Below are 57,671 nucleotides of genomic sequence, written 5' to 3'. Positions count from 1 at the left end.
ATTCATGTGGGAACGTTTCTGTGATGAGCGGCGTCCAGATTGGGCCTGGTGCTACGGCATTAACACGAATTCCTTCTTTCGCTAAGTTCATTGAAAGACTCCGCGTGAAGCTGACGATGGCTCCCTTCGTCGCAGAATAGTCAATTAAAAGCGCGTTCCCTTCGTATGCCGTCGACGATGTCGTATTGATGATGGCAGAACCGAGTGAAAGGTGCGGTAGCGCAGCACGTGCAAGACGCATCATTCCGAAGATATTCGTCTTGAACGTCTTTTCCATCGACTCGTCTGTGATGTCCTTCAGACTATCTTCAGGTTTTTGCATGCTCGCATTATTGACGACGATATCTAAGCGACCAAAACGATCGATTGTTTTTTGGACGAGTGTTTCACAGTACTCCGCATCTCCGATATCCCCTTGAGAGAGCAGGACTTCGCCTCCTAGTTCCTCGAGACGTGCTTTTGTTTCTTCCGCGCCCTCTTGATCACCGTAGAAAGCGATGACGACTTTTGCACCTTCCCGGACATAAGCAATCGAGACAGCGCGTCCAATCCCAGAGTTTCCGCCTGTGACGATTGCTACTTTTCCTTCCAGTTTACCTGCTGCCTTATAATCATCACGCTCATAATATGGTAACGGTTGTTGATCCTCCGTTTTTGGTAACCCTTCTGAAATCCGTTCAAAATCAATAAAGTCCGTCAACGAACCTTCTAAAAAATTATCTTTATTATAGCCCATGAAAAAAACTCCCCCTATGCAGTTGATAGAAAGAGTTTTCCCATAAAGACTTACGCTAAAACGTCTAGGACCTCATCAAGTTCGACAGCCCCGAAATATTTTTTCAATTCATAGCGACCGAGCACTTCGCGAAGAGACGCACGGTCATAACGTGAACCTTCGAGCGCCCGTGCGATTTCTTCCGCATCTTCGACACCAAAGAAGTCGCCGTAGATCTTCGCTTCTTCAATGATGCCTTTTTTAACGTTTAATCGGAAATCAATCGTCCCGATCGGGAATCGTTTTTTATGGATGACATCGAATTTCGGCGATTTTCCGAAATTCCACTCCCAGTTGCCATAACGTTCTGCCGAGATGGCACGTACTTTATCCCAGTCCTCTTCTGTCAAAATATACCGTTCAATCTCTTTCCCTTCATAGATCGAAGCAAGGAGATGATCGACGAATTGTTCCATCGTCAATGGTTCTGACAGAAATTCCGAAATATTCGCGACACGGCTCCGGACTGATTTAATGCCTTTAGAGCGCATCTTCTCTTCACTGACGACAAGCGCATTGACGACTTCTTCAATGTTTGAATCGAGCATCAGTGTCCCGTGACTAAACATCCGCCCTTTAGTCGTGAACTGGGCATTCCCACTGATTTTCCGGCTTCCGACATGAATATCGTTTCGTCCGGATAACTCCGCTTCGACACCGAGTTTATGCAGCGCTTGTACAACCGGCTCCGTGAACTTTTTATAGTTGTTAAACGAATCTCCGTCATCTTTCGTCAAGAAACTGAAGTTCAAGTTTCCTTCGTCATGATACACAGCGCCACCACCGGAAAGACGACGGACGACGTGGATGCCGTTTTCCTCAACATACTTCAGATTGACTTCTTCGTTCGTGTTCTGGTTTTTTCCGACGATGATCGACGGACCGTTGATATAAAACAAGAAATAGTCTTCTTCATTGACGTTCAGGTTGTTCAAGATGAATTCTTCAACAGCGAGATTGATTCGCGCATCGCGAATCTCAGGATGGAAGATGAATTTCATAAGGGTTTCATGCTCCTTTGTGATGGAATCATAATTGATCAGTTACAGCCGTCAACACCACATGCGTCACCTTCAGCGATGACTTCAAGTGTTTGTTCTTGGCGAATTTTCGCGAAGACTTGTTCGAATGCCTCTACTGGTTGTGCGCCTGAAATGGCATATTTCCGGTCGAAGACGAAGAACGGTACACCACGAACACCGAGTTGTTGCGCCATTGCTTCTTCTTCTCGAACATCTGTCGCCAGTTCTTCTGAAGCGAGAAACGCTGTGACGTCTGCTTCAGCAAGTCCAGCATCTACTGCAATCCGTGTCAGAATGGTTGGGTCATTTAAATCTTCTCCATTCATGAAATACGCTGTGAACAAGGCTTCTGATACTGCATTCATCTTACCATGTTTTTTAGCGAATTGAGTCAGGCGATGAGCCTCGAATGTATTGGCTGGGATGACACGATCCATCTCATAGTGCAAGCCTTCCTGACGTGCCGTATCAACGACACCTTGCGACATATTCCGTGCTTGCTCGAGAGTCGTTCCATATTTTGAAGCAAGAATTTCGTATAATCCTTGCGTTGGTACTGCTGGTGCATCTGGATCGAGTTCAAAGCTTTTAAATTCGACCTCGACATCCAACTTTTCATTCGCAATTGCTTGTTCTAGGCGACGCTTCCCAATATAACAAAACGGACATGCATAATCCGACCATACTTCTACTTTCATCTGTGTTCTCTCCTTTTTGTGCGATATCATACTTTAAGCATAGTCGCCTCTAGGCAGAGTTGCAATCTTTCCGCCCAAGACCTCCTTGACTTCATACAAAAAAGAACCAAGACATTGCATCTTGGTTCTTTACCATTTTAAAACTTATTCTGTCACGAGTGCATGCGCTGCATCTTCGATTTCGATATCGAGTTCTTTCGTGTAAGCAGCTGTTTGTTCTGCAGTCCAGTTCAAGACAGATTTCATCTCTTTGATGACCGCGTCTTTGTGAGTACGAGCCCACGCGATGTCGAAGAAGACAGCGCCTGTACGACGGATGAAGAAGTCGATCGGACGAGCGACCATTTCATGTTCGATGCTGTAGTGGAGTTGTGCATAGACAGAACGTGGAAGAGCTGTCGTTGCCGCATCGTATGCTGCTGCATATTCAAGTACTTTCGGTAAGTTCGAACCGTAGCGTTTTGCAAGGAATTGAACTTCTTCTGTCGTTAGACCATTCGTTGCTGTTTGAGCTTTAAGGAATTCAGCAAATCCTTTTGCTCCGCCGACGTGTCCACCAGACATTGGCATGTTTTTCGTCGAACAACGTGCGTATGCGACGTTTTCTTCTTTTTTCAAAAGTTTAGCGACGAGATCAACGACGTGCTCGCCCATTTTACGGTATCCAGTCAATTTCCCACCAGCAATCGTGATGAGACCTGACTCAGATTGCCAAACTTCATCTTTACGAGAAATTTCAGAAGGATCTTTTCCTTCTTCATAAATCAATGGACGTACACCAGCCCAGCTTGATTCTACGTCTTCTGCTGTCACTTTAACCTCTGGGAACATATAGTGAATCGCGTCTAGGACGTAGTCTTGGTCTTCGACTGTGAACTTCGGATGTGCTGTATCTTTATCGAAGAACGTATCTGTCGTACCCACGTATGCTTTTCCATCACGTGGAATCGCGAAGATCATCCGACCGTCTGGTGTATCGAAGTAGACCGCTTGTTTGAGTGGGAATTTCGATTGATCGATGACGACGTGGACACCTTTTGTCAAACGAAGTTGTTTCCCGACTTTAGAGCCATCTTTTTCACGTAATTCATCGACCCATGGACCTGTCGCGTTGACGACTTTTTTCGCACGGATTTCATGCACGTCACCTGTCAAAAGATCTGTCACACGCATTCCGACGACTTTCCCAGCATCATAGATGATTTCTTCTGCTTTTGTATAATTGACGACACGTGCACCGTGTTCAACCGCTTCTTTCATGACTTCGATCGTAAGACGAGCGTCATCCGTACGGTACTCGACGTAGTATCCGCCACCTTTAAGACCTTGTTGTTTGACGAGTGGTTCTTTTGCCAATGTTTCTTTCGCAGATAACATCGAACGCCACTCAGAACGTTTAACACCTGCTAAGAAGTCATAGACACGAAGACCGATCGACGTACTGAATGGTCCGAACGTACCGCCTTTATGCATCGGAAGCAACATCCACTCTGGTGTCGTGACATGTGGTCCGTTTTCGTAAACGATCGCACGTTCTTTACCGACTTCCGCGACCATTTGAACTTCGAATTGTTTTAAATAACGTAGACCACCATGGACTAATTTCGTTGAACGACTAGATGTACCGGACGCGAAATCCTGCATTTCGACGAGGCCAATCTTCATACCGCGTGATGCCGCATCGAGGGCGATCCCCGCACCTGTGATCCCGCCACCTACGACGAGTAGATCGAGTTCTTCACGTGTTAATCGATTATAGACATCTGCACGGTTTTTGCTTGAAAATGGTTGGTTAGCCATGAATAGTTCCTCCTGTTTAGGTTCGAAAAAAAAGAGACCACAACAAACACGCTGACTATGTCAACTGTTGCTGTGGTCTCTCCATATTCTCCGACCGATTTATTAACTTGACCTTACTATAACATACCTCACATCATTTGAACAACATCGTAGCTTGAACAGCTTTTTGCCATCCACCGTAGAGCGCATCCGTCTCTTCTTTTGCCATACTCGGCTCGAAACGACGTTCTTTTTTCCATTGCGTCGCAATTTGTTCACGGTTCTCAAAGAATCCAACAGCAAGACCGGCCAAGTAGGCTGCTCCTAATGCCGTCGTCTCATTGATTTCCGGACGCTCAACTGGTGCTTGGATGATGTCACCTTGGAACTGCATCAAGAAGTCGTTTTTAACCGCTCCACCATCGACACGAAGTGTTTTCATCTCGATCCCTGAATCTTGCTCCATCGCAGATAGGACGTCGCGTGTCTGATAAGCGAGTGATTCAAGTGTCGCGCGGATGAAATGTTCTTTTTCCGTACCACGTGTCAAACCGAAGACGGCACCACGAACGTCTGAATCCCAGTAAGGTGTACCGAGACCAACGAATGCTGGTACAACGTAGACACCGTCTGAAGACGTGACGCGTGTTGCGTATCCTTCTGATTCTTTGGCATCATCAATGAGACGTAAGCCGTCACGTAACCATTGAATCGCAGATCCTGCGACGAAGATACTTCCTTCTAAAGCATACTCCACTTTTCCATCGACGCCCCACGCGATCGTCGTCAGCAATCCGTGATCTGATTTCACAGCCTCTTCCCCTGTGTTCATCAACATGAAGCAGCCTGTACCGTATGTGTTCTTCGCCATTCCTGTATCAAAACACGCTTGACCAAACAATGCGGCTTGCTGATCGCCCGCTGCTCCAGCAATCGGAACTGATTCTCCGAAGAAGTGATACCCTGCTGTCTCTGCGTACACTTCAGAAGATGGTCGTACTTCTGGAAGCATCGCTTTCGGGACATCTAAGATGCCGAGTAACTCGTCATCCCATTTTAATTCATGAATGTTATACATCAACGTACGACTTGCATTCGAATAGTCGGTCACATGTGCTTTTCCGCCGGATAATTTCCAGATGAGCCACGTATCGATCGTACCGAACAATAGTTCACCACGTTCAGCACGTTCCCGTGCTCCTTCGACATGATCTAAAATCCATTTGACTTTCGTACCAGAGAAATAAGCGTCAATCAATAGACCTGTCTTCTCACGGAAGAGCTCGGCATGACCGGCTGCTCGAAGCGCTTCACAGATTTCAGCCGTTTGTCTCGATTGCCACACGACTGCATTGTGAATCGGTTTCCCTGTTTCTTTTTCCCAGACGACAGCTGTTTCACGTTGGTTCGTGATTCCAATACCAGCAATCTGCGATGGCTTTACGTTCGCCTCCGTCAGACAAGTCGCCACGACAGCAAGGACACTTCCCCAAATCTCGTTTGCGTTGTGTTCGACCCAACCTGGTTTCGGAAAATACTGCGTGAATTCCTGTTGTGCTGAATGGACGATCTCGCCGGCACGATTAAACAGGATCGCACGTGTACTCGTCGTTCCCTGATCCAATGACAAAATGTAGTTCTCCATCTCTTCCCCATCCTTTTGTATCTAAATAAGTTAAGCTGACTTTGACTCCACTGACGTTGTTTTGTTCGGACGAACACCGAATCTATAGCATAAGCCTAATATGACGATTGTCACAAGTCCTACAACCCAAAAAGCCGGTGTATCTTTTCCTGTGAAGACCGAACGATAAAACAATCCGCCAAGACTTCCACCGAGAACTGGTCCGAGAACCGGAATCCATGAGTATCCCCAGTTCGAAGATCCTTTTCCATGAATCGGTAAGATGAAGTGAGCGATACGTGGACCAAGGTCCCGCGCCGGATTCATCGCATATCCTGTCGTGCCTCCGAATGACATACCGAGGCTGACGATCAAGAAACCGACGATCAATGGATTTAAACCATCTGAGAACTTATTCGCTCCGATCGATAACAACCCGATGACAAGTAAGAATGTCGCAATCATTTCACTCATTAGATTGGCAAATGTATGTGGAATCGCTGGTGACGTCGCAAAGACGCCGAGTTTCGTTGCTGGGTCTTTCGTCTCCGCCCAGTGTGGTAAGTAATGAACGAAAACAAGACTTGCACCAAGTATCCCGCCGGCAATTTGAGCGACGATATAGCCTGGTACGTCCGCCCATGCAAATGAACCGTCAAAGGCTAAACCAAGCGTTACTGCTGGATTAAGGTGTGCTCCACTGAATTGACCGACGGCATACGCTGCAATCGCCACAGCAAAACCCCAGGCAAACGTGATGACGATCCAGCCTGCATCCTTCGCAAACGATTTCGTCAAACTAACGCCTGCACCAACACCGTTTCCAAGCGCGACAAGCAAGGCTGTACCTAAAAATTCCGCTAGTAAGGGTGACATGTGTATTCCTCCTTTTTGTTATGTGAAAAAAGCAACATAAAAAGGAGATCCACGTCAGTTCATGCTTGAATTTTCTTCAAGCAGGACTCACACGTGAATCTCCCTTTTCTCCGTCACTTTGTATCAACTTGATATCACTATAACAACCAGTGAAAACGCTGTCAAATAATCCGAATGATTTTCCTCACACCCCGATTAGGAGCGTGGTTCAAAATGACGCCACAAATCCTTATTCGATGTCGTGATACTTGAGGCACCTGCTTCAATCGCTTGTTCAACTTCCTCGACCGTATCGATGAGTCCTCCTGCAAAAACGAGACGTCCCGTCTTTTCTTTCACTTCTTGAATGTACTTTGGCATTAACCCTGGTAACACTTCGATGTAATCAGGTTGCGTCCGTTCCATAAGTTGATAACTCTTTTCGAGTGAACTCGAATCGAGTAAGAACATGCGTTGCATCGTCTTGACCTTTTTTTGACGTGCTTTCAAGATGACGCTTGCCTTCGTCGAAATGACACCATACGGTTTCAATTCTTGGCAGACGTATTCCGTTGCGTATTCATCATTTTTTAATCCTTGAACGAGATCCATGTGCAAAAACATTTTTTTGTCGTAACGATGCGCCATCTCGTAGACTGCTTTTAAACGCGATACGTGCATTTCGAGTAAGACCCCATATTCATATGGACTCTTCAGCATCTTTTCAAAGTCTTCTAATTTTCTAACGGAAGGCAGGATCTTCTGTCCAAAATATGTCATACGTTCTCCCCCCTGATTCGTAATGTGTCCTAAGTATGTCGTGAAACATAAGGAATAGGCAATGCTCTTTTCATGAAAATAAGTGAAAAGAGCGCTACGATTAGGGTATAGCTTAACGAAACGATTTATTTTCAGGAGGTGAACGCGCAGTCCTACCGTCTGTGCACGTCAATGAGTCAGCAAAAACGGATTGTCATCTATTTATTTTCTATTTTAATTAACGCCTTAGGAAACAGCTTCATGGTGACCGCCTCGATCGGGAGTGCACCTTGGACTTCAGCGAGTGAAGCCGTCGCGGCAATCTCACCGTTAACCGTTGGACTAGCGATCATCGTCCTACATGTACTCGCCTTGATTGCAACACTCTTTCTCGGAAGCCGCTTCAGTTGGTGGACGATCGTCCTTAGTTTTGCACTCGTCGTCCTTTTCGGCGCCGCGATTGATTTCTTCTTATCGATCCATCAATTGATTTATACACCACAAGGATTGTGGATGCGCGCCGTGTACATGTTGATCGGCATGCCGTTGATTTCACTTGGACTCGCCCTCTATCTCCAAATCGGGTTCGTATTGATGCCACCGGATTACTTGATGAAGTCACTCATCAGTCGTTTTAAAAGTACATCGCTCGGAGCAACGATCAGCCTCGGCATTCCTTTTGTGATTGCTTGCCTCTTTTCACTAATTGAACGCGAACTGATCGGCATCGGAGTCGGAACTTTCATTTTCCTCTTATTGAACGGTCCACTAATCGAATGGTTCCAGCAATTGTTCCCGATTACAGCACGTCCGCCTAAACGAACAAGTTCTTGAATACTGAAAAAGAGCTTCTGCTGATAGACGAATTTATCTATCAGCAGGAGCTCTTTCATTTACGTATATGATTTTCTTTGGAAGACAAGAATCGATGCACCTAATAGGACGATGATGTGTGCCAATACGAACAAGACGGAGAATGTCAAAGATGTTCCCATCGCTTCACTCGTACCATAGGTCATAGAATCCTTGAAATACATTGACCAGTCTAAATGCATGAATATGATCCACTTAGCGATTGCTGGCTTGAAGCCAATCAGTAAGTTACCCGCAATGCTCGTAAAGAACTGAGCCAGTACGGTGAAGCCGATGATCATTCCGACAGAACGGAATAACAATGAGAAGAATAACGTCATGAATATTGTAAAAATCGGACTGACAACTTCGACGATCGTATCTCGGAACAGAATTGGATCTCCTGCTTCTGAAAACGCAAATGAGCCTGCGTAGACGATCGCAGCGATGAACACGAATTGAAATAACATGATCAAAATCGAGAAAATCAATTTCGAGAAGTAAATCGTCATTCTGGAATACGGACTCATTAATAAGTGTTTCATCGTGTCATAACGTACTTCATTCCCGATGGCTTCTGCCGTGAAGACAATCGTAATGATTCCTAATAGAGATGTCAGTAAAAGGAACGTTAATGAATAATAATCATAACGTGTGAACTCAAAATCATTCGTCTTTGCAATGATGATAATACCAACTGCAATAACGACATATAGCGCTAAAACGATTTTCGCTTTTTTAGTCGTCCACCATTTCATCCATTCATTTTGTATGAGCGAAAGCATGTGAATCCCCCTCTTTTTTCGTTACTTGCAGGAATTGTTCCTCGAGCGTCAAGCGTTTAACGGTCAGTTCATGTAAATCGGCAATCGGCACGACGAGTCGAGCGATAGCTGGACATTCACTTTCCGGTGCGGTGATAATGATTTTATTCTCGAGTACTTCTGATGGGTAGTTTGCGACGCGAAGGGCATCGAGTACATCTGTCATCGCTTCCGCATTGACACGTAGAGCGATTTTCGCTCCGGTTTCATTACGAACGGACTCGACCGACTTGATGACACCCTGATCGATGATCGCGTAACGATCACTGATTTGTTCCATCTCACTCAACATATGGCTTGAAATTAAAATCGCGATATCTTGTTCACGCGCCATTTGGCGTAAATATTCACGAAGCTCCGCAATCCCGGATGGATCCAGACCATTCGTCGGTTCATCTAAAATCAAGACGCGCGGGTTATGTAGCAAGGCACGAGCAATTCCCAGTCGTTGCTTCATTCCGAGTGAGTACTCTCCGACTTTTTTTGAAAGCTTTCCTTCGAGACCAACGAGTCGTGCTAGTGCATCATAATCAACTTGACCGAGTCCCGGAATGAGGTTTTTTGCATGAACCAAGTTTTGTTTTCCTGTCAGATAAGGATAAAACGCTGGATTCTCCACGATTGCTCCAATTTGCGTCAACGCTTTCGAACGCTCTTCTACGACATCAAATCCATTGACCGTGACTTTCCCTGCATCCTGCTCGAGTAGTCCCGTGATGATGCGAATCGTCGTCGTCTTCCCTGCTCCGTTCGGTCCGAGGAAGCCGAACACTTCTCCTGGGGATACCTCAAAACTGACGTCTTTTAAAATTTGCTCTTTCCCGAGACGCTTTGAGATATTTTCAATCTTTAACATCTGCTCTTCCTCCTCATTCATATTTTGTCTATGCTATTAGTGTACGTGATTTTAAAGGATAAGTTTCATTTCTTACAAATATGTAATCCGATTCCAATTAAAAAGGCGTAACAGCAGAAATTTTATACTAAAAATAAAAAATGGAGTCGCTAGATGATTCTTTTTGAACAAGTAACACATGATCACTTTCCGATCATCCAATCGTTGTACGCGAGCGTTCCTGAATATGCGCTCTTAGAAGAACGAGTGCTTCCGCTCTCTGATTCGACCTTACAGGAAGAGTTTTTAAATCCCGATACCGTATCGCTGATTGGATATGTGGACGGAGAACCCGTCTTACTGATTGACTACCTACCGAAGCATCCAAAAGACGGTACACCTTGGATCGGTTTATTCTTAATGGATGCTTCTCAACACGGTACGGGAATTAGCAGTCGGTTACTATCCGCTTTTTGTGATCGATTCCTAAGTCAGGAACCTCACATTCATCTCGCGGTCTTACCTGATAATTTAAGAGCCCGTCGTTTTTGGGAAAAACACGATTTCCGCTATGTGCGAACGAGTTTCTCGAACCGCGAACAACTCGTAGACGTCTACGTGTATGATGTAAGTAAAAACAAATGAAAACGTATGAATGGAGTATCACACAATGTCCAAACCCTCACTTCGCTTTGATATTTTGTTAGCGGGATTGATTTCCCTGCTATTTTTTAGCATGACGCTCGGATTAACTTTTTTCATTAGTCAACATGCAACAAACCGACTCCATTCGGAAGTCGGGATGAATCTGTCAACGACCGCTCACCAACTATCTGATAAGCTTGATCATTACATGTGGTCACGTTATGCCGAAGTAAAATTGCTGGGTTCCTTATCAACGATTCAACAAACAGAACAAAAAACAGAAACGCGACGGACACTCGAAGAGTTACAACGGCAGATTCCTGACTTTTCTTGGATTGGTCGATTAGATACGGAAGGTAACGTCGTTGCGTCAACGAACCAGATTCTTGAAGGAACGTCGATCAAGGAACGCCCTGTCTTCCAACAAGCCTTATCACAACCATTCATCGGGGATGTCCATGAAGCTGTCCTACTCGCAAAATTATTGCCGAACCCAAGCGGTGAGCCACTCCAATTCGTCGATATTAGTACACCTTTATATGATCAGGGTCGATTTTCTGGTGTCCTCGCAACACATCTCAGTTTCGAATGGGCAAAAGCGATTGAACAAAGCTTTCAGAGTGCTACTTCCTCTCTCCAACAAGTCGATGTCTTCATCATTAGTCAAGATCGAAAAACGATTTTACTTGGACCAAGCGGATGGAGCGGTAAAACATTACCCGATAGCGTAACGCTGACTTCGAATGCTTCTGCGACCGCTTCCTGGCAAGGGAAAGAATTTGTCTCTGGTCAAAGCACAAGCCGAGGTTACAAGGATTACGATGGCTTAGGTTGGACGGTTCTCGTACGTCAACCGACTTCGATTGCGTTCGCTGATGCCGATGCTTTACGTCAAACGATTTTCATCGCTGGTTTGATTGCCTCTTTCGTTACAGCCGTACTTGGCTGGATGTTAGCGAAGCTATTGACACGACCATTATTAAAAATCACGCATGCCGCACAACAGATGCAGGATGATCCATCAAAATCACTCCCGAATCATCGTGGAATCCGAGAAATCGAGACACTGACGGATGCCTTACAACGACTGATTCATCGCTTGCTACATACCGAACAAGAGAAATTAACGTTTGAACGCTTGTCACAACGCGATAGCCTGACTGGTCTCGCGAACCGCAACGGTCTCGCTCAATACATCGAACAATTGCCTGCAGAAACGCATTCTATCTATCTTTGCCTTGATTTAGACGGCTTTAAATCAGTCAATGATACGTATGGTCACGCGCTAGGTGATCTCCTGCTGATCGAAGTCAGTCAACGTCTCGAACAATTGCTTCCACCGGGTGGATTCGTGGCTCGTCTGGGCGGCGATGAGTTCATCATCGTCTTGACGACTCAATCCTTAACAGAAGCACGATACTTAGGTGAACAATGGATCGCTCACGTCTCGATGCCGTATCACTTAGAAGAACAAACCGTCCACATCGGGATGAGTATCGGAGTCGCCGAACAGGTGACAGGAGAATCACTCGAACAAGTCATGCATCATGCTGATTTAGCGCTCTATCGTTCGAAGCAAAACGGTAGAGGATGTATGTCCGTTCATTGACCATTCAGGACGGAGGATTGACAAGCGCTGCTCTCCTCCGTAAGGTGAACGAGAAGCGTATAATTTTTCAACGAGGAGCTGTCAACATGAATCAATGGACACGTGAAGCACGATACCGTCCCCTCTCGGATGTCGATCCGAGCGTCTACCAAGCGATGAAGGAAGAAGTTCGCACATCTCCTTGGCGATTTTCTTACCATATCCAACCTCCGACCGGACTTTTGAATGATCCGAACGGCTTCGTCTATCATGATGGTCTCTATCATTTGTTTTATCAATGGTTTCCACTCGGACCCGTACACGGGCTGAAGTACTGGTATCACATGACATCAAAAGACCTTGTACATTGGTTCGATGAAGGAGCCGCCTTGATCCCGAATGACGATCCTGATTCGCACGGTGCTTATTCCGGTAGTGGCTTCATTAAAGATGATCAAGTGCACATCATGTATACCGGCAATAAACGGGATGCGGATTGGAATCGCCATACGAGCCAGATCGTCGGTCATCTCCGCTCGGATGGACGAATCGAAAAACATTTACCACCTGCTATCCCAAACGTTCCTGAAGGATATACGGAACATTTCCGTGATCCGAAAGTCTTCCAAGATGCATCGGGTACCTGGTACTGCATCATTGGTGCACAGCGCATTGACTTGACGGGTTGTACTGTCATCTATCAGTCTCAAGATGCAGAGCACTGGACATTCCTCGGTGAATTACAGACGAACAATCCAACATTCGGTTATATGTGGGAATGTCCTGATTATTTTGAACTCGATGGAAAAGGTGTTCTCCTCTTTAGTCCTCAAGGGATTGAACCGGATGGTACGAACTATCAAAATATCTTCCAGTCCGGTTATTTCATCGGTGAACCGTTAGCTTTACCCGACTTAACATTCACACACGAATCGTTCCAAGAACTCGATTTCGGATTTGACTTCTACGCGCCACAAACAACTGAAGCGGCAGATGGTCGACGGATTCTTGTTGGTTGGATGGGGTTACCGGATATTAGTTATCCTTCTGACATCTATAACTGGGCACATGCTTTGACATTGCCACGTGAATTAACGATCGAACAGGGACAACTTCGTCAACGACCTGTCCGTGAACTGACACAGCTACGAAAAGAGACACTGTTTGACGAAACGATTCTTTTCGAGCAAGATGTGACGATTGCGGAAGCCGAGATTTTCGAACTCATGATGACAGACTTGAAGCTGTCGTCCGACTCGTTCCGCTTCTCGATTCGTCAAGACGCTACAGAAGAGACGGTATTCCACTACGATGCTGTATCACGTCAATTTACGATCGATCGAAGCCGTTCAGGCGCGGAAGTCCCTGCTGAAACATTTGGTACATCGCGGTCGACTGTCCTTACAAAAGACTTGCATACATTACGTTTGTTCGTAGATCGTTCTTCATTTGAACTTTTCCTGAACGATGGAGAAGCCGTTGCATCTGGACGCATCTTCCCGAAAGCATCCAGTCGTGGGATCGCCTTCTCTGGTGAAGCGACTGCCCATCTATCCATTTTTGATTTATCTTAAATGAACAAAAAGCATTTTCCTGAATAGAATCAGGAAAATGCTTTTTTAATTCAATGCTTCAATCGCAGTTCTTTTTCTAAATCAAATGCAAGGATGTGTTGCTCCCCAATCGGACCCATGACGGACTGTAACGTATCGACGTATCCCGTCTTGAAATACAATGATTTTGCAGCAATATTCTTCTTATTGACTGCCAGTGTGATCGCTGTGACTTCTGGAAAATGATGATGGACAAACTCTGGCAACTGCATCATTGCCTCCTTCGCGTATCCTTGGTGTTGATGGCGTACATCAATGGAAAAGGCACGTAACAGGACACTTTGTTCATGTGTTCGATGTGTTTTAGGGGGATTGAGATGGAGAATAAAAAATCCGACGACGAGATCGTCTTTTTTGATGACGACCGGGAATTTATCTGGATGGGCAACTGCATCTGTGACGACATCCGTCGGAAAAGAAGTAAACTGGACTTGTTCTTCTGGAAGAATGAACGCCTCACATTGTTCATAATGTTCATTCGTATACATGTGTAATTTCACTACAGACATTCTCATTCCGCCTTCCCTCTTTGTACAGGACAAGAGAGTACTCTCTTACATCTATTCCCATTTTAATGTTTTTGTGTCCATTTGCCTAGTCTTTTAGGGTACTCGTCTTACATAACATCCAATAGGTTCTTGTCTCTTTATTCCACGGTTCTTCTTTCCGTAATCCACTCCTGACACTAAAAATGATACACTAGGGAAAGTTCGATTATTGGACGCGAAATTAATACGCTCGAGGTGAACTGTATCATGCATGAAGATTTTTTCGAACAGATGGAGCGATTGACCGGCATTCAACTGAATCCTGTTCAACAACAGGCAATCGAACATGACCATGGTCCGTTGCTGTTACTCGCCTCACCCGGCTCTGGAAAAACAACGACGCTTAATTTTAAAATTGCCTATTTGATTTTACAAAAAAAGATCGAACCACATCGTATTCTAGGGCTGACCTTCAGTAAAGCGGCAGCGCGTGAGATGGCGGATCGATTTTATCACTTATTCCATGAGCTAATCGGAACAACGGCAGCTTTTTCAACGATCCATAGTTTTGCTTTTCAAGTCGTTCGGGATCATACATCCCAGCAACGTCTCTCCTATACGATCATCGAAGGACCGATGGATCAACAACATCCGAATGCGCCACATAAACGCATGTTACTCCGGCGTATTTTCCAGGAAATGAATCGGAGTGTCATTACTGATGATCAGATGGATGAGTTATTACGGATGATTTCCTTCGTCAAGAACCGTCTCCTGTCTTTAAAGGAAATCAAGGCAGTACCGACGACGATTAAACATTTTCCTGATATCTATGTGGCATATGAACAATTTAAGTCGCGTGATCCCTTACATCCGTTACTCGACTTTGACGATATGTTGACGTATGCAAATACGATTTTGGAGCAAGACCGTCGTCTGTTGCAACATTATCAGCGACGCTTTGACTATATTTTAACGGATGAGAGTCAGGATACGTCACTCGTCCAGCATCAATTGGTCGAGAAGTTAGCCTTACCACACAACCGTCTATGTGTCGTCGCGGATGATGACCAAACACTGTACAGTTGGCGTGGTGCAGATGCTTCGAAAATCCTTCATTTCAAGGATACGTATCCGAATGCGACGATTCTTTATATGGAGCAAAATTATCGTTCGTCTCAAGACATCGTATCCGTCGCGAACCAATTCATTCAGCGCAATAAAGCACGCTATCCGAAACAGATGTTCACGGAGAACGCTGCTGTTCGTCCAATCATCTTAGAGACGCTACCGACTTATGAAGATCAGACCCGCTATCTGTTGAATCAGTTACGGACAGAGACAAATTATCGTGAAGTAGCCATCTTATATCGCAACAACGCTTCTTCAATTAACGTCATGAATGCGTTAGATCAAGCAAATATCCCTTTCTACATTAAGGATGTTGATCATAAATTCTTCAGTCATTGGATTTTGAAGGATATTTTAAATTTCATGACATTCGCACAAGATCCAACAGATATCGAGATTCTAGCAACCATCCATACGAAATTCGCCGGGTATATCTCAAAAGCGCAACTGGCTCAATTGCAGCAGTTCGGTACGGGTGAGTCTTTGTTTGATCTGCTTATAAATAAAATCGAGATGAAGTTCTATCAAAAGAAACAACTCCAGCAAATGAAACGGACGTTTGCTTCCATTCAGACCGTTCGTCCGTCTGCTGCGCTTTCCCTCATTCGTCATGAATTAGGATACGAAAAGAATTTACGGAAAATGAGTGAGAGTCTTGGTTTTAGCCTCGATCATCTGCTCGAAACATTGAATACGATCGATAATATCGCAAGCGATGTACCGACGTTACTTGCCTTTCGCGAACGAATATCGCATCTTGAACAGTTAATGCGTGATGCGAAACAAAATAAAAATCAAAATGCGGTCACCCTCTCGACCTTCCACAGTGCGAAAGGACTCGAATTCGATCGTGTCTTCATGATCGATCTCGTCGCAGGGATTCTACCGTCAGCTGATACGATTAAAGCTTATAAGAATGGGCAACTCGATGATATGGAAGAAGCAGCGCGCTTGTTTTACGTCGGCATGACAAGGGCAAGACATGAACTACATCTCCTGTCCTATCGTTTTAAATCAAAATCATTTGATGTCTCGCCATTCGTCGAAGACGTCCATCGTCTTGTCACGCCTGACGCTGCAAAACGAAAAGTAGAGCACCATCGCCCTGCTGTTACAGCGCGAGCTAGCATTCCTCCACTACCGATCACTGAGAACATGCGTGTCTCGCATACAGCATTTGGTCCTGGAACCGTCTTGCACCTGGTTGACGACGTGCTAGAAATTTCATTTGATCAAGGAATGAAAAAACAGCTTTCGTTACAAGTCTGCTCTGAAAATGCATTACTCGAAATTTTATGATTTAAAATGGACCTGACTCAAAAAAAGAATGACGCGTCTTTTCACGCTCTTTCCTCAGGCGAGACACAAGCCAGTTTTCCTGCTTCATTCAGCAGGAAAGCGGGTCTTGTTTGTCTCTGACAGCGCATAATGCGCTTTTTCCTGTAGGAGTGACGTGTGACGCGTCATTCTTTTTGTTACGAGATAAAGGTGGCAGATTTTTATTCTGCCACCTTTATCTTTGTAGAGGCTGACTTTTGAGTCAGCCTTTGTTGTATCCGTTAATTTTTCGTCGATGACTCATTCTGACGAACCAAGGCGTCCCGAATTTCTGTCAGTAATTTTTCTTCTGTCGTTGGCGCTGCCTCTTCTTCGACGACTTCTTCTTTCTTTCGGAACGAAGTGATGCCCTTGACGAAGAGGAACAGAGCAAATGCGATCAACAAGAATTCAATACTTGCTTGAAGAAACTGACCATACTGTAACTCCGCGTTTCCGACCATGACTGACAAGCCTTTGACATCAATGCCACCGATGATGATTCCGATCAACGGCATGAAGACACTGTCGACAAGCGACTTGATGATCCCGCTAAAGGCAGCACCGAGAATGACCCCGACCGCTAAGTCAATCACATTTCCGCGAAAGGCGAACTCCTTGAATGCCTTAAACATGAAACGTCCCCCTTACCAAGCGCGGGACGCCAACTGCTGAATCGCATATCCGACGCCGTGCTCATTGTTTGTTTTCGTCACGTGATGGGCAATCGCTTTTGCTTCATCATGACCATTCCCCATCGCAATCGCCTTGCCGGCAACCTTGAACATCGGGATATCGTTCAAGTTATCACCGATGACAGCGACTTGTTCAATCGGAACACCAAGGTGGTCGGCAAGAATTTTAACTGCCGTTCCTTTATCGGCCCCAGCTGCCATGACTTCGATATTATCGTGTCCTGACGACGTGACATAGACACCGTCGACCTTCTGCTCGATTTCCTGCCAAATCTTTTTCATTAATTCTTGATCAAACGAGAACGAGATGAACTTGAACACTTGTCCTGCTTGGTTGCGAATGTACGATCGGAATCCATCAATCATCTTGACGTCTTCTTGGACATAATAGCGATCGTGGAAGAAATCGAGCACTTGTTTTGCCCGATCACTCTCTTCACTCAACTCTTTCAACGAATCGTAGGCTGCATCGATTGTCGCCCCTTGTGCTGTCACGAGTCCTTGATCACAGAACATCTCGAAGAAGACTTCATATTGACTGATGATGCCGTAAATTTGTTGCGCTTGCTCCGTCGTTAACGTCGTCGCACTCAACTCTTCTCCATCGACGGTCATCACACGTGCCCCGTTTGACGCGATGATCGGACAGTGGATTCCTGCTGCATCTGTTAATTCTTTTGCATTTAAGTAGTTACGTCCTGTCGCGATTGCAAACTCGACACCTTGTTCGCGTGCTGCTTCAATTGCCTGAATCGTTTCCGGTTCAATTCGTTGTTTACCCGAAAGAACGGTTCCATCCATGTCTGATACGAGTAGTTTGATTGGATTTGCCATCGTCTTCACTCTCCTCTTTTTCTATTTCCATACCACTATACCATTTTTCACATTTTGACTGGTCGTAAACGCGGTTTACAAGATCGGGGACAACAAACGCGAAATACTTTCCTTGAATTTAATCATTCTTGAACGCGCGGCATACGAATCGACCGTCATGAGCTTTGATACCTCACAATCGGCGAGGAAGAGCCGTTCTAGTTCAATCGTTACTTCCTGATCATAGACAATCGTATTCATTTCAAAATTCAACCGAAAACTTCGTGCATCGATATTCGTCGTTCCAACCGAAGCAACCTCGCCATCGACGACGATCGTCTTCGCATGTAAAAATCCAGGTTCATACGTGTAGATTTTAGCTCCGTAAGATAGTAGTTCCCCTACAGCAGCAGTCGTTGCCCAGTAAACAAATGGATGGTCCGGTTTGTTCGGGATCATAATTCGCACTTCCACTCCGGACAGAAGAGCTGCCTTACACGCATCTAAATAACTCGTGTCTGGAATGAAATAAGGCGATTGGATGTAAATCGTCCGTTTTGCTTCGTTAATCATCTTAATCAAGGCAAGCTTCAAATATTCTGAACGGGAATCCGGACCCGACGTGACGATTTGCATCGGTAATATATCCTGAATCCTGTGCGTTCCATAGTAAAACAAAGATTTTTCCGTATAGACGTCACTTGCTTGGTTCCAGTCGAGAATAAAGCGATCAAGCTGATCGTGAACGACGTCACCTTCCAAGCGAAAATGTGTATCTCGCCAGTAGCCAAACTTTTCATCGATCCCGAGATATTCCGTACCGACGTTGAACCCACCAATGTAACCGATTCGACCATCGATGATACAAGATTTACGGTGATTGCGGTTGTTCAATCGAAAATTAACGAATCCGATCGTCGATGGGAAAAAGGCAAACACTTCTCCGCCGTGTGCGAGTAAATCCTTGAAATCCGTCCGTTTGAGACTGCGTGATCCGACAGCATCATACAAGAGACGGACTTTGATTCCTCGACGGGCACAATCGGTTAATGTATCGATCAACGCTAACCCGAGGCGGTCTTTCTGAATGATGTAGTACTGGATATTCACTTCATGCTCAGCCTGGCGGATATCTTGAATCATCCGATTGAACTTCTGCTCGCCATCCGAAAGAATCTGCAGTTGATTGGAGAGACTGAGTAACGAACCGTTCGACATCAGGTTCATCCGAATCATATCCCGGTGCTTTTGAATCATCGGGTGCCGTCCCATCGTTACAAGTTCTTTTTTCTGTAAGGCAATCCGTCTATCCTGTTCCAGTTGTTCTTCATCCGTGACACGATAAAAATTCGTTTTTTTCAACAGTCTTCCGAAAAACAGATAGACGAGAAATCCTACGAGCGGAACGAAATACAAGATGAATACCCATGCCCACGTCGCACCAATATCGCGCCGTTCGAGAAAAATAACTGTCAGAACAGCCAAGATATTCATGATGAGCAATCCGTAGACGATGATGATCGTGAATGTACTCCATACTTCCACCATACGATTCCCTCCCGTTTTAACGGTATTCTTCGATTTTGATTCCTCTGTCTCTTATTCCCGTTTCTTTCCTCATCATTCTTCTGAAGACAAAAAAACCTTTTTGAAGCACTGCTAGCTTCAAAAAGGTTTAGGTGTGTCATGATTCTGGACATGGTTCTGGTTGTTGTAACGCCATTTGTTCAAGCGTCGCTTTGACACCTGCCACACAGTCTGGCAATCCAACACCATCATAAGCAAGTCCGGCTAAATGAATGTGTGGATAGTGAGAAGAGACGATTTCTCGCACTTCTTGAATCCGCTGTGCATGTCCTACCGTGTAGGCCGGTAAGCCGTCTAATAGACGACTGATGACGACACGTTCCGGTTGCAATGGACGACCACAGATGTTTTCAAGGTCTTCTAAGACGACGCGTTCAATCACTTCATCTGATTCACGAACGAGTGCATCTTTTCCGGGGCGTCCGATGAAGGCACGGAGCACGGTATGATTTGGTGCCGCATGATTCCACTTTTGATCAATCGCCGTGCATGCTGTAATCGAATACGGTGCCCGACGGTTGACGATGAATCCTGTTCCATCAATCGGTAACGCAGTTTCTTTATCGAAAATCAACGTAACCGTCGCCGTTGAGTGTGTCGAAAGGTTCGCAAGCCCTGGAAGCGTCGCTTCTGGTAACAGGGACACGACTTGGTGATGCGGAATCGTCAACAAAATATCATCGGCATACTCTGGACCATGATCCGTTTCGAGACGATACCGCCCATCTTCTTCCCGTTCAATGGAGCGAAGTGGTGTCTCAAGACGAATTTCTGTCCGTTCAAGCACCCCTTCTAGCCGCTCGACAAGGGATTCAAGTCCAGTAGCAAGTGACAAGAATTGACCTGTCGCTTTGAGCGTCGGACCTTGTTGTTGGTCAAGCGGACGCATGAGACGCATTCCTTCGAACAAACTTCCTGCTTTTTGTTCATTGGCAACAAATTGCGGATAGGTTGCAAACGTACTCATCCGGTCGATATCACCCGCATAGATGCCTGAAAGAAGCGGTTCGATCAACTTCTCAACGAGCGCATCTCCAAGACGCGGACGCAGGTATTCCCCTAATGGAATGTCCGTTTCCGGAATCGTCAAATCAGGAGCAGGGTGAAGCAAGCGTTCTGACACCTCTGCTTTTTCTTCTTCCGTCAATAGAGATGTCTCTGCGAATAACTCTAAATCGGTCGGGATACCCATGACGGCACCTTTTGGAATCGGGTGGAGACCGCGCACATCCAAGATATACGCTTGCGACGTGTTATTGCGAACGAGTTGTTCCCCTAATCCGATCTCTTCGATGAGATCCGTCAGCACGTGTTTCCGAGCGACGTATGAATCCGGTCCACGCTCGATCGTCAATCCTTCGTCCCGATATGTCGCCACCTTACCACCGAGACGACCTTCTGCCTCGAGTAACGTGATATTCATTTCCGGAAACTGTTTCTCTGCATAATAGGCGGCTGCAAGTCCTGATATACCACCGCCCACGATGACGAGACGTTTACTGGACATAACTACCCACCTGTTTCGCTACGGCTTCCGTGACAGCCTTCATGAAAGCTGGATTCGCATTTGGCATGACAGGTCGCGCATAATGGATTCCGAGTTCGTCACAGACGACTTTACACTCGTAATCATTATCAAACAGTACTTCTAAGTGATCGGCAACGAAACCAACGGGTACGTAGACGAATGCTTCGTATCCTTTTTCTTCGTAAACATCACGCGTCAAATCCTGAACATCTGGTCCAAGCCATGGTTCTGGCGTTTGTCCAGCCGATTGCCAGCCTGTGATCATGTGCGGTACACCTGCACGTTGTGCGATCAATTCGGCTGTTTCTTTCAATTGCTCTGGGTATGGATCACCGTTTGCGATGATTTTCTCAGGCAGACTGTGTGCTGAAACGACAAGGACAGCTTTCTCTTCAGGTACTGGTAAAGCGTCGAACGTCTTGCGGATTTCTTTACCCCACCAATCGAGGAACGCTTCTTCTTTGTACCACGATTCAACAGATGCTAAATGAATACCGTGCTTGTCCGCGACTTCCTTCGCACGACCATTGTATGAACGGATACTGAACGTCGAATAGTGCGGTGCTAAAACGACCGTGACCGCCTCCGTGATGCCGTCTTTTGCCATTTGCTCGACAGCATCCTCAACGAACGGCTCGATGTGTTTCAGACCAAGATAGAGCTTGAACTCAATTTCACCAGCATATTTCTCAGACAATTGACGGTGTAGCTCTTCAGCCTGATCAATCGTGACTTGTGCGAGTGGTGAGACACCACCGATGGCTTCGTAACGTTCCGTCAACTCTGCCAATGCTTCTGGAGACGGTTTGCGTCCGCGACGGATGTGCGTATAATAACGCTCGATATCTTCTGGTTTATATGGCGTACCGTACGCCATAACAAGTAGTCCTAACGTCTTCATTTTCCTACCTCCATTTTTTCTTTCGAATAATCATGGATAAATGCAGTCAAACGTTTCAATACTTCTGGATCGACTTCCGGGAAGATGCCGTGACCGAGATTAAAGATGAAGCCTGGTTGCTTCATTCCCATGTCGAGAATCTCCTTCGTTTTTGCTTCAAGGATATCCCATGGCGCTAACAGATAAGATGGGTCGAGGTTTCCTTGGACAGGTTTCGTCAGTCCACGCTCACGCGCTTCGTCGATCGACAAACGCCAATCAAGTCCGACGACGTCTAACGGTAAACTGTGCCATTCCTCCGCCAAGTGACTCGCTCCTACACCGAACATGATCATCGGCACGCCTGTGTCTTTTAATTCCGTGAAAATGCGTTCCATCGTCGGCTTGATGTAACGGACATAATCTTTCCGGCTTGTCGTTCCGACCCATGAATCAAAGATTTGGAACGCTTGGATTCCTGCATCTACTTGTGATTTGATGTAATCGATGACCATGTCACCTAGTTTCTCCATTAAGGCATGCCATACCTCAGGTTGTCCATACATCAATGCTTTCGTCTTATGGTATCCCTTCGAAGGACCACCTTCAATCATATAGCTCGCGAGCGTGAATGGTGCCCCGGAAAAACCAATCAACGGTACTTCGAGTCGCTCCCGTAACAAACGAATTGTTTCATAGATATACGGAATATCTTCACGGTTGAAAGGTTGCAGTGCTTCTACATCTGCCATCGTGCGAATCGGATTCGCAATGACTGGCCCGATGCCACTCTTGATTTCGACGTCAACACCCATCGATGGAAGTGGCGTCATGATGTCTTTGTACAGAATCGCTGCATCGACCCCTAATTGTTTTACAGGTAGTTCTGTCACATATGCGCCTAGTTCCGAGTCATGTGTGATCTCGAAAAGCGTCCGCGTCTTCTTGATTTCACGATATTCCGCTTGATAACGACCTGCTTGTCGCATGTACCAGACGGGAACGTGATCAATCTGCTCGCCACGGATCGCCCGCAAAAACGTATCATTGAATTTCTTCATCATAACTACCCCTTTATACTCGTTCTAACGCCCCAAAAAAACGTACGATAAGTTTGTGAACACAGAAACATTATATCTGAAATTAAGAAGTCTGTGCCAATAAATCGTTTACAAAATGACAGTTCTGTTACCAGTTCATGAAATGTTCACTGTTTCTTGTAAAGACCGAATGCAGCATTCAACTGACCACGAATCAAGTCAGAACGTTGTTGTTCCGTTACCTTGCGTTCTTTTTCTCGAATTTCGTGCGTGCGCCAGCCATCCTCGATTTTTTCCGCGACTTCGACGAGTCGCTCGACATCCGTAAACGAATATTTTCGTGTCTTTCCATTTGTCCGTTCTGGAAAGATTAACTTCCGTTCCTCATAGTAACGAATCTGACGTTCTGACAAGCCGGTCAATTCACAGACGATTCCGATCGACATCACCTTTTTCTCACGGTAGTTCATCTTCGTCACTCCTTTCCACAAAAATACCATGTTAGATTTTCTGACACAACACGTTTCTTCGAAAGTATTTCCGTCTAAAGTAAACACATACTTTAAATGGATAAAGGAGGAACGACAATGAAACTGGAACAACTCGCTATCTCAGTCGATACGTTTTATGTCTTATTCGCAGCACTACTAGTCTTTACGATGCAAATCGGATTCTTACTGCTAGAAACAGGGATGTTACGAGCGAAGAACGCGGGTCACGTCGCCGTCAAACAAATCATCAGCTTCTCAGTTGCCGCTCTCGCCTTTTGGGCAATCGGATTCGGATTGACGTTCGGTGATGGCAATTCCATCATCGGAACGGAAGGATTTTTATTACAAGGAGGATTCAGCAGTCTTGATTGGTCAAACATCACGATTGATGTGAAGTTCCTCTTCCAACTCTCATTCGTCGCTGTCTCCCTCGCGATCGCTTGGGGCGGATTCGCAGAACGTGCTAAATTATCCGTCTACCTGTTGTTCGGAACGTTTTTCGTTGCTATCATTTATCCGATCATCGCTCGTTCCGTTTGGGCAGGTGGATTCCTTGGTTCGCTCGGGATGCAAGACTTTGCTGGGTCAACGGTCGTCCACTTACAAGGTGGGATCGCTGCACTTGTTGCTGCTTTACTGCTTAAGAAACGAATCGGTGCTGAAAAAACACCGTTACTCGGACACAACGTCATCTATTCTGTCGTCGGTGCCTTCATCCTCTGGTTATGTTGGTTCGGCTTCAACGCTGGTTCGACACTAACGATTGCAGATGGATTCTTTAGTTACGTTGCCTTGACGACGTTACTGGCGACTGCAGCAGGTGCCCTCGGTGCTCTTGCCATCTCATTCTGGCACCGTCGTGTCGCAGATATCCCGTCGATCATCAACGGTGTATTAGCTGCACTCGTTGCCATCACAGCAGCCTGTGCCTTCGTTGAACCGTGGGCAGCTGTCGTCATCGGCTTCCTCGCTGGTGTGATCACGTATGGGACGAGTATTCTTCTCGCTAGCCGTGTAGATGATCCACTATGTGCCTTCTCCGTTCATGGCGTCGCTGGTATCTGGGGTACACTCGCAACTGGATTCTTCGCTTCACCACGACTCGTTGAAATCACAGGAATCGGACAAGCTGGTCTCTTCTATGGTGGCGGTTTTACGCAACTCGGTGTTCAAGCACTTGGTGTCGTCTTTGCCGTCGTCATCGTCAGCGTCTTAAGTTACGCATTCTTAAAAGTTCTCGACCTTACGATTGGTCTTCGGATCACACGCGAAGATGAACTACGTGGACTTGACGTCGCAGAACATGGTCAAGCTTCTTACGATCTCCCTGCTCCTGTCAGCAAAGAATTACGTATGGTCGAAGAAGAAGATCTCTCAAACGAACGTGTCAATTAATGATTGATAACGAACAAGAGCCTACGCGATGGATTCATCGCGTAGGCTCTTTCTTGTTTATTATTTTCGAGCGTAGTATTCACCAATTACAAGCGCCAAGGCTGCACCACCAACGACATAGAGGGATCCACTTAAAAAGAATCCGAGTAGCGTCAAGACGATACATTGACTGATTGCTGCGAAACGAATGATTTTCCGTTTCGCCTGTACAGCATTTCCAAACGGTAATAGACGAGTCAATAGATGTTGGTCTACTGCCTTCGTGAACGGTGCTAACTGAAAGCTTGTCAGTCCTGCAAACGCAGGGATTGCAAGCGCAACGAACAACTCGTTGCCATTTGCTAACCACATGAACACAGCCCCGATTAATGTCAAACGAACAATCAATCCGATCCCGTCTCCACTCCGGATGAACTGTTTGACATACAAGTAATCGAATGTCGTTTGCGCTCGATGTGGAATCCGCTCGACCATGCTACTTAAGAGACGACGCCGTTTATACGTTGCTGTCAAATGGGGAACATCGACGAACCAATTCGCTAATCGATAAAATCGATCGCGCGATTCCTGCTCAAGTGCAATCCATTCGCGTAGAGGAAGATGGTCCTGACGCTTCAAATGGAGTACGACCATTAAGAGAAGTGCGACGACGATCGTCATCCACGCCATATCGATGATGACGAGTAGCGCCGCTCCAAACGCATACAGTAACACCGTCCGATGTGCGATACCTTCAAGCTTTGATAAATTCGCAGCCGCTCCGAACAAAGCAAGCGCTGCTCCAAGTAAAACAAGTTCAAGTGGTGTCGTCTGTTCCGTTCGGACATAAAGGACAACGACTGCTAAAAACGGAATTATGGCACGAATGATCCCAAAGACCGCATTGTACGCTCGTACTTGTTGCATGAAACTTGATAACTTCGCTAATACCGGTAATAGAAACACTTGATCCGCTTCGACGAGAAACGTCCGACTTGTCCGGTAGAGCGGTAAAATCAGAAATAAGGCTGCCATGAGATATCGACCAGGAAACGATGGATCGAGTTGATCGAGGAAACGACCGTAGACGACTAAACCGTACAAAATAACGAAGTAAACGGTGAATAACAGTCCGCCATTCGCCATGTACCTTGTATATTTCGCGGTCTCCGTCATCGCCGCCTGATATCGTTCCTTCCATAAGGACTGGCTGTTCATCGTTCCGCCTCCTCGATCGCGGCAACGTAGAGATCATCCAGCGTTCCATCTTGCAGTCCATATCGGGCTCGTAAAGCAGCTGTCGTTCCTTCCGCTGCAATATGCCCCTCATGTAAGAGCACGAATCGATTACAGTGACGCTCGGCTGTCTCAAGGATATGCGTCGACATTAAAATCCCTTTACCGTCCTGCTTGAGTTCACTAAAAATCTGAAGTAATTCACGAATCGCGAGCGGATCTAATCCAACGAATGGTTCATCGACGATTAACAGCTCACTGCCTGTGACGAGTGCACATAAAATCATTGCTTTTTGCTTCATCCCTTTTGAGAAGACACTTGGAAACCATTCTAGTTGCTTCGTCATTCGGAGTCGTTCAGCGTAATGTTGCGCGCGTTCTGTCGCAATCGTCTCTTCGACGTCATATCCTTGCGCCATCAGACGAAGATGCTCACGTAACGTCAGTTGTTCATATAACATCGGCTGTTCCGGAATATACGCGACTTGACGACGATACTCGGTTTCATTCGTCGCTAAATCCAATCCATTGATTCGAACGGATCCCGTCTTGACTGGTAAAAGACCTAGTATGTGCTTGATTGTCGTCGATTTTCCGGCACCGTTCAAACCAATTAAACCAACAAGTTCCCCCTGATCGACTTCGATATTGATGTCATGCAGAACCGTTTTTGACCCGTATCCTCCTGACAAACCTTTAATGTCTAATAACATATTTGCCACTCCCTTTAGACTAATCGTAAAGTAGACTCGCTTCGTTTTTCTAGCGTAACGAGTAGTTTTTTTAAATATAATGTTTTAATACTTGTTTTTTCGGTAATTACTCTAAGTGTAATCGTTACATCAATATATGAAAACGATTTACATGCAAATCGAAAGTGAAATCGATGAATCGTTCATTTATTCTCTATCAAGTGGTCTAATCTTCTAGTCCTTTTTTTAATGAACGAACGATTTCAGATTTTTTCACTTTCACACGTGTTTATAACTGCCTGAAAACAGGTAAAACTAATATGTAGAGGAGTTGTTTAAAAATGGGATTCTTATGGGCATTAATCGTTGGTGGTCTCATCGGTTGGATTGCAAGTTTAATCATTGGGAAGGATGTACCGGGTGGCATCATCGGTAACATCATCGCTGGTTTCATCGGTTCGATGATTGGTCAAGCTATCTTTGGTTCAATGGGACCAAAAGTTGGTGGATTTGCAGTCATTCCGGCTATTCTCGGAGCAGTCATCTTGATCTTCATCGTCTCACTTATTCTCCGGGCAGTACGCAAGTAATCATATATTTCAAATTGAAAAGGAGTGTTTTAAATGGGATTCTTATGGGCATTAATCGTTGGTGGTATTATTGGTTGGTTAGCAAGTCTAATTTTAGGTAAAGACGTACCAGGCGGCATCATCGGTAATATCATCGCTGGTTTCGTTGGGGCATTAATTGGTCAAGCATTATTTGGAGATTGGGGTCCAATGGTTGCCGGATTCGCAATCGTTCCTGCTTTACTCGGAGCTATCATCCTTATCCTTATCGTATCGTTCATTCTCCGTGCGGTGAATAAACGATAAACAAGAATCCTCGGACATCCTGTCCGAGGATTTTTTTTAGTCTTTTAATTGTAACCACATGCCGTCCTCTCGCTCGACGACCCGCTTTTCCGTCCGTAAATTTAACCATTCGAACACACCTTCAAGAAAACTAGACGGATATTCCCAAATCGTACCGACTTGTTCTTGCTTCTTTCCTTCTGGTTTTCCAGCGATGGCTTCAAGTTCATCCGGAGTCTTATTCAATCGAATTAACAACTCTTCCACCTGCCCCGACTGATAGGTCACTTCATATCCATCGTATCGCGCTCGATTGGCAACCGTTGAATCAGGCGTGCCGAACGTATTCTCAAACGAATCACGCGAACGTCCAAGATAACCAGTCATCGTATCGATACTTTTTCCAGTCCGGGCTTTTACTTCCGTCTCAAGTAACGTTTTGATATCGACCGCATATTCGTTCGAAACGGTCGTATTGAACCGATCCGCCAATTTAAAGTCGGCTGTCGCGTTCGGTTCATCTCCGAGTTGTATAGTCTTTGATTCCTCGATGGTCTGTCCTGATTGTTCCGCGCTTACCTGAACATCATACTCTCCAGGAGAACGCTTGATTTCAAGGGATTTCTGATCAATCGTTCCGACTTCTTCTCCATCTAAAGAAACCTTGGTTCCCGGTAGATCACTCGAAACGGTTAACCGCTGAGGATTCACATCAAGAGAGTACCGATCATACCAAAGCCATCCATCTTCTTCTTGTAACGAAAACAGATGTGTTTTCACTTGCTTACCTGCGTCTTGATCCTGTTTGACTTGTGCAATGACCCGGTCCGTCCGCTCTGCATCAGCCGTCAACCAACTAACGAGTCGCGTCGCTTCACTCATCGATAGTGACTTACCGCTCATCGTGACTAGCTTTTGGAACCCACGCTGATCCTTTTCCTTTAATAAGACAGCAAGACGCTCGTCTGTTTTCTCCATTTTCGCCGCTTCTTGTATGTTACGACCAAACCAAAAGGCAACTAATAAGAAAAGACCAACGACGATAACGCTACCGACGAGCAGACGCTGTTTTCGTTTTTTTTGAGCCGTTGAGGCTACTCGTGATGCCATGCAGTTCACTCCTTCCCTTCAGTAGCTGTATGTTTCTAAGTGTATCGGGTTCAATTTGACTGTCAATCGTGCGGAAGTCGGAAACTTTCCGTATACTAATATTATCTTACCCAAAGGAGTGAACGTTCCATGCAAAAAGAGTCATGTATTTTCTGTAAAATTGCTCGCAAAGAAGTTCCTGGTCATATCGTATTCGAGAACGAACAAGTTCTCGCTTTCCTAGACTTGTCACAAGTGACAAAAGGACATACGCTCGTCATCCCAAAACAACATGCCGATAATTTGTATGATCTCTCTCCTGAACAAGCACAAGACGTATTTGCGACGATCCCGCAAATCAGTCGTGCACTTCAACAAGAGACAGAGGCAGCTGGCATGAATCTCTTATCGAATACAGGAAAAGTAGCAGGTCAATCGGTCTCCCACTTCCACCTGCATCTCATTCCGCGTCACGATAAACAAGATGGTTTCGGCGCGAAATGGGAAGTTCATAATGACGATTACACGGCAGAGGAATTGGCTGAACTCGCTAACTCGATCGCTTCACGCATCTAAGTCTGTTCTTTTTCTTCTATTCTTAGAAAAATATTGCCGAAATAGGTTTCTTTCATTCGATTTTCGGTAAAATAATATGAAACAAATATTTTAATATTAAAAAGGAGGTTCAATATGTCGAAGCGTCCCGCCCGTAACTGGGTCGCTTTTGGTGCTACGCTAACACTTGTGACTTTTTACGGTCTGAAGGCGCTTCGCCAAGGTACGAAAAGCGACTCTTCGAACGGTCATCAACGTCGAAATTCTTATTCTACAATCGTAACGAATGTGCAGGATTTGACCCAGGAGGGCAAGAACTTAGTAGAGACAGCAAAAGCGTCTGGTATGCACTTCAAAGAAGAAGTCATGCAGAGCGTCTCGGAATACCAAACGGAAGTCCAAGCATCGCTCACGAAGATCCAGTCTCTCGCTGATGAAGCGAAACAGGAAGCAGACCAGCTTTCTCCACAAAAGTAAGATCCGTTGCTTCGATTTGTTTTTGTATAGTTTGCATTTTGCGCGTTTGAGCCATTGTCACCTTTCGAAAGGATGAGTCAGATATGGAACACGAAAAGTTATATCCTGGACAAGAAGCTTTATTGTATAGCCACAAGATTGTCCAGTTAAGCAAAGCACTATGGAAAACGGTAGAAAAAGATTGGCAAAATTGGATCAAGCCCTTTGATCTGAACATCAATGAACATCATATCTTGTGGATTTCGCACGCGCTAGGTGGCGCCTCAATCTCAGAAATCGCGAAGTATGGTGTCATGCACGTCTCAACGGCATTTAACTTCTCGAAGAAGTTAGAAGACCGCGGACTGTTGACGTTCTCAAAAAAGGAAACAGATAAACGAAATACCTACGTCCAGTTGACACCAGAGGGCGAATCACTCTTACTTGAGACGATTCAAGCGTTCCGCCCTGAAGAAAACGGTGTCTTCCGTGCATCACTTCCTCTTCAGGAACTGTACGGGAAGTTCCCGGAATTAACGGACATTTCTGCGATCGTACGTCGCTTGTATGGCGACAGCTTCATGGACATATTCGCTGAGACATCGAAGATGATCACAGAAGAAGCAGATCGTCGCCCTCAAGATCCAGTCATGGACTCAATCAAAAAAGCATAACCTTACCAAAAGCGTTTTAGCCTCTAGCTAGAATGCTTTTTCTTAGGTCTTTTTTCCTCATGACAAGGACATTACTACTATGTCTCAAGAGCGTTATTTCCCTCACAATTTCCCATAAAAATTATCCTCAACCAACTACTTGGATGTGATAGCATGAAAAAGAGCAAGTATCTCTTGGCATGACAAGATACAGCTGTCAACCAGACGAGAATATGATATGATAAAACGGTTGAAATAAATGGTAAATTAGGGGTGTATGTATGAAAAAGAAATTGTTAGGCGCAGCAGCAGTCGCAAGTGTATTTACGTTAGCAGCATGTGGATCAAATGACGAAGCCGTCATCAATTACAAAGGTGGAGAAGTCAACAAGGCTGACGTCCAAGAAGAAGCATACGAAAAAGCTGGTGCTCAAATCGCCTTCCAGCAAACGATGAACAAATTGCTCGAGAAGAAATACGGCAAGGAAGTCACGGATAAAGAAGTCGAAGCAGAAGTCAAAAAGACAAAAGACCAGTTCCCGGATAAAGAGCAGTTCAGTACGACATTGAAATCTGCTGGAATCAAGAACGAAAAAGAATTCGAGAAAGTTCTTCGCACACAAATGCTCTTAACGGAAGCAAAATCTGCAAAATCAAAAGTAACAGATAAAGAAATCCAAGAGCGTTTTGACCAAGAAAAAGTCGAAGTTAAAGCAAGCCATATCCTCGTCGCGAAAGAGTCAGAAGCAAAAGACATCAAAAAGCAATTGGATGACGGCGCGGACTTCGCGAAACTCGCAAAAGAGAAATCAACAGATACAGGTAGCGGTACAAAAGGTGGAGACCTCGGATACTTCACAAAAGGTAAGATGGTCCAGGAATTCGAAGATTATGCGTTCAAGGATGGCGTTGAAGGTAAAATCTCCGATCCAATTAAAACACAGTTCGGTTACCACATCATTAAAGTAGTCGATCGTAAAGAAAAGAAAGACTTTACACTTGATAAAGAAAAATCACGCATCAAAAAAGCACTTGCTGAAGAAAAAGCAGCACAAGTCAACCCGAACGATATCTACCGTTCACTCATGAAAGAATACGATGTCAAAATCGAAAACAAAGACTTCAAGGATGCTTTTGATTTAGATAAACAAGAACAACAACAAATGCAACAACAAATGATGCAACAACAACAGCAGTAATTAAAAAGGAAGCCGTGAAGGCTTCCTTTTTTCGTATCGTTTTTCATATGTTGAATAGTTAGCGAACTGTCCGAATCGGTGCTCGTTCGTATTGTTTCGGCAAGGCGACCGTGTCTCCTAGTTCGGCTGCCGCATGATAAACCCAGTAAGGTTGGCGCAGCAACTCACGTGCGAGCAGGACGATATCTGCTCGACCGTTACGGACGATTTCTTCTGCATGGGCAGCTGTCGTGATCAATCCAACCGCTCCCGTGGCAATACCTGTCTCTCGTTTCAACTCTTCCGCATAGCTCACTTGATAGCCCGGATACACTTCCGGTACCGCATTAGCGACGACAGCCCCTGAACTACAGTCGAGTAGATCGATGTGACGTGCAGCTAGTTCTTTCGCGAGTGGAATATAATCTGTCGCTGTCATTCCCCCTGTTGCGTGATCCGCTGCTGAAATCCGGACCCAAATCGACAACTTGGAGACTGCCTGAATCCCATCAATGATCTCTAGCAACAAGCGCATCCGATTTTCAATCGATCCACCGTATTGGTCCTCACGAACATTTGATAACGGAGAGAGGAACGTGTTCAATAAGTAACCATGAGCCCCATGAATTTCAATGAAATCATACCCTGCTCGTTCCGCACGCAGTGCTGCATCGATGAACTGTTGTTTGATCGTTGCGATTTCCTCAAGCGTTAATGCTCGCGGATGACCGTATGTGTCATCAAACGGTAAAGCGCTCGGCGCGACTGGTGGTTCTGCCGTCGTGCTTTTGCGCCCAGCATGGGCCAGTTGAATGCCTGCTTTTGCACCCGCTGCTTTGACTTGGTCTGCAATCCGTTGTAATCCTTCGATATGTGCATCTGACCAAATTCCAAGGTCACCGGCTGAAATGCGACCGTCTGGCGTGACAGCACTCGCCTCTAAGATGACACCACCGACACCACCCATTGCACGGGTTGCATAGTGTGTGACATGCCAATCCGTCACCAGTCCATCTTCTTTTGCACTGTACATACACATCGGCGCCATGATGACACGATTGCGGAATGTCAATGTTCCAAGTTGAACCCTATCAAACAACTTCGTCTTCATCTTTCTTCCCCCTTATAGCTTCGGACGGTAAAAAGCACGATTATCTAGTGCAAATGATCGTTCCGAGAACTGTCCTGGCTCGACATATTCCAGAAGGCGATCCATCATCGTCATCCGTGCATCAAGGTTATCGATCAAGAACAAAACTTCTGCTTCTCGCATCTGTGGTGCGACGGCAGAACCCCATTCTGGTCGTCCGTGATGACTTAAGACGAGATGTTGCAAGACCGTCAGTACTTCTGCGTCAATTTGTAATTCTGCTCCGACTTTTTCAAGTTCCGCTACCATCATCGTAATATGACCGACGAGTTTACCAGGCAACGTATATTCCGGTGCAACCGGATCGGATAACTCCTTGATTTTCGCATAATCGTGTAGAATGATGCCACTGATTAGCACGTCACGGTTTAACGTCGGATAGAGTTGAGCGATTTGATCCGCTAGACGCAACATCGAAAGGACATGGTACGACAGCCCCGAGTAAAAGGCATGATGGTTCTTGACCGCTGCCGGGTGCGTGAAGTAGGCGTCAAATCGTGAAGTAATCAAATGTTTGACGAGCTTTTTCATGTCACTGTTTTGAATCGATTCTACGAACGCGAGGACTTCCGTCTCGATCTGCTCTCGCGGAATTGGTGCCGATTGAACATAATCCTCGACATTCGTCTCTTCTAGTACTGTGATTTGTTTAAGCTTCAGCTGTGTCCGTCCTCGATAGTCCATGACTTCTCCAGCAGCATGGACGATCGACTTCGGCGCATATTTTTCAAGATCACTCGTATCCCACATCTTCGTCTCGATTTCGCCTGTCTTGTCCGTCAAGATGAGCGTTAAATACGGTTTCCCATTTGCTGCAATTCCTTTGACCGCCTGCTTGATCATCGCTCGTTGATCGAGCGTTTCTCCAACTGCTAACTTACCGATTCCTTTCATACTTGAAACACGTCCTTTATCTGTAAAATAGGTGTCTTTTTTTATTCCATTGACTACACTTAAGGCATATACTATTTCATTCTACTATATGGGAGTCATGAACATGGAACTGGAACCTCAATTTAATTGGTCCCGCTATCTCGATTTAGCTGACTATGAACAAACATTTCCGGCGGCTACCGTCGACCAATCCGAAATGGACTGGCTCACGCAGCTACGATCAAAAGACATGAACTTTACCCGGTCGGAAAAAGGGGTTCTTTATGGTGCTGTCGTCACCTGGCAAAATCCCGTCGACAAAAGTGACCGTCGCTCGATTTGTTTTTATGTGACGAAAGAAAAACTGATCACGATCGGATTGTCGGAATCGATCGTGACACTCGTTGCCCCCTACTCGCCCGCGCATCCGTTCGCTGCTTTTTATACGATTCTTGCTTTACAGCTGAACACATATTTTGCCGGTATCGATCAGTTTGAGACGGAACTGTTCTCAAGACAAGATGAACTGCGTGGCAGCATTAATGAAGATTCGCTTGATAGCATCTTCGCGCTACGCGACACGATCGAGAACTGGTCCGATTTGATCGTTCCGTTTCAAGAGCTCGTCATGGCTGGTGAAGAATCATTTCTCGACGAGGACACGTATCTCGAGGATCTCTCGTTGAAGCTATCTACGAAACGTGTCCGCCGCCTGTTAATGCTCATCGAACATTATCAAAAAGACATTGAGGTCCTGCTCGACTTATCGACGACCGTCTCGAACTTCCGTGGAAACGAAATCATGAAGGCGTTAACGATTTTTACTGCCGTCGCGACACCAACGATGGCCCTCGGTGCAATTTGGGGGATGAACTTTAAAATCATGCCGGAATTAGAATGGAAATATGGTTACGCCCTATCCCTAGGTCTAATCTTTCTCTCGACCGGTGGCATCTTCTACTGGATGCGCTGGCGTGGATGGTTAGGCGCTCTTGTTCGGATGCCAAAGAACAGTCGACCAAAAAAATAGATATCAGAACATAAGTTCGTTATACTAATTGTATCATATCTACTGAAAGGAGACGCTTGTACGATGGAACGAAAAATCATTCATATTGATATGGACGCCTTTTACGCTTCCGTCGAGCAACGCGATCGTCCTCGATTAAAAGGTGTTCCCGTCGTCGTCGGTGGACCGCCTCATGCACGCGGTGTCGTAGCGACCTGTTCCTATGAAGCACGGAAATACGGCATCCATAGCGCGATGCCGTCAAGACGTGCCTTCCAGCTTTGCCCTCGTGCCGTCTTCATTCGTCCTCGCTTTGACGTCTACCGGGCTGTCAGTGCGCAAATCATGGCACTTTTTCGAGAAGTGACACCGCTCGTCGAGCCCCTCTCACTGGATGAGGCGTACCTCGACGTCACCGAAAATTACTTTGATCAAAAAAGTGCGACCTATATTGCGCAATATGTTCTACAACAAATTAAAGAACGGACAGGTCTGACTGCCTCTGCTGGTGTTTCTAACTCTAAACTCGTCGCGAAGGTCGCTTCCGGATACGAGAAACCGAACGGATTGACGGTCGTTCCTCCAGAGGACGTCCTGAGTTTCTTATCTCCATTAAAAATTGGAGACTTACATGGCGTCGGAAAAGTCACGGAACAAGCGTTACGCAAACAAGGGATTGAAACCGTCGCAGATGTTCAAGCAATGCCGGTCGAACAATTACGAGCATTGCTTGGACGCGATCGGGGAACGGAACTACATGCGATGGCGCATGGGATCGACGAGCGTCCGGTTCGTCCGGAACGCGAGCGAAAATCAATCGGTTCTGAGACGACCTTCGAAGAAGATACGGAGGATATCGATACGATATTTGAGACGTTGATTCGAGAATCAAAATCCGTCATTGCGAGTCTTCAAAAAAAAGAACTCGTTTGCCGAACGATCACGATCAAGTGGAAGACTGATACATTCCAGTCACGTTCGAAACGGCATACATTTTCAGAAGAGACGGCGGACGAAGAACGATTACTTGAGGAAACAACGAAACTCTTCAATGGCATCACCTTCGACGGACCAATCCGTTTGATTGGTATGACGGTCAGTCACCTTACTACACCTCCTGCTGCGAGACAACTGACGTGGCAAGACTTAGACTTGCGCTTGTAAAATGAATAGCGATTCATTATACTGAATACAATACCGATTAGACAAGGGAGGAACAAGTATGCAGTATACGATGACAGTCTTTTCAGATCGTGGTGAAACGTTACTCGATGACGTTTTTGAAGCAGAAACAGATGGACAGGCACGAGAAGAAGGGATTCGACGTCTCAATGAGAGTGGATACGCCCATCATGCAGCTCGCGTCACACGTTCAGGTCGTTTGATTCATTTCGAGCGCGCTTACTTGCCACGGATCGTCCCTGCTTCATCTTGAGCCATACAAAAAAGGAAGACGTGCCATTATGGCCGTCTTCCTTTTTGATTACTTATTGGACGTCGTCTTGTTGCTCCATCATTGGCGCGTAGAGTTCTTCTAATGGCTTCATGATGATTTGTGTGACTTCCGTCAACATCGTGTGCATCCGTTGCTCTTCTTGCATCAGCTGACTGATTAATGGGTTGTTTTGTACTTCAAGCATCTTAGTTTGGGCAGACGCCATATCGTCTGGTGTGATTTCTTCACCTTGCATCTGTTTTTGTTGTAATTCAAGTTGGATGTTACGGAACGATGCGAACAATTCGTTTGATTCCGGATCCGCATTCACTTGCGTGTACAAATCTTTTAATGTCGTGTACTCCGAAGTTTCACGTAATGCACGCTCCAGAGTGTACGCGTGATCGTATAAGTTTGTTTCTGCCATGAGTAAAACCTCCAATTTGTTTAGACGAGATAAAGCCCCGCCTGTATCAATCCAATTAAACCACCTAACAACCCTCCAAGCCAAGTGATAGCCCGGAATTCTCGCTTAGAAATCGATAAGACGATTTCCTCGAGATACGCAGTATCCAGCAAACCGACCTCTTCTCGAACGATCGTTTCGAGATCAAGCGTTTGTAGAATTTGTCCGATTTGATTCGTCGTCCGTTCAAATAGATGATCGATGACAACAGGGACATGTTGCTCGAGCAATTGTGACTCGAGTGGATTCAACCAGACGCGTAATGGTGTAGCAAGCATCGATTCAATCGGTAAACGCGCCAAGACTTGTTCTTTGACGGTCTGTCGAATCCGTGACTCCGTCTCTTCCGTCATATAGGATGAGAGTGGACGATCCAGTCCCTTTTGCCATTCCTGACGTAATAAGGCAAGGATGAACTGAGACGTCGACTCTGATTGAAGTACCCGTTTCAGCTCCGGCTGAATCATATCAACGACGTTGACGTTCGCGAGCAACATCCCGAACATCCCACCTCCGAGACGCTGTTGGATGAAGCGAGCAACCGTTTCCTCAAGTTGTAAACGTCCTTCTGGTCCATCAAAATATTCCTCTGCTTGGTGTAATACGGATGTGATGAGTCTTGGCATGACTTCCTCGATTTTTTGTTCTCCGGCTTCCCCGATCAACTCGCGCACAGACTGCTCACGCCATTTGCCCATGAGGAGCGAAAACTCCTGCTCCAAGTGATAACTGATTTTCCCTTGGATCCGTTGTTTTGGTTCGTCGATGAATCGACCGATCCACGCTTCCGTCGTCTCTTCCGAGCGCGTCCATTTCATGACTTCTTGTTCGACGAGCCGAGTGACGGCTCCACGAACAGCTGGTGATGCGAGACGTTTCCCGATTCCTTCTGGCGTCAAGAGATGCTTGACGACCGTCCGTCCGAGATTCGCTGCCAGTTCATCCCGCCGTTTAGGAATCAGACCAGGTGTAAATGGTACGCGAAATTTTCCGATGTATTTCGGTTCAAGTGGTCGAAATAACATCCGAATCGCTAAATGATTCGTGACTGCCCCAATCAGAGCCCCAATGACAATGATTCCGACAAGTTTCAATACGAGTAAAAACGTATCTGACATAAGTTATCATTCCTTCCGATTTTCGACTTATGGTAAAGTCGAGATAGTTATGTACGATTTAGGAGTGATGCCGTGTGTTACGACAACTGATGACTGTATTCAATGACCAGCTTACGACCGATCCGAATGTTTATTGCCAGGAACAGTATAGCGTATATCGCCTTGAAGATGGACTTTGTTTTGGAATCAAGGCGACTGCCATCTCTGACCGTGAACAACAACTGCTTGATGTATTCGCTGAACGCATCATCACGACGTCACGGTCTGATATCGACCTATGGCGAGAGCGTATCCAATCTGCTCATGCCTTGGAAGATCAGTCGTTCCGACTTGTCCATTTTTTGTTCAATCCAACCGATGAACGGACAAGTGAAGAAATTCAACAATTGCTCTCCTCTTTCTTTTCGCAGACGAGCATCCTTATTCCTTTTAGCGCACATCGCTTCACGGTCGTTGAACGTGAAGAGTTTGTCATCGAGTCAGAACTATCCGATTTATTTTTAGCATTACAATCTGATTTTGTACTCGACGGTAAGGTATTGCTTGGTCAACAACGTGCTGCAGGTGATATCGCCGTTCAGTTCCAACTTGAACAAGCAGCGCTTGCTTTCGTTCCTTCGATGCACATCGAACGTTTCTTGCCTGCCATGCTCCGCCTTTCAAGTCTAGATGACCGGCATCGCGCGACACTCGTCGATCAGTTCATCCGTTCCCTCGAGCCAGAGTCTCGTGAGACGATCCTTGCTTTTTGTCGAGCTAATTTGAACGTCTCCCTGACAGCAAAACATCTATTCTTACATCGAAACAGCCTCCAGTATCGACTCGACCGGTTGACGGAGCAGACTGGAATCGATGTTCGCTCATTTGAAGGTGCTACTTTTCTCTATACCTTACTTCTTGTAGCATGATGCCTAATTGAAAACGTTTGCATTTAGTCAGGTTGTCCATAGGCAGACTCCCTGACTTCTTTTATACTAAATCTTGTAAGCGTTATTATTTCATCATTTACATTAGGGGGAACTACACATGGCTGAAATTCGTCTTGAACATATCGATAAAATCTACTCAGGTGATGCAAAAGCGGTTGATGACTTCAACCTTCACATTAATTCATCGTCTTCGTCGGACCATCAGGTTGCGGGAAATCAACGACACTTCGGATGATCGCTGGACTTGAAGAAATCTCAGGTGGGGATTTCATCATCGATGGCAAACGCATGAACGATGTAGCACCAAAAGATCGCGATATCGCGATGGTCTTCCAAAACTATGCATTGTATCCGCATATGAACGTCTTCGATAACATGGCATTCGGATTAAAGCTTCGGAAGTTCCCTAAAGATGAAATCAAGCAACGCGTTGATAACGCAGCTCGTATCCTTGGTCTTGAAGAATACCTCGAGCGGAAGCCAAAAGCACTCTCTGGTGGTCAGCGCCAACGGGTAGCGATTGGTCGCGCCATCGTTCGTGATGCTAAAGTCTTCTTGATGGATGAGCCGCTCTCGAACTTAGATGCTAAATTGCGTGTACAAATGCGTAAGGAAATCATTCAGTTACACAAACGTCTTGAGACGACGACGATTTACGTCACGCACGATCAGACGGAAGCGATGACGCTTGCGACACGGATCGTCATCATGAAAGCGGGAATCATTCAACAAGTCGGTACGCCGAAAGAAGTCTATGATCACCCAGATAACATGTTCGTCGCTGGATTCATCGGTTCACCATCGATGAACTTCTTGACAGGTAAATTGGCAGAAGACGGTCTCTTCCATGTTTCAGGAACAGAAGAGAAATTCGAAGTACCAGAAGGAAAAATGAAAGTTCTCCGCGACCGCGGTTATACGAATAAAGATCTCGTCCTCGGAATTCGTCCAGAGGATATCCATGCGGAATTGATTTACCAAGACACGAAAACAGCACACCGCTTCCCAGCACATATCGAAGTATCTGAATTGATGGGTGCAGAGTCTTACCTCTACTCAAAAGTCGGACAACAAGCGTTCACGGCACGTGTTGATTCACGTTCACACGTCGAGATGGGATCGCAGCTTGATCTCTTCTTCGATATGACAAAAGCACACTTCTTCGATGCTTCAACAGAAGCAACGATCCGTTAATCGCATCATCGATCAGTTACGATGTTTCAGACTGTCCTATTAAGGGCAGTCTTTTTTATTGACAGACGTTCCTGTAACTTTGTATGATACTGCTTGTAGCTTAAAATTAATCCTATTCGAAAACTAGGAATTGAAATCATTTATTTATAAAGGAGAGAGCGCTATGAAACACGGTTTGAAATTAGCTGTAGCAGCATTATCAACAGCGGGGGTGCTTGCAGCATGCGGCGCTTCGAACGACAACGCAGGTTCTGATAAAGAGTCAAAAGTCATTACAGTCGGTACAGAAGCAACGTACCCACCTTTCACGTATAAAGAAAAAGGAAAATTGACAGGTTATGACGTAGACGTCATGAACGAAGTCGCAAAACGCGCCGGCTATAAAGTCGATTACAAAGCGATGGACTTCAAAGGACTCATCCCAGCACTTGATTCAAAACGGATCGATGTCATCGCGAACCAAATGGGAATCACGCCTGAGCGCCAAGAAAAATACGCTTTCTCTGATGCGTATACGGTCTCTGGTTCAACAATCATCGTCAACAATAAAACGAACGACATCAAAACACTCGACGACTTAAAAGGAAAGACAGTCGGTTCGACACAAGGTTCACTCTATGCCAAAACAGCTGAAAAAGCTGGCGCGAAAGTGAAATACTACAAAGGTGCGAACCAAGTCTTGAAAGATCTTGAAGCAGGTCGTGTTGATGCTGCCATGAACGATCGTCTCTTCGTCTTGACGGAGCTGAAGAAAGCAGGCTACAAAGTTAAAGCGGTCGGTGAAACGTTCGACAAGAACGAATCAGGCTTCATGATGGCGAAAAACAGCAAGTATACAGAAGACTTCAATAAAGCACTCGCTGAGATGCAAGAAGACGGCACTCTTGCAAAAATCGGTGAGAAGTACTTTAACGAGGATATCAGTAAGTGAGTGAATTACTGACGATCGTCCGGGATAACTCGGACGTCTACGCAAAGGCGATTGGTACGACCCTTCTTGCAAGTGGTCTCGCCATCGTCTTTGCGCTTATTCTCGGGTTGATTCTTGCCGTCATGCGTGATAGCCGTCTTGCCGTCTTTAGCGGTTTTGCACGTTTATATGTCTCGTTCTTCCGAGGAACACCATTACTGCTACAAATCCTGATTTTATACAATGGTCTCGTTGTCCTTCAGTTGACTGGATTCCAAGCCCTCGCCTTCGGCTTATCGCTTCACTTTTCTGCGTATATCTCAGAATCGTTCCGCGCTGCCATCTCCTCTGTCGATCGTGGACAATGGGAAGCAGCTGACTCGCTCGGTATTCCGCGTCGTAAGACATTCAAGGATGTCATCTTACCGCAAGCGCTATCTCGAGCGATTCCACCGCTTTCGAACTCTGTCATCGATATCATCAAATCGACATCACTCGGTACGATCGTTGCTGTTGAAGAATTGACGTATGTCTCTGACCAGATTTCAGCGACAACGTACCTCGTCATGCCGTTACTCTTGTTCTCGGCTGCGATTTACTGGATCATGTCGACAATCATTCAAAGTGTTCAACATCGCTTAGAAGCACGCTTCAGTATTCCAGAATGATTTTTCCCACACTTGGAACCGTATGGATTTCAAGTGTGTTTTTTTAGATTTTTTTAGGTTTAGCACTAGGCAATCCGGGAATAATCAAGTATACTAATAAAAATCAGAATTATCTGACAACTTACAAAGGAGCGTGGCCGAGATGAAACAAGTAATTGAAGCTTTCCGTAGACAAGATGCAGAGCAGCGAATTCCAGTGCTACGTCTCGAAATCGATTATGAGCTCAGTACGCTCTTCGATGCGATTCAAGCCAATGACCAAGCTGCCGTTTCAGCAAGTAAAGATCGTCTAGATAAATACCGTCAGGAGATGCTTCGTTTAGAAGCTTAACCTCATAGATCCCCCATCTCTCCTCCCCCTTGAGATGGGGCTTTTTTTTGTCTACTTTTTGACGTACATTCTATGTGTAAGCGAAAGAGAGGATTGCTTCCGAATGATATATTGGAAACGATCCTCTCACTTTATTTCGCTAACGGACAACGTGCGCATTGAGCGTCTATCTCAAAACCAATTAATCGACGTCACGACCACGTGATGCCTTCAAAATCTCAAACCATTGCTCGCGTGTCAACGATACTTTCGTCGAACGAACCGCAGATTCAATGCGTTCAATCTTACCAGAACCAACGATTGGCATGATACGTGCTGGATGTTTGAGCAACCATGCATATGCGACCTCATCGATTTCTTCTGCCCCGATCGTCTCTGCGATCTCAGCTAATTTTTCGCGTAACGGTGCATATTGCTCGTCCTTGAAGAGACGCCCCCCCGCAAGCGGACTCCATGCCATCAACGGCATCTCATTTTCATGACAGAGATCAACGGATCCATCCTCGAAATGTTTCAATTCTGATACCGACAACTCGAGTTGGTTCGTCACGAGCATGAATGGTAAGCGAGACTGAATGAGACTTTGTTGGGCAGGTGTATGGTTCGAGAGACCGAATGTCCGTACCTTTCCTGCGTCCTTCAACTCTACGAACGCTTCAGCAATCTCGTTCGGGTCCATCAACGGATCTGGACGGTGAATCAACAACGTATCCACGTACTCGACACCGAGTTCTTGAAGAGAACGGTTGACTTGTTTGATGATGTGCTCTTTCGTCGTATCGTAGAATGATAAGGACTGATCCGAGAAATGATCCCCTTTCATCTTGATGCCCGTCTTCGTAACGATCTCCATCCGGTCACGTAACTCCGGTTTTAAAGCAAGAGCTTCTCCGAATAAGCGTTCATTCGTATAATCGCCATAGATATCCGCGTGATCAAACGTCGTAATCCCTAAAGCAAGGCATGCTTCGATCAATTCGAGCCGCTCTTCTTTCGTCATCTCCCATTCATTCAATCGCCATAAGCCATGAATGATGCGTGAGAATGATAAATCTTCTGTTAGTTGAATCCGTTCCATCTGTCTTCCAACTCCTCTGTCGTATAAACTCTATCTCGTTTACTGTACCTCAAAATGGAACCGGTTGCACGAATTTCACTTTTCAATGCTCTCAGACAAAAAACAGGACCCCGTCGATGACGTGATCCTGTATGGGACTTATTGAATTTGTTCGACTTCTTGCATGACTTCATCTTCAATCTGCTGACGTTTTCGTGTCGTCTCAGCAGCATCTGGTGACGTGACGCTGAAGTAGAATTTGATTTTTGGTTCCGTACCCGATGGACGAAGGCAGAACCACGATCCATCGCTGAGCGTGAACTTCAGAACGTTGGATTTTGGCAAGTTGATCGGTGAAGGTTGATGCGTCTTCAAATCGTGGGCGATGCTCGCATCATAGTCCTCGAACAAGACGACCTGTTCTCCTGCTACTTGTTTCGGTGGATTCTCACGGAACGTATCCATGATTCGCCCGATCTGTGCCACGCCGTCCTTCCCTTTGAGCGTCAGAGAACGGAGTGACTCTTCGAAGTATCCGAACTGCTCGTAGATCGCCTGTAATGCCTCATAGAGCGTCCGTCCTTCGTTCTTGTGATACGCAGCCATCTCAGCAGCTAATAAGCACGCTTGGACGGCATCCTTGTCGCGGCAGAAGTCACCGATGAGGTAACCATAGCTCTCCTCATAGCCAAAGAGATACTCGTATTGACCCGATGCGTTATATTGTTTGATTTTCTCACCAATGAACTTAAATCCTGTCAATGTATTCTCGACATGAAGATCATAGTGACGCGCAATCAATGCCCCCAGTTCTGACGTAACGATCGTCTTCGCGACGAATCCGTTCGCTGGAAGTGTTCCCTGCGCCGCTTTTTGCGAAAGGATGTAGTCGAGCAATAAAGCGCCCGTCTGATTCCCTGTCAGGACTGTCCATTCTCCGTCTGCATCACGTGTCGCGACTCCGACACGGTCAGCATCGGGATCCGTCGCAATCAAGATGTCGGCATCTGCCCGGTCACCATATTCGATTGCCAGTTTAAAGGCAGCATGTTCTTCCGGGTTCGGTGACGTCACGGTCGGGAATGCACCGTCTGGCTCTGCTTGCTCCTTGACGACTGTCACGTGTTCGAAACCGTAACGTTTCAAGCCTTCTGTTACCGGCACAAGACCTGTTCCATGAAGTGGTGTGAAGACGATTTTAAGTGGATCCGCTAATTCCGATTGAATCGAAGGTAAGACACGAATCGTTTGTAATTTGTCTTGGTACGCTTCGTCGAGTTCTTCTCCGACACGGACGATCAATCCGTTCGCACGAAGGACTTCTTCTTTCTCAAGTTCAATCGACAGCTCATCTTCGATTTGGCTGACGTATGAAACGAGTTCATCCGCCTCTTTTGGCGGAAGTTGTCCACCGTCATCCCCATATACTTTGTAGCCATTGTACTCTGGCGGGTTGTGACTCGCTGTGATGACGATCCCGCCTGCTGCTTGTAAAGATCGCACCGCAAACGAAAGTTCTGGTGTCGGACGTAGACCGTCGAACAGATACGCCTTGATGCCGTTACTTGCGAGCGTCCGTGCCGCCTCCAGCGCAAATTCTGGTGAGAAGTGACGGGAATCGTGTGCGATGACGATTCCTTTTGCTGCCGCTTCTTCCCCCGACGCCTTAATGAATGCTGCGAACCCTTGTGATGCTTTTCGGACAGTGTATACGTTCATCCGGTTTGTCCCGACACCGATTTCCCCACGCATACCACCTGTTCCGAACTCGAGTTCTTTATAGAATGCTTCTTCAGCTGCTTTTTCATCCGTTGCTAACGTGACTAATTCTTCTTTTAATGTACTGTCTAAATCAGCGAACTGATCCCATTTTTGATAAGTTTCTTTCCATGACATGGTAAATCGACTCCTTTTTGAATGAGGGTAAGACTTGCGATGAAGCGATACCTTTCATATGATTAACACTAGAAAGGGTAAGGTGATGAGGCATGTTTCCTACGATTCAAATGGCAGATCTTCAACAGCTCGTCCGAACGGATCAGATTCGCTGGTTTGACTGCCGATATGACTTGCAACAACCTGAATATGGACGAAATGCTTTCTTAGAACAACACGTCGAAGGTGCACAGCACTTGAATTTAACGACTGAACTTTCCGGTCCAATCGATGAGGTCGGCGGTCGGCATCCGCTTCCTTCAAAAGAAGCGTGGCAACACACACTCGAACAGCATGGTGTGACACCAGAAGACTTCGTCGTCTTGTATGACGATGGCTTTCCGTATGCCGCTCGTGCGTGGTGGTTATTTAAATGGATCGGGCATGAGCGTGTCGTCGTCCTTGAGGGCGGATTCTCCTCTTACCTAGCGTTCGATCTTCCGGTCACGGAAGACGTTCCTACTTATGAACCTTCTCAGTACGCGCCTCGTTTTCAAGATGAGATGCTTGTCTCGTTCGAAGAACTGAAGGATCAGCTGACAGAAACGATGGTCATTGATTCCCGTGCGCCCGATCGATACCGTGGAGAAATCGAACCACTCGATCACGTCGCCGGTCACATTCCAGGTGCCGTGAATTGCTTCTTTGAACAAGCGCTCTCACCAGAGGGTCGCTTACGGGACGCAGAAGATTTGAAAGAATTGTACGCCGACATCCTACCAGTCACAGCACCTATCCTCTATTGTGGAAGTGGTGTGACAGCGTGTGTCAATGTCATCGCTCTCCATTCACTTGGGAAAACTGATGTCCGACTTTACGCCGGCTCTTATAGTGATTGGGTCAGCCGTGGTGAAGATGTCTCCCGTTCGTAAGCATCAGACACTGACAGAAACATCTGTCGGTGTCTTTTTGTTCAGAGTTGAATCGGTTTGATGTTCCAGATCGCATTCGCATACTCTTTAATCGTGCGGTCACTTGAGAACACACCTGACCGTGCAATATTAAGAATGACGCGTTTATACCATTCTTCTGGTTGCTGATACATCCGATCGATTCGTTCCTGCGCTTGTTGATACGACATGAAGTCTTTCAGGATCAGATACTCATCATTATACGTTAATAATGAATCGTAAATCGCTTGGAATTCACCTGGAGCAAATAATGTTCCGTCGACGAGACTATCGATGATCCGTCGCAACTCGGGTTGGGCACTGTATTGATCGTACGCACTGTAACCACCGTATTGTTTATAATTCATGACTTCCTGTGGTGTTAAGCCGAAGATGAAGATATTCGCATCCCCAACTTCGTCTCGAATTTCGATGTTCGCTCCGTCGAGCGTTCCAATTGTCAGTGCACCATTCATCATGAACTTCATGTTGCCGGTTCCGGAGGCTTCATAACTGGCAGTCGAAATCTGCTCGCTGACATCACTTGCCGGGAAAATCTTTTCAGCAAGCGATACACGGTAGTTTTCTAGGAAGACGACTTTCAAGTACGGACTGACGTCTGGATCCTGATTAATCAAGCGAGCTAACGCATTGATATAACGAATGACTTCTTTTGCATAATGATAGCCTGGTGCCGCCTTTGCACCAAAGATGAATGTCCGCGGTGTCATCGTGAAGGAACGGTCTTCCTTCAGACGATAGTAGAGCGAATGAATGTGTAACGCATTCAACAGTTGACGTTTGTACGCATGCAATCGCTTGACTTGAACATCAAATATCGAGGTCGGGTCCACGACGATACCGGTTTCTTTTTCAATGAGCAACGCTAATTCTTCTTTACGCTGAAGTTTGATTTCGGCGATGTCCTTCTGTAATGCTGAATCCTCTGCCCATTTCGTCAACTTTTGCAAATCGGACGGATGCTGAATCCAACTATCCCCGATTGCTTCTGTCACACGATTTGCCAGTGCTGGATTTGATGAGAGGAACCAGCGACGATGTGTAATCCCGTTCGTCTTATTATTGAAGCGAAGCGGAAACATCTCATAAAATAGTCGCATCTCGCGTTGCTTCAAAATCTCAGTATGAATCTGCGCGACACCATTCGTCGAATGCGTGCCGACGACAGCAAGATTCGCCATGTTGATTCGGTCATCCGCGATGATGGCGATATCTCGCATATGCGCTTCCATATGTGGATAGTTCGCAAGGACATCCTTACAGAAACGTCGGTTGATTTCTTCGATGATGAGGTAGATACGCGGTAACAAGCGACGGAACAAATCAATCGGCCAGCGTTCGAGTGCTTCTGATAGTAACGTGTGATTCGTAAACGACATGACACTCTTCGTGATGCGCCATGCTTCTTCCCATCCAAATCCTTCTTCATCGATTAGAATCCGCATCAACTCTGGAATCGCGACGACCGGATGCGTATCGTTGATATGGATCGCGATATGGTTCCCGAGTTGCTTCAATGAATGATTTCGCTTTTTAAAGGACGTCAAGATACTCCGTAATCCGGCAGAAACGAAGAAGTATTGTTGCTTCAGACGCAACTCTTTTCCTTCGTACGTCGTATCATCCGGATACAGGAACTCTGAAATCGTCTGAATCGATTGTTTATGTGCCAGTAAATCTTTATAGTTCCCACGGTATTGGCTAAGTAATTCATCATCATCAAGTGGAGACTCAGCACTCCAGAGTCGCAGGTTATTGACGACCTTGTTTTGATAGCCGACGATCGGCATATCGTACGGAACAGCACGGACGATTTCAGCCGGTTCATGATGGACACGATATCCATCACCGACTTCTTCAAGCCAGACATGACCACCAAATGGAACATCGACCGCTTTATCAGAACGTCTGATTTCCCACATGTTCCCGTTCTTCAGCCAGTTATCCGGTAACTCGACTTGATAGCCGTCGATGATTTTTTGCTTAAACAGACCGTACTGATACCGGATCCCGTTCCCGTGTCCAGGCAGACCCAGCGCAGCCAGGGAATCGAGGAAACACGCCGCGAGACGACCGAGCCCTCCGTTCCCAAGTCCAGGTTCCGGCTCTTCTTCTGTCAAATCACTGAGCTGATATCCGAGTTCGTCAAGTCCCCGTTCCACATCCTTTAAGACATCAAGACTCAATAGGTTGTTATGCAGGAAACGTCCGAGTAAAAACTCGAGTGAAAAGTAATAGACTTGCTTACTTTTTTTATGGATATACGTTTCCTTCGTCCGTAACCAGTCGGTCGTGACCGTCTCACGTACCAGATAGGCAAGTGTCTGATAGATATCGTTTTCTGTTGCTTCCGTTATTGCCTTGCCATGCATCGAAACGAATCGTTCCGTAAACCTCTCCTTGAACTTCTCTTTATCTTTGAACATGACGTAACCCCTTTTCCCAGTGATACGATCAAGTGGCGGACGGTGCAATCAAACGATATAAAGCCAAGTATTCGTCGGCTGAACGCAACCAACTGAAGTCCTCATTCATCGCTGTCTCAATCAAATGCTCAAAGACTGGTCGATCATGATACACCTCGATCGTACGTTTAATCGCTTCTAAAAACTCATGTGCATTATAATTCGCGAACGAGAATCCATTTCCTTCTAACGTGAACTGATTGAACGGTTTAACCGTATCACGGAGCCCACCTGTTTCCCGAACGACCGGTAAACAGCCATACTTCATCGAAATCAACTGACTGAGACCACACGGTTCAAAACGCGAAGGCATCAAGAAAGCATCACTTCCTGCATAGATCCGTTGTGCGAGACCAACGTCAAATCCGATATAAGAAGCGATTTTGTCTGGACGAATCGATGTCGCATGATGGAACAACCCTTCATATTCCGCTTCACCCGATCCGAGAATGATGAACTGCGCATCGAGTTCGAACAAGTCTGGTAAGATATGCGCGAGTAAATCGATTCCCTTTTGGTCGACAAGACGAGAAACGAAACCGAACAGTGGTACGTCCGGATTGATCGGGAGACCTAGTTCCTCTTGTAAGGCAGCCTTGTTTTTTGCTTTTCCTTCCGTGACGGTATCAACGGAATACGTCTCAACGAGATGCGTATCATGCGCAGGATCAAATTGACGATAGTCGATCCCGTTCAAGATGCCACGCACGTCGACAGCGCGATGTTGCAAGACTGGCTCAAGCGTCTCACCGTAATACGGATCCATGATCTCATCACGATACGATGGACTGACTGTCGTGATTTGATTGGAGTGGACCAGTCCTGCCTTCATATAATTGACGAGACCGTTGTGAGCAATACCATCGGCTGTGAAGTGTTCATGACTCAATCCAAGTAAGTCCCCGAGTACTTCTTCTGGGAAAACACCTTGGTATTGTAGATTGTGAATCGTAAAGACTGTTTTAATATCTTGATAGCGCTCGAGGTGCTGATAATGGATCCGCAGGAACGCTGGAATCACACCAGTTTGCCAATCGTGACAATGGATGACGTCCGGTACTTCTTTCCGATCCAGATGTTGAATCATCTCAAGGACGGCACGTGAGAAATACGCAAACCGTTCCGCATCATCGTAATGTCCATAAATGACGCCATCCCGTTTGAAGTAGTACTCATTATCGATGAAATAGAACGTCACACCATCTTGTTTCAAACGGAGGACAGCACCAAATTGCTGGCGCCAACCGACTGGCACGATGAAGTCGAACAAGAACTCCATCTCTGATTTATATTGCTCCTTGATTTGACCGTAATTGGGTAAGACGACCGAAACGTCTGCCCCTTCCTCAGCAAGCGCTAAGGGGAGCGAGCCGACGACGTCAGCTAGCCCCCCTGTCTTGATGAAGGGTGTCGCTTCCGTGGCAGCAAACCATACCTTCATGAATGACATCTCCTTTAAACGATTGTTTGTTTTTTGATGACGATTGGTTCTTCTGCCGTTCCGCGGATGACTTGACCGCGTTTGACGGTGACTTCTTTATCGAGAATCGCGTACTCAACGACCGCGCCTTCTTCAATGACTGATTTTTGCATGATGATCGAGTTCTTGACACGAGCGTGTTTTCCGACTTTGACACCCCGGAACAAGATGCTGTCCGTCGTCGTTCCTTCTAATTTACAGCCGTTCGCGACAAGTGAGTTCTTGATGTCAGAACCCGGTAGATAACGTGTCGGTGGCTCATGCTTGATTTTCGTATAGACATGCTGGAAGTCATTGATTGCTCCCCATTGTTCAAGCAACAGCATGCTCTCACGATAGTATGAACGAAGCGAGTGAATGACTTGTGATGTACCGCTGTACTCATAACCATGCACGTGTAGACGGTTCAACTGCGAACGAATGATACTCTGAAGTAAGTCGTACTCACCACGAGCAATCGCTTCATCAATTAAACGAACAAAGAGATTTTTCGACAGAACGACCGTTTCCATGTAGAATGTCTCATCCGTCGGCTGGAAACCCCGTGATCCGATTGCCGTTACGCGATTCTGTTCGCCAAAACGGATCGGACGGCAGTATTTACAAGGTAGTTCACGCTTCGTATAAACAACCGTGATATCCGCATTCGATTCTTTATGTTCGCGTAACACATCACGATAATCTACTGCAGATAAGATGTTTGAACCAGAGACAACGACGTAATTTTCTTTACTGCGAAGGAAAAAATCACGGTGCAGATGGAAGTTCGATAGATCCCCGCGGAACTCATTCGCATCTTGTGATAATGCGGGTGGGAAGATGTAAAGTCCGCCGTTTGAACGGTCAAGATCCCATTCCTTACCTGATCCAAGGTGATCCATCATTCCACGATATTTCTCGAGCGTAAAAATCCCGATGTTCGCGATATCGTTTTGTACCATGTTCGTCAATGTAAAATCGATCAACCGATAACGACCGGCAAATGGCACTGCTGCCAAGTTGCGATGTTCTGTCAATTCTTTAAAAAATCCTTCTTCACCACTCAGATTGATGACGCCTAATAGATCGACCTTCATTTCGTATATCCCCCTTATTGAATCGCTTCTTTGATGACTTCGTTCTTTTTGACGATACTGTCTGCTTCAATGACGAAGACTTCTCCGTCCGGAGACCCAATCGTCGCACCATCTTCAACAATCACGCCATCTGCTAAGATTGCCCGGTGAATCGTGACGTCTCGTCCGATTTTGACGTTCGGGAAAATGACCGAGTCCTTGACGAGTGATCCTTCTGCTACATCGACACCATAGAAGAGAACCGAATGATTGATTTCTCCTTCGATGTGGCATCCTTCGTTGATGATCGATGTCTCGACTGTCGCAGCATTCCCGATGTATTGTGGTTGCTGATTCGGGTTGACCGAATGTACTTTCCATGACGGTTCATACAAATCGAACTCAGGCTCTGCCGTCAATAGGTCCATGTTCGCTTCCCAAAGAGATTGAATCGTTCCGACGTCTTTCCAGTACCCTTTGAATTTATACGCACGGATATTGAGATTTTCAAAAAGCATGTTCGGGATGATATTTTTACCGAAGTCAAAGCTTGATTCCGCATCGCCGGCATCTTGAATCAAGTGGCGTTTTAAGATATCCCAGTTAAAGACATAAATCCCCATCGATGCAAGATTTGATTTCGGATTTTTTGGTTTTTCTTCGAATTCATTGATTCGTAAGTCATCGTCCGTATTGAGGATACCAAATCGCGGTGCCTCGTCCCATGGTACTTCACGTACGGAAATCGTGACATCAGAACCTGTCACACGGTGTTCCTCAATCATCTTTTCATAGTCCATTTTATAGATATGGTCACCTGATAGAACAAGAACATATTCAGGGTCAAATTGATTGATATAACTCATGTTTCGATAAATAGCATTTGCTGTGCCCTCATACCAGTTTTTGCCGTTCTGTGCTTGGTATGGTGGAAGAATCGTTAATCCGCCATTACGGCGATCCAGATCCCATGGACTCCCGATTCCGAGATAACGGTTTAATTCAAGTGGTTCATATTGCGTCAATACACCAACTGTATCGATTCCTGAGTTCGTACAGTTCGATAGCGGGAAATCAATGATCCGGTACTTTCCTCCAAATGCAACAGCTGGTTTTGCAGTATGTTTCGTTAAAGCTCCCAGACGTTTCCCTTCTCCGCCTGCAAGTAACATCGCAACGACATTCTTTTTAGCCATTTCGTCCCCTCCATTTATGCTCTTTTTTTCAGACAATTCGCGTTGTAAAATCCACAGATACTTTTATATACCCAATCTTTTCTCTTTTTAATATAACATTCCTGCAAAATAGGTTTATTAAAATACAAAAACCGAAAAAAATCTATTGATTTCTCCATAAAAGACCGATAATAGGAATGAAATGGCTTTTTGAAAGGAGTTCTCATGCGAATTACTACAGGATATCTTGTCTTACTTGGTCTTGCGACGATGCTTCTATTTTCCTTATTTTCAATCAAAGATGAGCTGAAAACAGCACGTACACTTTTTTTCTGGGCCGATGAACAGACGACGCGACATCCACTGACCTCCTACCAACCAATCACTGTAACCTATGAAAACAAACGAGTCGAGCTCTATGACGGATTACGACGGGATGACCTAACTCCTCGAACATTGCCGCAAAAAGTTGAGCAAGCGTTTGTTGCCATTGAAGATCAGCGTTTCTATCAACATGACGGATATGACATCACAGGAATCTTACGCGCGTTTACAAAAAATCAGTCTGATTCTAAATCTCAAGGTGGCAGTACGATCACACAACAACTGGCAAGAATGACGTATCTGTCAAACGAAAAAACATATACTAGAAAAATAAAAGAGCTGTTAATTGCTGTGTCGTTGGAGCAAAAATATTCGAAAAAAGAACTGATGACAGCGTATGTCAATCAAGCCTATTTTGCGAATAATATTTATGGCATCGAACTTGCTGCGAAATCCTATTTCAATAAGCCAGCACGCGAGTTGAGTTGGTCTGAAATCAGTTTTCTGACAGCAATTCCGAACAATCCTTCTCTTTATGACCCGCTACGCTTTCCTGAAAACACAAAAAAACGTCAGCAACGAATCGTTCAAGCGTTAATACGCGATCGTGTCCTGACAAAAGATTTTGCTATTTCTCGTGTGTCGCCTCGATCCTACAAACCGAGTGTTCCTTATCCGGACTATATCGATGCGACCGTTCAAGCTGCCGTTCGGATGACGGCTCAAAAAAATGGTTGGAGTGAGAAGCATGCTGCAGAATATCTGCATCAACAAGGTGCGGTCATCTCGACATACCTCGACTCAGCAGAACAACGACGAGCTAAAGAAGCTCTTCGCAATCTACCCGACCCGATTGAGGGTGCTTATGTTGGCATCGACGGACAAACACACGGGGTCACGGCTCTTGTCGGCTACAAATCGAATTTGACAGGTCAGTTCAACCGAGCAGTGCAGTCGTACCGCCAACCTGGTTCAGCTATCAAACCGTTACTTGTCTATGGTCCTTACCTTGAAAAAACGAAAGCTCGCTTGTCGAGCACGTTAGACGGTAGTCCCGTCTGTATCGATGGATACTGTCCGTCAAATAGCGGAAATCGAATTCTTGGACAAGTAACGATTGCTGATGCGATCGCTTACTCCTATAACACACCAGCCATTCGAGCATTCGCGGTGTCTTTCCGGGAAGGATTGAAGTCCATCCGTCCGTTCCAGTTCAGCCAATGGACACGTGAGGATGACGCCTTTACGAGTGCTCTAGGTGGTTTACAGTACGGAATCAGTCCATATGAACTGACGAACGCTTATACCGTATTCGTTAATGATGGGCTCTATCGACCGGCATCGATGATTAAAAGTATTACGCTTAAGAATGGAACGGTCGAACGACCACAAGAAAAGGAACAACGCATTTGGTCCAGTCAGACGAATCGGGAATTACGGGCTGGTTTAAAAAATGTCATGACATATGGAACGGGACGCAAAGGATATGATTCCTCTGCGCGCTATATCGGAGGAAAAACAGGAACAACGAACGATAACAAGGACATGTGGTTCGTCGGTATTAAGAATCAACATATCGGAGGGATTTGGCTAGGGGCAGATCGCCCGCGTCCCTTCCCTGTTGAGGCGAATGCAACGTTACAGGTCCAGACATGGGCGAAGATTTTACGTCCTTAAGTCAACTCGGAAATAAAATCGCTTCCCCGAAGGAATTGAATAAAGTTAGACCGACCCATGATAGACCAGCAAGCAGAACGCCCCAGGCTAAGAAAGAAAAGATGATCAAACCGACGGCTCCTGCTGCACTCGTCATTTTACTGATTTGAACCGTGTAAAAGATAAAATAGATGAAAAAGGACACAAGCAACACGATGCCGACATGCAAGAAGGACGTCATGAAGGCGAAGCTGACACAACCTCCGATAAGTAGCAGAATACTTCCCGGACGTAACATACCGAGTGTCGTTCCCTCTTGTTCCTTGATGAAAAAGGCAAAACCGAGCTGATTGATCGTATCCGATAATAGTTTAAGCGAACTAAAGATCATAAAGTAGACGATCAAAAAGCCAAGCCAAACGACGAGCTTCGTATCGCGTGCCGTCAAGAGTTGAAGTAGTTCATCGTACACGCCGACTTGATCGAGCCAATGTAATGCGAGTTCCGTCGTTGCAATCGCAAGGGACGTACTAAATAACAAAATGCTGATCAGCGGGGCATAACTTAATAGGTAAACGTTCGTACGCATGTGGAGTCTCCATTCATAGAAAATTCATATGTAGCACACAATTTCACTTACAGGTATACTATAATAGATTATATCGGTTCAAGAGACTGAAGGGGGAAACAAAAATGGCATTTATCTTAATGGTCGGCGTAAGTCTTGCGTTTTTGACAGCAATCTTCACTGCAGGCTACAACAAAAAACCTGAAGGTAACGAATAATTCATAAAAGCTCCATCCTGATTCAGGATGGAGCTTTTGCTTTACAGAAGACCTGCGTATCCTTGTTGACGTAATGCTTCATAGACGATGATCGCTGCCGTGTTTGAGACGTTCAGTGAACGAACGAGGTTCGATTGAGGTAGACGGATACACCGTTCTGCGTTCGCATCGATGACTTCAAGCGGCAATCCTTTTGTTTCCCGACCAAAGACGAAGAAATAGTCCTGTTCGATGTCCGATAAGTCAATCTGACTCGGGTACTGTTCCCCATATTTCGTAATATAGTAGAAAATACCTTCCGGATGTTTCTCCCACAGTTCTTCTAACGAATCATGATAACGAACATCGACGAATTCCCAGTAATCAAGACCCGCACGTTTAAGTTGCTTATCGTCCGTCGAGAAGCCGAGCGGTCGAATCAAGTGAAGGACGGAATGCGTCGCTGCACAGGTACGTGAAATATTTCCTGTATTTTGAGGAATCTCCGGTTGATACATAACGACATGAATAGCCATGATTCAATTCTCTCCTATCTCATGCGCTAAAAGCGCTTCTTTATGGGCAATCCCACTTGCAAAACCCGTCAGTTTACCCGTCGCCCCTATGACGCGGTGACATGGATAAATCAATGCGATCGGATTCCGATTCAAGGCACCGCCGACGGCTCGTGCTGCCTTTGGTTTGCCAATCATTCGAGCCAGTTCACCGTAACTGATCGTCTGACCAAACGGAACGGTTCGTAAAGCATGCAATACTTGCTCTGCAAATGGTGTGACACGTAACTGACAAGGAAGCGCGTCAAGCGCTTGTATGTCTCCTTGTGCGTAACGATCAAATGCCATGCGCCAAGCTTTCGGTAACTCACCTTCGTCGGTTTCTTCTTTTAAATAGGTCCGAGCACGCTCTTCATTCAATCCAAAATCGAGATACACGATTTGCTCTTTTTCCCATGCGACGAGCAATGTACCAAACTCATAAGTGAGCTGTTGAAATGGCATCTGATTCCCCCCACTCCTCAAGTAACCGTTGTCCTTCGGTTTGCACATCCACTGCAATATCGGCTAAAAGACGTGATTCGATGTACGACTTCTCATCGACTCCACCAATTCGACCAACTGCCCAGAGTGCAAGCGCCCGCATGTCTTCGCGGGCATCGTTTTCCGTCATTAACCGTAACGCCTCAATCGCGCTCTTGTCTCGATAATGAACGAGCGCACAAATCGCATTACGCTGAATCGGTTTCTTTCCACGCCATGCGCCGGATAATGTTCCGAACCGACTCTTGAACTCACGGTTACTCATGGATAAGAGTGGGACTAAGAGCGGTTTGACTTGTTCTGGATCCGGCTGTAGTTCAGCGTGATGTGTCGCATTCCTCTTCCGGTTATATGGACAGACTTGCTGACACGTATCACAACCGTATAGACGGTTCCCAAGCGCCATTCGAAATGGTTCTGGAAGCAACGTTTTCGTCTGTGTCAAAAACGAGATACACCGTTTAGCATCGATGACGCCAGGTTCAACAAGCGCATCCGTCGGACAAGCGTCGATACACTTATTGCATGTTCCACACAATTCTTCGACTGGCTGATCAGGCGGTAGGACGATATCTGTAATTAGTTCACCAAGATAGAGATAGGATCCGTGCTCCTCACTGATGATCGAGCAGTTTTTCCCACTGAATCCGATACCTGCTCGTTCCGCCACAGCACGATCGACGAGTTCTCCCGTATCGACCATTGAGCGCGTCCGCGCACCCGGACTCAGCTCTTGAATTTTTTCTTCAAGCAACGTTAAACGTTGTCGTAACGCCTGATGATAATCGAGCCCCCAAGACGATCGACAAAAGATACCGCGCCGCTCTCCTTCCTTACCACGAGGTGCATTTTTGAGGGTACTTGGATACGCGACCGCAATCGCAATGATCGAAGCGGCATCTTCTACGAGTAACGAAGGAGTCGTTCGTAAATCGATATCCGGCTCTTCGAAACCAGAAGCAAATCCTTTCTCCTGCTGCACTTGCAGACGACGTTTTAAGACAAGAAACGGATCGGCTGTCGTCACCTTCAGCTCATCGATTCCGATTTCTGTTGCGTACTCTTGTAAAGCCAGTTTCAATTGTACACCATCCATCACGACTCACTCCTTTCCTGTTAAGATTCCTTCCTAAACAAAAAGAGCAAGGTGTCAGCGAAAACGACACATTGCTCTTTTTTGGTAAGCGGGTGAAGGGAATCGAACCCTCGTCATCAGCTTGGAAGGCTGAGGTTTTACCATTAAACTACACCCGCATAATCAGGTGAAACATCAGATTGTGTAAAAAGTATAAAGCGGGTGAAGGGAATCGAACCCTCGTCATCAGCTTGGAAGGCTGAGGTTTTACCATTAAACTACACCCGCAAGATACCGGTGGTCGGAATCGAACCGACACTCCAAAGGAACACGATTTTGAGTCGTGCGCGTCTACCAGTTCCGCCACACCGGCACAATCTCTTGCAAAACTATTTAATTGAGAAATAGTTGGAGGCGCCAGTCAGAATCGAACTGACGATAAAGGAGTTGCAGTCCTCTGCCTTACCACTTGGCTATGGCGCCACTCATTGGAGCGGAAGACGGGATTCGAACCCGCGACCCCGACCTTGGCAAGGTCGTATTCTACCACTGAACTACTTCCGCTTGAAAAGCTGGGCTGGAAGGGATCGAACCTTCGCGTGCTGGAATCAAAATCCAGTGCCTTACCACTTGGCTACAGCCCAATAATAAGAGGGCGACTGATGGGAATTGAACCCACGAATGCCGGAATCACAATCCGGTGCGT

54 protein-coding genes, 7 tRNA genes and 2 pseudogenes (2 of these 63 running past the window's edge) are annotated in these 57,671 nt (G+C 45.9%); 22 read left to right on the top strand and 41 right to left on the bottom strand.

Going from position 1 to position 57,671, the window contains the following annotated elements:
- From P401_RS0101740 to P401_RS0101710, 7 genes are all read right to left on the bottom strand, one after another.
- A protein-coding gene (locus P401_RS0101740) for a glucose 1-dehydrogenase (RefSeq protein WP_029340958.1) crosses the window boundary here: on the bottom strand, positions 1 to 736 show its 5' portion. 152 nt of this gene lie to the left of the window's left edge; only the first 736 of its 888 coding nucleotides appear in the window; it begins with the start codon at positions 734 to 736; its stop codon lies beyond the left edge, outside the window.
- A 50-nt stretch (positions 737 to 786) separates the two neighbouring features.
- The gene (locus P401_RS0101735; RefSeq protein ID WP_023467375.1) at positions 787 to 1,776 is read right to left on the bottom strand and encodes a lipoate--protein ligase; all 990 of its coding nucleotides are present in this window, start codon (positions 1,774 to 1,776) and stop codon (positions 787 to 789) included.
- A 38-nt stretch (positions 1,777 to 1,814) separates the two neighbouring features.
- The gene (locus P401_RS0101730; protein WP_029340957.1) at positions 1,815 to 2,495 is read right to left on the bottom strand and encodes a DsbA family oxidoreductase; all 681 of its coding nucleotides are present in this window, start codon (positions 2,493 to 2,495) and stop codon (positions 1,815 to 1,817) included.
- A gap of 144 nt (positions 2,496 to 2,639) precedes the next feature.
- Entirely contained in the window at positions 2,640 to 4,295 is a 1,656-nt protein-coding gene (locus tag P401_RS0101725; RefSeq protein WP_029340956.1) for a glycerol-3-phosphate dehydrogenase/oxidase, read from the bottom strand.
- Between the two features lie 133 nt (positions 4,296 to 4,428).
- Entirely contained in the window at positions 4,429 to 5,919 is a 1,491-nt protein-coding gene (gene glpK, locus P401_RS0101720) for a glycerol kinase GlpK (protein ID WP_029340955.1), read from the bottom strand.
- A gap of 30 nt (positions 5,920 to 5,949) precedes the next feature.
- Positions 5,950 to 6,774, bottom strand: coding sequence for an MIP/aquaporin family protein (locus tag P401_RS0101715; RefSeq protein ID WP_029340954.1), 825 nt, complete (start codon positions 6,772 to 6,774; stop codon positions 5,950 to 5,952).
- 195 nt (positions 6,775 to 6,969) lie between these two features.
- Positions 6,970 to 7,533: a glycerol-3-phosphate responsive antiterminator gene (locus P401_RS0101710; RefSeq protein WP_023467370.1), complete on the bottom strand. Its 564-nt coding sequence runs from the start codon at positions 7,531 to 7,533 to the stop codon at positions 6,970 to 6,972.
- A gap of 171 nt (positions 7,534 to 7,704) precedes the next feature.
- Here P401_RS0101710 and P401_RS0101705 point away from each other — a divergent pair, with 171 nt between their 5' ends.
- Complete coding sequence (locus P401_RS0101705; protein ID WP_029340953.1) at positions 7,705 to 8,346, top strand: YczE/YyaS/YitT family protein; 642 nt, start codon at positions 7,705 to 7,707, stop codon at positions 8,344 to 8,346.
- A gap of 59 nt (positions 8,347 to 8,405) precedes the next feature.
- On the opposite strand, the gene P401_RS0101700 is transcribed toward P401_RS0101705, so the two are convergent.
- A complete protein-coding gene (locus P401_RS0101700) occupies positions 8,406 to 9,149 on the bottom strand; it encodes an ABC transporter permease (protein ID WP_029340952.1) in 744 nt (247 codons plus the stop codon).
- The gene (locus P401_RS0101695) at positions 9,127 to 10,044 is read right to left on the bottom strand and encodes an ABC transporter ATP-binding protein (RefSeq protein WP_029340951.1); all 918 of its coding nucleotides are present in this window, start codon (positions 10,042 to 10,044) and stop codon (positions 9,127 to 9,129) included. The genes P401_RS0101700 and P401_RS0101695 overlap by 23 nt, the downstream gene beginning before the upstream one ends.
- Before the next feature lie 153 nt (positions 10,045 to 10,197).
- On the opposite strand from P401_RS0101695, the gene P401_RS17995 reads away from it, so the two are divergent.
- The 3 genes from P401_RS17995 (at position 10,198) to P401_RS0101680 (ending at position 13,830) form a co-directional block, all read left to right on the top strand.
- Entirely contained in the window at positions 10,198 to 10,668 is a 471-nt protein-coding gene (locus tag P401_RS17995; protein WP_051656220.1) for a GNAT family N-acetyltransferase, read from the top strand.
- A gap of 25 nt (positions 10,669 to 10,693) precedes the next feature.
- Positions 10,694 to 12,277, top strand: a complete 1,584-nt coding sequence (locus tag P401_RS0101685) for a diguanylate cyclase domain-containing protein (protein WP_029340949.1) — start codon at positions 10,694 to 10,696, stop codon at positions 12,275 to 12,277.
- Between the two features lie 86 nt (positions 12,278 to 12,363).
- Positions 12,364 to 13,830 (top strand): glycoside hydrolase family 32 protein, encoded by a 1,467-nt coding sequence (locus P401_RS0101680; RefSeq protein WP_029340948.1) that lies wholly within the window; start codon positions 12,364 to 12,366, stop codon positions 13,828 to 13,830.
- A gap of 50 nt (positions 13,831 to 13,880) precedes the next feature.
- On the opposite strand, the gene P401_RS0101675 is transcribed toward P401_RS0101680, so the two are convergent.
- A complete protein-coding gene (locus P401_RS0101675; protein WP_029340947.1) occupies positions 13,881 to 14,378 on the bottom strand; it encodes a GNAT family N-acetyltransferase in 498 nt (165 codons plus the stop codon).
- 246 nt (positions 14,379 to 14,624) lie between these two features.
- Between P401_RS0101675 and P401_RS0101670 the strand changes: the two genes are divergently transcribed.
- Positions 14,625 to 16,787, top strand: a complete 2,163-nt coding sequence (locus tag P401_RS0101670; RefSeq protein WP_029340946.1) for an ATP-dependent helicase — start codon at positions 14,625 to 14,627, stop codon at positions 16,785 to 16,787.
- A gap of 260 nt (positions 16,788 to 17,047) precedes the next feature.
- Here P401_RS0101670 and mscL read toward each other — a convergent pair whose 3' ends face one another.
- From mscL to P401_RS0101635, 7 genes are all read right to left on the bottom strand, one after another.
- On the bottom strand, positions 17,048 to 17,440 hold the full coding sequence (mscL, locus tag P401_RS0101665) for a large-conductance mechanosensitive channel protein MscL (RefSeq protein ID WP_029340945.1): 393 nt from the start codon (positions 17,438 to 17,440) through the stop codon (positions 17,048 to 17,050).
- Positions 17,441 to 17,452: 12 nt separating this feature from the next.
- On the bottom strand, positions 17,453 to 18,334 hold the full coding sequence (locus P401_RS0101660) for a Cof-type HAD-IIB family hydrolase (protein ID WP_029340944.1): 882 nt from the start codon (positions 18,332 to 18,334) through the stop codon (positions 17,453 to 17,455).
- A 75-nt stretch (positions 18,335 to 18,409) separates the two neighbouring features.
- Positions 18,410 to 19,861, bottom strand: a complete 1,452-nt coding sequence (gene cls / locus P401_RS0101655; RefSeq protein ID WP_029340943.1) for a cardiolipin synthase — start codon at positions 19,859 to 19,861, stop codon at positions 18,410 to 18,412.
- A gap of 136 nt (positions 19,862 to 19,997) precedes the next feature.
- Positions 19,998 to 21,407 (bottom strand): protoporphyrinogen oxidase, encoded by a 1,410-nt coding sequence (gene hemG / locus P401_RS0101650; protein WP_029340942.1) that lies wholly within the window; start codon positions 21,405 to 21,407, stop codon positions 19,998 to 20,000.
- The gene (gene hemH, locus P401_RS0101645; RefSeq protein ID WP_029340941.1) at positions 21,397 to 22,329 is read right to left on the bottom strand and encodes a ferrochelatase; all 933 of its coding nucleotides are present in this window, start codon (positions 22,327 to 22,329) and stop codon (positions 21,397 to 21,399) included. Before hemH ends, hemG begins: the two co-directional genes overlap by 11 nt.
- Positions 22,326 to 23,372 carry a uroporphyrinogen decarboxylase gene (hemE, locus tag P401_RS0101640; protein WP_023467354.1) on the bottom strand — a complete coding sequence of 349 codons (1,047 nt, stop codon included), beginning with the start codon at positions 23,370 to 23,372 and terminating at the stop codon, positions 22,326 to 22,328. Before hemE ends, hemH begins: the two co-directional genes overlap by 4 nt.
- Positions 23,373 to 23,515: 143 nt before the next feature.
- Entirely contained in the window at positions 23,516 to 23,818 is a 303-nt protein-coding gene (locus P401_RS0101635) for a MerR family transcriptional regulator (RefSeq protein ID WP_023467353.1), read from the bottom strand.
- A 117-nt stretch (positions 23,819 to 23,935) separates the two neighbouring features.
- Between P401_RS0101635 and P401_RS0101630 the strand changes: the two genes are divergently transcribed.
- Entirely contained in the window at positions 23,936 to 25,234 is a 1,299-nt protein-coding gene (locus tag P401_RS0101630; RefSeq protein WP_029340940.1) for an ammonium transporter, read from the top strand.
- Positions 25,235 to 25,294: 60 nt separating this feature from the next.
- On the opposite strand, the gene P401_RS0101625 is transcribed toward P401_RS0101630, so the two are convergent.
- Positions 25,295 to 26,431 carry an ABC transporter permease gene (locus P401_RS0101625; RefSeq protein ID WP_029340939.1) on the bottom strand — a complete coding sequence of 379 codons (1,137 nt, stop codon included), beginning with the start codon at positions 26,429 to 26,431 and terminating at the stop codon, positions 25,295 to 25,297.
- Positions 26,428 to 27,162, bottom strand: coding sequence for an ABC transporter ATP-binding protein (locus P401_RS0101620; RefSeq protein WP_029340938.1), 735 nt, complete (start codon positions 27,160 to 27,162; stop codon positions 26,428 to 26,430). The genes P401_RS0101625 and P401_RS0101620 overlap by 4 nt, the downstream gene beginning before the upstream one ends.
- Positions 27,163 to 27,482: 320 nt before the next feature.
- On the opposite strand from P401_RS0101620, the gene P401_RS0101615 reads away from it, so the two are divergent.
- Entirely contained in the window at positions 27,483 to 27,731 is a 249-nt protein-coding gene (locus tag P401_RS0101615; protein WP_029340937.1) for a GlsB/YeaQ/YmgE family stress response membrane protein, read from the top strand.
- A 33-nt stretch (positions 27,732 to 27,764) separates the two neighbouring features.
- Positions 27,765 to 28,016, top strand: coding sequence for a GlsB/YeaQ/YmgE family stress response membrane protein (locus P401_RS0101610; RefSeq protein WP_029340936.1), 252 nt, complete (start codon positions 27,765 to 27,767; stop codon positions 28,014 to 28,016).
- A gap of 36 nt (positions 28,017 to 28,052) precedes the next feature.
- On the opposite strand, the gene P401_RS0101605 is transcribed toward P401_RS0101610, so the two are convergent.
- A complete protein-coding gene (locus P401_RS0101605; protein ID WP_029340935.1) occupies positions 28,053 to 29,105 on the bottom strand; it encodes a TcaA second domain-containing protein in 1,053 nt (350 codons plus the stop codon).
- A 126-nt stretch (positions 29,106 to 29,231) separates the two neighbouring features.
- On the opposite strand from P401_RS0101605, the pseudogene P401_RS0101600 reads away from it, so the two are divergent.
- The 4 genes and pseudogenes from P401_RS0101600 to P401_RS0101585 form a co-directional block, all read left to right on the top strand.
- Positions 29,232 to 29,660, top strand: a pseudogene (locus tag P401_RS0101600) (HIT family protein); the annotation flags it as partial.
- A 114-nt stretch (positions 29,661 to 29,774) separates the two neighbouring features.
- A complete protein-coding gene (locus P401_RS0101595; RefSeq protein ID WP_023467345.1) occupies positions 29,775 to 30,116 on the top strand; it encodes a hypothetical protein in 342 nt (113 codons plus the stop codon).
- 83 nt (positions 30,117 to 30,199) lie between these two features.
- Positions 30,200 to 30,769, top strand: a complete 570-nt coding sequence (locus tag P401_RS0101590; RefSeq protein WP_023467344.1) for an HTH-type transcriptional regulator Hpr — start codon at positions 30,200 to 30,202, stop codon at positions 30,767 to 30,769.
- Positions 30,770 to 31,029: 260 nt separating this feature from the next.
- Positions 31,030 to 31,947 carry a peptidylprolyl isomerase gene (locus tag P401_RS0101585; protein WP_029340934.1) on the top strand — a complete coding sequence of 306 codons (918 nt, stop codon included), beginning with the start codon at positions 31,030 to 31,032 and terminating at the stop codon, positions 31,945 to 31,947.
- Between the two features lie 58 nt (positions 31,948 to 32,005).
- Here P401_RS0101585 and namA read toward each other — a convergent pair whose 3' ends face one another.
- Positions 32,006 to 33,037, bottom strand: coding sequence for an NADPH dehydrogenase NamA (gene namA / locus P401_RS0101580; RefSeq protein WP_029340933.1), 1,032 nt, complete (start codon positions 33,035 to 33,037; stop codon positions 32,006 to 32,008).
- A gap of 12 nt (positions 33,038 to 33,049) precedes the next feature.
- On the bottom strand, positions 33,050 to 33,970 hold the full coding sequence (locus P401_RS0101575) for an HD domain-containing protein (RefSeq protein ID WP_029340932.1): 921 nt from the start codon (positions 33,968 to 33,970) through the stop codon (positions 33,050 to 33,052).
- Positions 33,971 to 34,073: 103 nt separating this feature from the next.
- Between P401_RS0101575 and P401_RS0101570 the strand changes: the two genes are divergently transcribed.
- From P401_RS0101570 to P401_RS0101560, 3 genes are all read left to right on the top strand, one after another.
- Entirely contained in the window at positions 34,074 to 34,979 is a 906-nt protein-coding gene (locus tag P401_RS0101570; RefSeq protein ID WP_029340931.1) for a magnesium transporter CorA family protein, read from the top strand.
- A gap of 63 nt (positions 34,980 to 35,042) precedes the next feature.
- Positions 35,043 to 36,122, top strand: a complete 1,080-nt coding sequence (dinB, locus tag P401_RS0101565; RefSeq protein ID WP_029340930.1) for a DNA polymerase IV — start codon at positions 35,043 to 35,045, stop codon at positions 36,120 to 36,122.
- A 58-nt stretch (positions 36,123 to 36,180) separates the two neighbouring features.
- Complete coding sequence (locus P401_RS0101560) at positions 36,181 to 36,393, top strand: YhzD family protein (protein ID WP_029340929.1); 213 nt, start codon at positions 36,181 to 36,183, stop codon at positions 36,391 to 36,393.
- A 52-nt stretch (positions 36,394 to 36,445) separates the two neighbouring features.
- Here P401_RS0101560 and P401_RS0101555 read toward each other — a convergent pair whose 3' ends face one another.
- Both P401_RS0101555 and P401_RS0101550 read right to left on the bottom strand, forming a co-directional pair.
- Positions 36,446 to 36,820 carry a YlbF/YmcA family competence regulator gene (locus tag P401_RS0101555; protein WP_023467337.1) on the bottom strand — a complete coding sequence of 125 codons (375 nt, stop codon included), beginning with the start codon at positions 36,818 to 36,820 and terminating at the stop codon, positions 36,446 to 36,448.
- 20 nt (positions 36,821 to 36,840) lie between these two features.
- Positions 36,841 to 37,977, bottom strand: coding sequence for a DUF445 domain-containing protein (locus tag P401_RS0101550; RefSeq protein ID WP_029340928.1), 1,137 nt, complete (start codon positions 37,975 to 37,977; stop codon positions 36,841 to 36,843).
- Positions 37,978 to 38,051: 74 nt separating this feature from the next.
- On the opposite strand from P401_RS0101550, the gene P401_RS0101545 reads away from it, so the two are divergent.
- The 5 genes and pseudogenes from P401_RS0101545 to P401_RS0101525 all read left to right on the top strand — a co-directional run bounded on the left by P401_RS0101545 (position 38,052) and on the right by P401_RS0101525 (position 42,009).
- Positions 38,052 to 38,885, top strand: coding sequence for a PucR family transcriptional regulator (locus P401_RS0101545; protein WP_029340927.1), 834 nt, complete (start codon positions 38,052 to 38,054; stop codon positions 38,883 to 38,885).
- A 118-nt stretch (positions 38,886 to 39,003) separates the two neighbouring features.
- Positions 39,004 to 40,100: pseudogene (locus P401_RS17425) on the top strand (ABC transporter ATP-binding protein).
- A 163-nt stretch (positions 40,101 to 40,263) separates the two neighbouring features.
- On the top strand, positions 40,264 to 41,031 hold the full coding sequence (locus P401_RS0101535; protein ID WP_029340926.1) for a transporter substrate-binding domain-containing protein: 768 nt from the start codon (positions 40,264 to 40,266) through the stop codon (positions 41,029 to 41,031).
- A complete protein-coding gene (locus P401_RS0101530; RefSeq protein WP_029340925.1) occupies positions 41,028 to 41,678 on the top strand; it encodes an amino acid ABC transporter permease in 651 nt (216 codons plus the stop codon). Before P401_RS0101535 ends, P401_RS0101530 begins: the two co-directional genes overlap by 4 nt.
- 142 nt (positions 41,679 to 41,820) lie before the next feature.
- On the top strand, positions 41,821 to 42,009 hold the full coding sequence (locus P401_RS0101525; protein WP_029340924.1) for a hypothetical protein: 189 nt from the start codon (positions 41,821 to 41,823) through the stop codon (positions 42,007 to 42,009).
- 181 nt (positions 42,010 to 42,190) lie between these two features.
- On the opposite strand, the gene P401_RS0101520 is transcribed toward P401_RS0101525, so the two are convergent.
- Together P401_RS0101520 and P401_RS0101515 are read right to left on the bottom strand one after the other, a co-directional pair.
- Positions 42,191 to 43,087 carry an aldo/keto reductase gene (locus P401_RS0101520; RefSeq protein ID WP_029340923.1) on the bottom strand — a complete coding sequence of 299 codons (897 nt, stop codon included), beginning with the start codon at positions 43,085 to 43,087 and terminating at the stop codon, positions 42,191 to 42,193.
- 138 nt (positions 43,088 to 43,225) lie between these two features.
- Positions 43,226 to 44,962 carry a phospho-sugar mutase gene (locus P401_RS0101515; protein ID WP_029340922.1) on the bottom strand — a complete coding sequence of 579 codons (1,737 nt, stop codon included), beginning with the start codon at positions 44,960 to 44,962 and terminating at the stop codon, positions 43,226 to 43,228.
- Between the two features lie 92 nt (positions 44,963 to 45,054).
- On the opposite strand from P401_RS0101515, the gene P401_RS0101510 reads away from it, so the two are divergent.
- Positions 45,055 to 45,873, top strand: a complete 819-nt coding sequence (locus P401_RS0101510; protein ID WP_029340921.1) for a sulfurtransferase — start codon at positions 45,055 to 45,057, stop codon at positions 45,871 to 45,873.
- 41 nt (positions 45,874 to 45,914) lie between these two features.
- On the opposite strand, the gene P401_RS0101505 is transcribed toward P401_RS0101510, so the two are convergent.
- Genes P401_RS0101505 through P401_RS0101490 form a run of 4 tightly spaced genes read right to left on the bottom strand, consistent with a single transcriptional unit; the run spans position 45,915 to position 52,108 of the window.
- Complete coding sequence (locus P401_RS0101505; RefSeq protein ID WP_029340920.1) at positions 45,915 to 48,338, bottom strand: glycogen/starch/alpha-glucan phosphorylase; 2,424 nt, start codon at positions 48,336 to 48,338, stop codon at positions 45,915 to 45,917.
- Between the two features lie 28 nt (positions 48,339 to 48,366).
- On the bottom strand, positions 48,367 to 49,818 hold the full coding sequence (gene glgA / locus P401_RS0101500; protein ID WP_029340919.1) for a glycogen synthase GlgA: 1,452 nt from the start codon (positions 49,816 to 49,818) through the stop codon (positions 48,367 to 48,369).
- Positions 49,819 to 49,832: 14 nt separating this feature from the next.
- On the bottom strand, positions 49,833 to 50,933 hold the full coding sequence (glgD, locus tag P401_RS0101495) for a glucose-1-phosphate adenylyltransferase subunit GlgD (protein ID WP_023467325.1): 1,101 nt from the start codon (positions 50,931 to 50,933) through the stop codon (positions 49,833 to 49,835).
- Between the two features lie 14 nt (positions 50,934 to 50,947).
- A complete protein-coding gene (locus P401_RS0101490; RefSeq protein WP_023467324.1) occupies positions 50,948 to 52,108 on the bottom strand; it encodes a glucose-1-phosphate adenylyltransferase in 1,161 nt (386 codons plus the stop codon).
- Between the two features lie 204 nt (positions 52,109 to 52,312).
- On the opposite strand from P401_RS0101490, the gene P401_RS0101485 reads away from it, so the two are divergent.
- On the top strand, positions 52,313 to 54,088 hold the full coding sequence (locus P401_RS0101485) for a transglycosylase domain-containing protein (protein ID WP_029340918.1): 1,776 nt from the start codon (positions 52,313 to 52,315) through the stop codon (positions 54,086 to 54,088).
- A 1-nt stretch (position 54,089) separates the two neighbouring features.
- Here the strand turns inward: P401_RS0101485 and P401_RS0101480 are convergent, their stop codons facing one another.
- The 11 genes from P401_RS0101480 to P401_RS0101425 all read right to left on the bottom strand — a co-directional run.
- Entirely contained in the window at positions 54,090 to 54,656 is a 567-nt protein-coding gene (locus tag P401_RS0101480) for a DUF5366 family protein (protein ID WP_029340917.1), read from the bottom strand.
- Positions 54,657 to 54,894: 238 nt separating this feature from the next.
- On the bottom strand, positions 54,895 to 55,368 hold the full coding sequence (gene trmL, locus P401_RS0101470; RefSeq protein ID WP_029340916.1) for a tRNA (uridine(34)/cytosine(34)/5-carboxymethylaminomethyluridine(34)-2'-O)-methyltransferase TrmL: 474 nt from the start codon (positions 55,366 to 55,368) through the stop codon (positions 54,895 to 54,897).
- A 3-nt stretch (positions 55,369 to 55,371) separates the two neighbouring features.
- Positions 55,372 to 55,851, bottom strand: coding sequence for a methylated-DNA--[protein]-cysteine S-methyltransferase (locus P401_RS19095; RefSeq protein WP_029340915.1), 480 nt, complete (start codon positions 55,849 to 55,851; stop codon positions 55,372 to 55,374).
- Positions 55,826 to 56,986: a tRNA epoxyqueuosine(34) reductase QueG gene (gene queG, locus P401_RS0101460; RefSeq protein ID WP_029340914.1), complete on the bottom strand. Its 1,161-nt coding sequence runs from the start codon at positions 56,984 to 56,986 to the stop codon at positions 55,826 to 55,828. The genes P401_RS19095 and queG overlap by 26 nt, the downstream gene beginning before the upstream one ends.
- A gap of 87 nt (positions 56,987 to 57,073) precedes the next feature.
- Positions 57,074 to 57,144 (bottom strand) — tRNA-Gly (locus P401_RS0101455).
- 38 nt (positions 57,145 to 57,182) lie between these two features.
- Positions 57,183 to 57,253, bottom strand: a tRNA-Gly gene (locus tag P401_RS0101450).
- Positions 57,254 to 57,257: 4 nt separating this feature from the next.
- Positions 57,258 to 57,338: transfer RNA gene (locus P401_RS0101445), tRNA-Leu, on the bottom strand.
- 36 nt (positions 57,339 to 57,374) lie between these two features.
- A tRNA-Cys gene (locus P401_RS0101440) sits at positions 57,375 to 57,448 on the bottom strand.
- A 6-nt stretch (positions 57,449 to 57,454) separates the two neighbouring features.
- Positions 57,455 to 57,529, bottom strand: a tRNA-Gly gene (locus P401_RS0101435).
- An 8-nt stretch (positions 57,530 to 57,537) separates the two neighbouring features.
- Positions 57,538 to 57,609 (bottom strand) — tRNA-Gln (locus P401_RS0101430).
- Positions 57,610 to 57,619: 10 nt separating this feature from the next.
- Positions 57,620 to 57,671 (bottom strand) — tRNA-His (locus P401_RS0101425) (it continues 21 nt past the right edge of the window).

It is taken from the genome of Exiguobacterium acetylicum DSM 20416 (genome assembly GCF_000702605.1).
In the GTDB taxonomy this organism is placed as follows: domain Bacteria; phylum Bacillota; class Bacilli; order Exiguobacteriales; family Exiguobacteriaceae; genus Exiguobacterium_A; species Exiguobacterium_A acetylicum.
The sequence above is the reverse complement of the archived record's forward strand: the minus strand, read 5'-3'. Positions and strand labels throughout refer to the sequence as shown.

Excerpts from the sequence above, each read along its gene's own strand:
- P401_RS0101525 (WP_029340924.1), top strand. The coding sequence starts at position 41,821 with ATGAAACAAGTAATTGAAGCTTTCCGTAGACAAGATGCAGAGCAGCGA.
- P401_RS0101660 (WP_029340944.1), bottom strand. The coding sequence starts at position 18,334 with ATGGCAAATCCAATCAAACTACTCGTATCAGACATGGATGGAACCGTT.
- P401_RS0101595 (WP_023467345.1), top strand. The coding sequence starts at position 29,775 with ATGTCGAAGCGTCCCGCCCGTAACTGGGTCGCTTTTGGTGCTACGCTA.
- trmL (WP_029340916.1), bottom strand. The coding sequence starts at position 55,368 with ATGGCTATTCATGTCGTTATGTATCAACCGGAGATTCCTCAAAATACA.
- P401_RS0101575 (WP_029340932.1), bottom strand. The coding sequence starts at position 33,970 with ATGAAAGGAATCGGTAAGTTAGCAGTTGGAGAAACGCTCGATCAACGA.
- P401_RS0101510 (WP_029340921.1), top strand. The coding sequence starts at position 45,055 with ATGTTTCCTACGATTCAAATGGCAGATCTTCAACAGCTCGTCCGAACG.
- P401_RS0101605 (WP_029340935.1), bottom strand. The coding sequence starts at position 29,105 with ATGGCATCACGAGTAGCCTCAACGGCTCAAAAAAAACGAAAACAGCGT.
- P401_RS0101480 (WP_029340917.1), bottom strand. The coding sequence starts at position 54,656 with ATGCGTACGAACGTTTACCTATTAAGTTATGCCCCGCTGATCAGCATT.
- hemH (WP_029340941.1), bottom strand. The coding sequence starts at position 22,329 with ATGAAGACGTTAGGACTACTTGTTATGGCGTACGGTACGCCATATAAA.
- P401_RS0101610 (WP_029340936.1), top strand. The coding sequence starts at position 27,765 with ATGGGATTCTTATGGGCATTAATCGTTGGTGGTATTATTGGTTGGTTA.
- glgD (WP_023467325.1), bottom strand. The coding sequence starts at position 50,933 with ATGAAGGTCGATCTATTAGGCGTCATCAATCTGAGTGGTGAAGAAGGA.
- glpK (WP_029340955.1), bottom strand. The coding sequence starts at position 5,919 with ATGGAGAACTACATTTTGTCATTGGATCAGGGAACGACGAGTACACGT.
- P401_RS0101625 (WP_029340939.1), bottom strand. The coding sequence starts at position 26,431 with ATGAACAGCCAGTCCTTATGGAAGGAACGATATCAGGCGGCGATGACG.
- namA (WP_029340933.1), bottom strand. The coding sequence starts at position 33,037 with ATGAAGACGAAGTTGTTTGATAGGGTTCAACTTGGAACATTGACATTC.
- cls (WP_029340943.1), bottom strand. The coding sequence starts at position 19,861 with ATGGTGGAAGTATGGAGTACATTCACGATCATCATCGTCTACGGATTG.
- queG (WP_029340914.1), bottom strand. The coding sequence starts at position 56,986 with ATGGATGGTGTACAATTGAAACTGGCTTTACAAGAGTACGCAACAGAA.
- P401_RS0101680 (WP_029340948.1), top strand. The coding sequence starts at position 12,364 with ATGAATCAATGGACACGTGAAGCACGATACCGTCCCCTCTCGGATGTC.
- dinB (WP_029340930.1), top strand. The coding sequence starts at position 35,043 with ATGGAACGAAAAATCATTCATATTGATATGGACGCCTTTTACGCTTCC.
- P401_RS0101630 (WP_029340940.1), top strand. The coding sequence starts at position 23,936 with ATGAAACTGGAACAACTCGCTATCTCAGTCGATACGTTTTATGTCTTA.
- P401_RS0101685 (WP_029340949.1), top strand. The coding sequence starts at position 10,694 with ATGTCCAAACCCTCACTTCGCTTTGATATTTTGTTAGCGGGATTGATT.
- P401_RS0101505 (WP_029340920.1), bottom strand. The coding sequence starts at position 48,338 with ATGTTCAAAGATAAAGAGAAGTTCAAGGAGAGGTTTACGGAACGATTC.
- mscL (WP_029340945.1), bottom strand. The coding sequence starts at position 17,440 with ATGTTTAAGGCATTCAAGGAGTTCGCCTTTCGCGGAAATGTGATTGAC.
- P401_RS0101560 (WP_029340929.1), top strand. The coding sequence starts at position 36,181 with ATGCAGTATACGATGACAGTCTTTTCAGATCGTGGTGAAACGTTACTC.
- P401_RS0101710 (WP_023467370.1), bottom strand. The coding sequence starts at position 7,533 with ATGACATATTTTGGACAGAAGATCCTGCCTTCCGTTAGAAAATTAGAA.
- P401_RS0101675 (WP_029340947.1), bottom strand. The coding sequence starts at position 14,378 with ATGTCTGTAGTGAAATTACACATGTATACGAATGAACATTATGAACAA.
- P401_RS0101585 (WP_029340934.1), top strand. The coding sequence starts at position 31,030 with ATGAAAAAGAAATTGTTAGGCGCAGCAGCAGTCGCAAGTGTATTTACG.
- P401_RS0101535 (WP_029340926.1), top strand. The coding sequence starts at position 40,264 with ATGAAACACGGTTTGAAATTAGCTGTAGCAGCATTATCAACAGCGGGG.
- P401_RS0101735 (WP_023467375.1), bottom strand. The coding sequence starts at position 1,776 with ATGAAATTCATCTTCCATCCTGAGATTCGCGATGCGCGAATCAATCTC.
- P401_RS0101485 (WP_029340918.1), top strand. The coding sequence starts at position 52,313 with ATGCGAATTACTACAGGATATCTTGTCTTACTTGGTCTTGCGACGATG.
- P401_RS0101700 (WP_029340952.1), bottom strand. The coding sequence starts at position 9,149 with ATGCTTTCGCTCATACAAAATGAATGGATGAAATGGTGGACGACTAAA.
- P401_RS0101490 (WP_023467324.1), bottom strand. The coding sequence starts at position 52,108 with ATGGCTAAAAAGAATGTCGTTGCGATGTTACTTGCAGGCGGAGAAGGG.
- P401_RS0101695 (WP_029340951.1), bottom strand. The coding sequence starts at position 10,044 with ATGTTAAAGATTGAAAATATCTCAAAGCGTCTCGGGAAAGAGCAAATT.
- glgA (WP_029340919.1), bottom strand. The coding sequence starts at position 49,818 with ATGAAGGTATGGTTTGCTGCCACGGAAGCGACACCCTTCATCAAGACA.
- P401_RS0101615 (WP_029340937.1), top strand. The coding sequence starts at position 27,483 with ATGGGATTCTTATGGGCATTAATCGTTGGTGGTCTCATCGGTTGGATT.
- P401_RS0101550 (WP_029340928.1), bottom strand. The coding sequence starts at position 37,977 with ATGTCAGATACGTTTTTACTCGTATTGAAACTTGTCGGAATCATTGTC.
- P401_RS0101555 (WP_023467337.1), bottom strand. The coding sequence starts at position 36,820 with ATGGCAGAAACAAACTTATACGATCACGCGTACACTCTGGAGCGTGCA.
- P401_RS0101570 (WP_029340931.1), top strand. The coding sequence starts at position 34,074 with ATGGAACTGGAACCTCAATTTAATTGGTCCCGCTATCTCGATTTAGCT.
- P401_RS0101515 (WP_029340922.1), bottom strand. The coding sequence starts at position 44,962 with ATGTCATGGAAAGAAACTTATCAAAAATGGGATCAGTTCGCTGATTTA.
- P401_RS0101705 (WP_029340953.1), top strand. The coding sequence starts at position 7,705 with ATGAGTCAGCAAAAACGGATTGTCATCTATTTATTTTCTATTTTAATT.
- P401_RS0101725 (WP_029340956.1), bottom strand. The coding sequence starts at position 4,295 with ATGGCTAACCAACCATTTTCAAGCAAAAACCGTGCAGATGTCTATAAT.
- P401_RS0101620 (WP_029340938.1), bottom strand. The coding sequence starts at position 27,162 with ATGTTATTAGACATTAAAGGTTTGTCAGGAGGATACGGGTCAAAAACG.
- P401_RS19095 (WP_029340915.1), bottom strand. The coding sequence starts at position 55,851 with ATGCCATTTCAACAGCTCACTTATGAGTTTGGTACATTGCTCGTCGCA.
- P401_RS0101635 (WP_023467353.1), bottom strand. The coding sequence starts at position 23,818 with ATGAACTACCGTGAGAAAAAGGTGATGTCGATCGGAATCGTCTGTGAA.
- hemE (WP_023467354.1), bottom strand. The coding sequence starts at position 23,372 with ATGATGAAGAAATTCAATGATACGTTTTTGCGGGCGATCCGTGGCGAG.
- P401_RS0101590 (WP_023467344.1), top strand. The coding sequence starts at position 30,200 with ATGGAACACGAAAAGTTATATCCTGGACAAGAAGCTTTATTGTATAGC.
- P401_RS17995 (WP_051656220.1), top strand. The coding sequence starts at position 10,198 with ATGATTCTTTTTGAACAAGTAACACATGATCACTTTCCGATCATCCAA.
- P401_RS0101715 (WP_029340954.1), bottom strand. The coding sequence starts at position 6,774 with ATGTCACCCTTACTAGCGGAATTTTTAGGTACAGCCTTGCTTGTCGCG.
- P401_RS0101520 (WP_029340923.1), bottom strand. The coding sequence starts at position 43,087 with ATGGAACGGATTCAACTAACAGAAGATTTATCATTCTCACGCATCATT.
- P401_RS0101730 (WP_029340957.1), bottom strand. The coding sequence starts at position 2,495 with ATGAAAGTAGAAGTATGGTCGGATTATGCATGTCCGTTTTGTTATATT.
- hemG (WP_029340942.1), bottom strand. The coding sequence starts at position 21,407 with ATGTCCAGTAAACGTCTCGTCATCGTGGGCGGTGGTATATCAGGACTT.
- P401_RS0101670 (WP_029340946.1), top strand. The coding sequence starts at position 14,625 with ATGCATGAAGATTTTTTCGAACAGATGGAGCGATTGACCGGCATTCAA.